This window comes from Pseudomonas sp. BIGb0381 (genome assembly GCF_024809815.1).
Taxonomy (GTDB): domain Bacteria; phylum Pseudomonadota; class Gammaproteobacteria; order Pseudomonadales; family Pseudomonadaceae; genus Aquipseudomonas.
On the sequence record NZ_JANUEN010000001.1, the window covers coordinates 731,895 to 789,565 of the forward strand.

Below are 57,671 nucleotides of genomic sequence, written 5' to 3' on the forward strand. Positions count from 1 at the left end.
CGAGGCGCTGGCGGCGCTGCTCGGGCAGCAGCCCGTGGACATGCTGAAGATCGTGCCCTCGCACCTCAACGCCCTGCTGGTGGCCAGCGAGCCGCAGCGCCTGTTGCCGCGCCAGTGCCTGGTACTCGGTGGCGAAGCCCCGGGCGCCGATCTGCTGGCGCGGGTGCGCGCCCTAAGCCCGCAGCTGCGCATCGTCAACCACTACGGGCCCAGCGAAACCACGGTGGGCGTGCTGACCCACGACCTCGAAGGTGAGGGTGACGCACCGCTCGGACGCCCCCTGGGCAACGTGCGAGTCAGCGTGCGCGGGCCGGATGGCGCAGTGCTGCCGGCTGGCGTCAGCGGCGAGTTGTATATCGAGGGCGCGACCGTGGCGCGTGGCTACCTGAGTGCCAGCGAGGCCGATCGGGCGCGCTTCGGTGCACTGGGTTACCGCACGGGTGACCGGGTACGCCTCGATCATCTGGGGCGGGTGCTGTTCCTCGGGCGCCTGGACGAGCAAGTGAAGATTCGCGGCTACCGCGTCGAGCCTTCGGAAGTGGCAGCGCAATTGCGTGCACTGCCCCAGGTCGATGACGTGCGCGTGCTCAACGCACCGACGTCATTGACCGGCAACCGCCTGGTGGCCTTCCTGGTCGCCGCGCCGAGCGCACTGGCGGACATTCAGGCCGCGTTGCAGGCGCGCCTGCCGGACTACATGCAACCGGCGCAGTGGCATTGCCTGGAGGCGATGCCACTGCTGGCCAATGGCAAGGTCGATCGTCAGGCGTTGTTGAACCTGGCCGAGCAAGCGCCGCGTAATCTCGAAGCGCGTACCGAACAGCCGTTGAATGCACTGGAAAGCGCCTTGCTGGCGATCTGGCGTGAACTGCTGGGCAACCCGAACATCGGCCCGGACGACAACTTCTTCGCCCATGGCGGCGATTCGATTCTCGGCCTGCAGATCATTGCCCGCGCGCGCCAGCAACAGATCACCCTCACCCCCAAGCAACTGTTCGCGGAGCCAAGCGTGCGGGCGCTGGCGCGGGTGGCGCAGACGCCACAGCGCGCCAGGGTCGAGCGGCTGTTGGTGATTGCCCGGGAGATTCTGGAAAAGCCCGATCTGCAAGCCGACGACAACTTCTTCGCGGTCGGTGGCGACTCGATCCTCAGCCTGCAGATTATCGCCCGTGCCAAGCAGCAGGGCCTGCAGCTCAAGCCCAAGCAGGTCTTCGAGTTCCCTTCGGTCAGCGGCTGGGCCGAGCAGGCTGTGGACCTCGCCAGTGTGGCCGAGCACGCCAAGGTCGATAACGCCGAGCCGAGCGCCGCTTTCGCCCTGACGCCGATCCAGGCCTGGTTCTTCGACCAGCGGCAGACCACGCCACAGTATTGGAACCAGTCCCTGTTGCTGGCCGTTCACCAGCCGCTGGAACCGGCGCGTTTGGCCCAGGCACTGGCGATCCTGTTGCAGCGTCACAGCAGCCTGCGGTTGATCTTCGAGCAGAGCGGGCAGGGCTGGCAGCAACGCTATCAGCCGCTGTCGGCGGCGATGGCCGACACGCTGCTGCAGGTGGTCGAACAGCCGCTGGACGACGCGCTGCTGCAGCAGTGGCAGCAGGGATGGCAACTGGATCGAGCCCCTTTGATCCGCTGGGTGTATTTCACCGGCAGCGAGCATCTGCTGTGCACGGCGCACCACCTGCTGGTCGATGCGGTGTCCTGGCAGGTGCTGCTTGAGGAGCTGGAAAGCCTGTACCACGACCCGCAGGCTTCGTTGCCGGTGGTTTCCACCCGCTTTGATCGCTGGAGCGAGGCCTTGCAGCGTCATCGCCAGGCCCCCGAGGTGCTGGCCCAACGCGACTACTGGCACGCGCAGTTGGCCGAGGAGGGCGAGGTAGCCCGAGATGTCAGCCTGTATGGCGAAAGCCGCACGCTGGAAACGAAACTGTCCCTCGAGAAAACCGAATTGTTGCTGGGCGACTGCCATGGGGCCTACAGCACCCAGGTGCAGGATCTGCTGGTCGCGGCACTGGCTGGCGCGATCGGCCAATGGCTGGGGCGCGAGCAGGTTACCCTGGAGATGGAGAGCCACGGTCGCAGTGGCTGGGAGCAGGGCCCGGATCTGTCGCGGTCGGTGGGTTGGCACACCAGCCGCTACCCGTTGGCCGTGCGTGCCGCCGAACAGCCGGAGGAGGCGATCATCGCCGCCAAGGAGGCATTGCGCCGCGTACCGGAGCAGGGCATCGGCTACGGCCTGCTGCGCCTCGATCCACAGCACGGGCTTGGTGCCGCTTCGCTGCTTACCTTCAACTACCTGGGACGGGTCGACCAGTGGCTGGGTGGTTCGCGCCTGTGGCGCCTGGCGCAGCCGCTGTGCCCGGCCATGCGCGCCCCCGACACCCGCCGCACCCATCTGCTCGACGTGACTGCCCTGGTCGACCAAGGCCAGTTGCACATCGAATGGCGCTACGCCCCGCACGTGCATGACCAGGCCCTGATCGGCGCACTGGCGCAGCAGTTCCAGCAGGGTATCGAAGCCCTGCTCGAACACTGCCTGGCCCCCGAGGTTGGTCGTGCCACTGCTGCCGACTTCGCCGACTCGGGGCTTTCCGACGACGAATTCCTCGGTCTGCTCGAGCAACTGCAATGAGCACCCCCGGCGCCCCCACATCCCCAGCCCATGGCAAGGAGACCCTCGGCATGAACGATAAGGTCAAAGCACTTTCCCGCAATATCGAGGCCATCTATCCCCTGGCTCCCATGCAGCAGGGGTTGCTGTTTCACAGCCTGATGCACCCGGGCAAGGGTATGTACCTGCTGCAGTACCGCCATGTGATGGTGCTGCCGCAACTCGATCTGCAGGCGTTCCGCCAGGCCTGGGCACAGGTGGTGGAGCGCCACGAGCTGCTGCGCACCTCCTTCGTCTGGAAGCAGCAGAAGCGGCCGATGCAGGTGGTGCACAAGCAGGTCGAACTGCCGATCAGCTATGAGGACTGGTCGGATATCGACGAGGCCGAGCAGCAGGCGCGTCTGGAACATCTGCTGGCCGAGGAGCGTCGCGAGGGGCTGGATTTCACCCAGGCACCGCTGATGCGTGTGCGTCTGTTCAAGCTGGCCCCGGACACCTACCAGTTCGTGCGCAGCTATCACCACATCCTCATGGATGCCTGGTGCTTCTCCATCATCATGATGGACTTTCTCGACGGTTACCGCGCCGCGCGTGAAGGGCGGCGTCTGGAGCTGCCCAAGCCACGCCCGTACCGCGACTTCATCCGCTGGCTGGAGCAGCAGAAGCCTGAGGATCATCAGACCTTCTGGCAGCAGCGCCTGGCCGGCTTCGACACCCCCACCGAGTTCGGTTTCGGCCACCCTGGCCGCGTGATCGATGCGCCGGAGCCGGTGGAGGATTGCGTCGAGCACCTCAGCGTCGAGCAGACGCAGGGCCTGCAGCAGGCCGCCAGCGGTCTGGGCATCACCCTCAACACCCTGGTGCAGGGTGCCTGGGCCTTGGTGCTGGCGCGCTACAGCGGCAATCGTGACCTGCTGTTCGGCGTCACCGTGGCCGGGCGCCCGGTGCACATGCAGGGCATGGAGAGCATCGTCGGGCTGTTCATCAACAGCCTGCCGCTGCGCTGGAGCTGGCAACCGCAGCAGTCCCTCGGTGCCTGGCTCAAGGCCTTGCAGGTCGAGAACCTGAGCCTGCGCGAACATGAAAGCGTGTCGCTGGCGCAGATCCAGAGCTGGAGCGAGGTACAGCGCCAGGATCTGTTCCAGAGCCTGTTCGTCTTCGAGAACGCGCCGATCTCCGCCAGCCTGCGCCAGGGCCAGTTGGACTACCTGATCAGCGACATGGCCAACCGCACCCACACCAACTATCCGGTTACCGTGGTGATCGTGCCCGGCGAGCGCCTGCACCTGCAGTTGACCTACCAGACCGACTGGTTCCTGCGCGAGGAAGTCGAGCAGATGCTGCGCCACTTCCGCACGCTGCTGCTGAACATGGGCGACAGCCTGGTCAGCGAGGCGGATATCCCGCTGCAACGCATCGCCATGCTCGATGCGGCGGAGATCGCCCAACAGCACGCCTGGGCCAGCGGTGACCTGGCGGCGGACGCGGCGCAACTGCAGCCGCTGTACGTCGAGCGCCTGCAACAGCAGGTGCGTCGCACCCCCGAGCGAATCGCCATGGTGCATGGCGAGCGCAGCCTGAGCTTCGATCAGTTGAACCGGGAGGCCAACCGACTGGCCCGTCATCTGCGCGCCAATGGCGTGCAGGACGGCGACCTGCTGGCGTTGCTCGATGAGCGTGGCCTCGACCTGGTGGTGATGATCCTCGCCACACTCAAGGCTGGCGCCGGCTGGCTGCCACTGGACCCGCGCAATCCGTCGCAACGCCTGGCCCAAGTGCTCACCCAGAGCCGTTCGCCGCTGCTGCTGCATGGCGTGGAGCAGGGTGAGCTGGCACAGCAGGCGCTGCAGCAGATGGCGCAGCCGCCGGCGGCGATCCGCTACGAGCCAGCGACCCTGAGCGGCTACAGCGATGCTGACCTGGACATTCCCGTGCATGGCCTGTCGCTGGCCTACTGCATCTTCACCTCGGGCTCCACCGGCACGCCCAAGGGGGCGATGGTGGCCCACGCCGGCATGCTCAACAACATGCTTGGCAAGTTGCCGGGCCTGGGCCTGAATGAAGATGACGTGATCGCCCAGAGCGCGCCGCAGTGCTTCGACATCTCCGTCTGGCAGACCCTCGCCGGCCTGGTGCTGGGGGCGCGCACGGTGATTCTCGGCGACTGCGTGATGCAGAACCCCGAGGCCCTGGCCGAGGCCATCGCTCGCCATGGCGTGAGCATTCTCGAAGCGGTGCCGTCGCTGATGCAGAGCCTGCTCGAGGCAGGCCTGGAGCGCACCGCACTGCGCTGGGTATTGGCCACTGGCGAGGCGCTGCCACCGGCGCTGGCGCGGCGCTGGTTCGAGCGCTACCCCGGCATCCCGCTGATGAACGCCTACGGGCCGGCCGAATGCTCCGACGACGTGGCCTTCCATCCGCTCACCGAGCGCCTGGCCCAGGCGCGCAGCAGTGTGCCGATTGGTCGCGCCACTCTGAACAACCGTCTGTACCTGCTCGATACTGAATTGCAACCGGTGCCGCGCGGTGCGGTGGGTGAAATCTTCGTCGCCGGCGTGGGGGTTGGACGTGGCTATATGGCCGACCCGGCACGCACTGCGGCGGTGTTTTTGCCCGACCCCATCGCCAACGACGGCAGCCGCCTGTATCGCACCGGCGATCTGGCGCGTTTTCTGGCCAATGGCGAGCTGGAGTACGTCGGTCGTACCGACCACCAGGTGAAGATTCGCGGCCACCGTATCGAGCTGGACGAGATCGAAGCCTGCCTGACCCGTTACCCCGGCGTGCGTGAAGCGGTGCTGCTGGCCCGTGACGACCAGCAGCGCGCCAAGGTGCTGGTCGCCTACCTGGTGGCCGAGCCGCAGCCCTCCATCGAAGCGCTGCGCGAGTTCGTTGCCGCCAACCTGCCGCCCTACATGCTGCCCAGCGCTTTCATGCTGCTCGAGCGCATGCCGCTCAACGCCAACGGTAAGATCGACCGCAAGGCCCTGCCGGCGCCCGACTTCGCCGCGCAGAGCGAGGCGCGCTACGTGGCGCCGCGCAGTGAGCTGCAAGCGCAGTTGGCCGAAGCCTGGCAGGGCGTGCTGGGGCTCGCGCGGGTCGGCATTCATGATCACTTCTTCGAGCTGGGCGGGCATTCGCTGCTGGCCACGCAACTGATCGGCCAGATCGGCAAGCTTAGCGGCAAGGAACTGCCCCTACGCGTGGTCTTCGAGCGCCCGACCATCGCCACCATGGCCGAGTGGCTGGAACAACAGCAGACCGGCGAGAAAACCACGCCGATGCGCCTGCCGCGCCCGCAGACCTTGCCGCTGTCGTTCGCCCAGCAGCGCCTGTGGTTTCTCCAGCAACTGCAGCCGCAAAGCCCGGCCTACAACCTGGCCGGCGCGGTGCGCCTGAGCGGCGACCTGTATGTCGCTGACCTGCAGGCAGCTTTGCAGGCCCTGGTCGATCAGCACGAAGTCCTGCGTACCCGTTTCGTCAGCGACGGCGGTGAGCCGTCGCAGCTCATTCTCGCCAAGGCCGAGTTGGCCTTGCCGCTGATCGAGGTGGCCAGTGAGGCGCAGCTGCACGACCTGCTGCGCCAGGACGCGATGACTCCGTTTGCCCTGGACAGTGCGCCGCTGCTGCGTGCCTGCCTGTATCGCCTCGGGCCGCAGGCGCATGTGCTGGCGCTCAATTGCCACCATATCGTCGCCGATGGCTGGTCGCTGCAACTGATCATCGACGGTCTTTGCAGCCATTACCGCGAGCTGCGCCAGGGGCGTAAACCGGCGTTGGCCGAGGCGCCGATGCAGTACGCCGACTATGCCCTGTGGCAACGCCAGTGGATGGACAGCGCCGCCTGCCAGGACGAGCTTGCCTACTGGCGCGAGCAGTTGTCCGGCGAATTGCCGGTGCTTGAACTGGCCGCGGACTTCCCCCGGCCGGCCCATGCCAGCCAGGCCGGCGGGCGCGTCGAGCAACGCCTGCCGGATGCGCTGGCGGCGCGCCTGCGGGCATTCAGCGCGAGCCACGGCTGGAGCAACTTCATCCCCATGCTCTGCGCCTTCCAGCTGCTGCTGCGCAGCCGCAGCGGCGAGCACGACATCCTCGTCGGGGTGCCGGCCGCCAACCGCCATCACGCGGCGTTGCAGCCGCTGGTGGGCTGCTTCGTCAATACACTGGTCTATCGCCAGAAGCTCTCCGGCACGACCAGCCTGCTGCAACTGATGCGCGAGTTACAGGCGCTGTCCGTGGCGGTGCAGTCGCATCAGGACCTGCCTTTCGACTACCTGATCGAACAGCTCGGCGTGGCCCGCCAGGTCAGCTACAACCCGTTGTTCCAGGCCATGTTCAACTACTTCCCGGGCCATGCCCTGGAGCGTTTCGAGCTGACCGAGCTGATCGCCGAGCCGCTCGACAATCGCCCGGACAGCGCCCTGTGCGACCTGCATCTGGACGTGCGCGACAGCGAACACGGCATCGCCCTGAGCCTGCAGTACAGCAGCGAGCTGTTCCGCGAGCAGACCGCGCAGGCCATGCTCGAGCAGTATCTGGCGCTGCTCGATGCCGTGCTCGAACAACCGCAGCAGGTACTGGGCGAACTCGCCTGGCAGCCCGAGCAGCGCGCGCTGGCGCGCTTGCACGGTGAGACTGTGGAGGGCCGGGAAGACATCCTGCAGGCCTTTGCACGGCAGGTCGCCGGGCAGCCTGAAGCCATCGCCGTGCAGGCCGGCGAACGGCACCTGAGCTATGCCGAACTGAACCAGGCGGCCGAACGCCTGGCCGCTGCCTTGCAGGCCCGTGGCGTCGGCGCCGAGGATCGTGTGGCCCTGCGCCTGCCGCGCGATGCGCGGCTGCCCATGGCCATGCTAGCCATTCTCAAGGCTGGCGCCGCCTACGTGCCGCTGGCCGAGGATACCCCTGCCGAGCGCGGCCGTTACATCCTTGCCCATGCGCAGCCGCGGTTGTGCCTGACCAATGCCGAGTCCCTGGCGGAACTGGCCGAGTGGGGCAGTGCCGGCGAACTGCTGGATATCGATGCGCTGACCACCCCCGAGCCCTACCGCGCACCGAGCGTGCATCCTGCCCAGCTCGCCTACGTGCTCTATACCTCGGGTTCCACCGGCCAGCCCAAGGGCGTGGCCATCGCCCGTGGCAACCTGATGAACCTCATGCTCGGCGTGCAGCAGGTGCTGCCATTGACGGCGCAGGACAGGGTGCTGGCGCTGACCACAGCGACCTTCGATATCGCCATCGTCGAGCTGCTGCTGCCGCTGAGTCGCGGGGCCAGCATCCTGCTCGCCGACCGTGAGCAGGCACGCGACCCGCAAGTCCTCGACCGCCTGATCAAGGCCGGCCAGCCGACGGTGATGCAGGCCACCCCTGCCACCTGGCGCATGTTGGTGGCGCACACCGGGGGCAGTTGGCAGGGCGTGCGCGCCATTTCCGGTGGCGAGGCCCTGCCGTGCGCGCTGGCCGAGGCCATGGAGCAGCGTGGTGCCCAGGTGATCAACGGTTATGGGCCGACCGAGGCCACTGTCTACAGCACCTTCGAGCCGCGTCAGGGCGAGAGCGGCGGGGTGGAGGTGCCGATCGGCCGGCCGGTGGTCAATACCGCCGCCTATGTGCTGGACGCCGACTTGCAACCCGTGGCGCCGGGCGTTTCCGGCGAGCTGTACCTGGCGGGTGCCAACCTGGGACGTGGCTATTTCGCCGCACCTGCCCTGAGCGCGGCGAGCTTCCTGCCCGATCCTTTCGTGCCGGGGGCGCGCATGTACCGCACCGGCGACCGCGTGCGGCGCAACGCCCAAGGCAGCCTGGACTACCAGGGGCGCCTGGATTTCCAGGTCAAGCTGCGTGGCTTCCGTATCGAGCTGGGCGAGATCGAAGCCCTGCTGGCGCGGCTCACCGGGGTGCGGGAAGCGGCCGTGGTGCTGCTCGGCAGCGGCGACAGCGCGCGCCTGGTGGCTTACTACTCGGTCACGCAGGCGGCGGGTGCTGACCTGGGCGACGCCGCGCTACGCGTGCAACTGGCGCAGCACCTGCCGGATTATATGCTGCCGAGCCAGTTCGTGCGTCTCGACAGCTTGCCGCTGAGCCCCAGTGGCAAGGTCGAGCGCAAGGCGCTGCCGGCTCCAATCCAACATGAAGGTCAGCGCGACGGCGAGTTGAGCAAACCCTGGGAGGCGCAACTGGCCGAACTGTGGTGCGAACTGCTCGGTTGCAACGCGGTTGGCGCAGGCGACAATTTCTTCGCCCTCGGCGGCCATTCGCTGCTGGCGGCACGGCTGGTGGCGCGCATCGCCGAGCGCTACGAGCGGCAACTGCCGCTGCGCAGCGTGTTCGAGTGCCCGACCCTGGGTGAACTGGCGGCCAGCCTGGCCACTGCCGAGGGCGCAGGCGAGAGCATCCTGCGGCCATTCGGCGAGGCGCCGGCGCCGCTGCACTTCACCCAGCAGCGGCTGTGGTTCCTCGACCGCTTGCAGGGCGACACCCAGGCCTACCACCTGTCACTGGCCATGCACCTGCACGGTACTCTGCAAGCCGATGTACTGGAACGCGCTCTGGCACAACTGGTGGAGCGCCAGCACAGCCTGCGTAGCGTGTTCAGCGAGACGCAAGCAGGCGCGCGGCAGCAAGTCGTGCAGTTGCACGGCACGCTGCTCAGCGTCGAGCCCTTGCAGCAGGATGTACATTCGCCGGCCTTCGCCCGCACCTTGAGCGAGGAAGCGCAGCGCGCCTTCGACCTGAGCGCGACGCCGCTGTGGCGGGTGCGGCTGTATCAGGGCGAAGGGCAGAGCGTGCTGCAGGCCACCTTGCACCACATCATCGCTGACGCCCGCTCGCTGGAGATCTTCTTCGATGAGCTGCAACGTCTTTACCAGGCCGAGCTGAGCGCCACCCAGGCGGCGTTGGCGCCGCTGCCGCTGCAGTTCAGCGATGTCGCCGCCAGTTGGCAGACCCCTGCCGGGCAGGCACGTATCGAAGCGCAGTTGGACTACTGGCGGCAGGCCCTGGCCGGCGAACCGCCGGTGCTGGACCTGCCCACCGACCTGCCACGTCCTGCCGAGCAGGGCTACCACGGGCGGCGCCTGCGTTTCGAGCTGCCCGTCGAGTTGGTCGAACGCCTGCGTAGCACCGCGCAGCGCCATGGCCTGACCGCCTTCGCGCCCCTGCTGGCAGCATGGAAAGTGCTGCTGGCCAGGCATTCGGGGCAGCGCGAGCTGTGGATCGGCCTGCCGGTGGCGCAGCGTCAGCAGGCGCACACCGACAACCTCATCGGCTATTTCGCCAGCACCCAGGTGCTGCGCAGCCTGATCGACCCACTGCAATCTGTGGCGTCGTTCTGGCAGGCGTTGCAAGCCACCCACCTGACCGCGCAGCAGCACGGCGACGTGCCTTTCGAGCGGCTGGTGGAGGCTTTGCAGGTACGCCGCGATCTCAGCCATACGCCGCTGTTCCAGGCGCTGTTCAACCTGATCCAGCGCGATGACGTGGCGGCGGTCGGCCAGGGTTTTGCCGGCCTGCCGGCGCAGCGCCTGAATGTCGAGAGCGACAGCGCCCTGGTGGACATCGGCCTGCATATCGAGCAGCACGGCAGCGCCTGGCACTGCGTGCTGGAGTACAACACCGAGCTGTTCGTCGCCAGCACCATGCAACGCTACGCCGACGAGTACTGTCACCTGCTCGACGGCATGCTGGCGCGGCCCGAGGCGCGGCTGTGGGATATCGACCTGGCGAATGCCGATCATGCCCTGACACGCCGCACGTGGAACCTGCCAGCGCATGCGCTGAGCGAGACGCAGGATCTGATCGCGCGCTTCGAGCGCCAGGCCCTGCGCACCCCGGATGCGCTGGCCGTGGATTGCCAGGAGCAACGCTACAGCTATGCCCAGCTCAATGCCCTGAGCAACCGCCTGGCCCACTGGCTGCGTGCCCAGGGTGTCGGCTGCGACGATCTGGTCGCCCTGTGCCTGACCCGTGGCCCCTGGCTGCTGCCCAGCATCCTGGCGATCCACAAGGCGGGCGCGGCCTACTTGCCGCTGGATCCGCAGCAACCGGGCGAACGGCTGCGCTTCATCATCGAGCATGCGCGGCCGCAACTGGTGCTCAGCGAGCAGGCCTGCGCCGACGTGCTCGGCAGTGTCGACAGCCTGGCCGTCGACCACCTGCCGCTGGACGAACAGCCGGCGCACGACCTTGCATTACCGGTGGTGCCGCTGCAGCGGGCCTACGTGATCTACACCTCGGGCTCCACCGGCACGCCGAAGGGCGTACAGGTTACCCGCGGCAACCTGAGCAACCTGCTTGCCGGCCTCGACCGCCAGTTGCCGTTGACGGCCGAGGACGTCTGGCTGGCCAGCACCACCTACGCCTTCGATATGTGCAAGCCGGAGCTGTTCCTGCCGCTGCTCAAGGGCGCGGCCATTCTCCTGGCGCGTCGCGAGCAGGTGGTCGATGGCCACCGCCTGTTCGATCTGCTGCGCCGTGCCACGGTGTTCCAGGCCACCCCAGCCGGCTGGCAGATCCTGCTGGAAACCGGGCGTGACGACTGGCCGGCCCTGCGCGGCCTGATCGGAGGCGAAGCGGTGCCGGCCGAACTGGTGAGTGTGCTGCTGGCCAAGGGGGTGAGGCTGATCAACGCCTATGGGCCGACGGAAACCACCGTCTGGTCGACCACCCAGGCGCTGCGCGAAGTGCCGGCCGGCGTGGCCGATATCGGCATGCCGCTGCTCAACACCCGTTGTTACGTGCTCGACGAATGCCTGCGGCCAGTGCCGCTGGGCAGCACCGGCGAGCTGTATCTCGCCGGCAGCGGGGTGACCCGTGGTTACCAGCGGGCGCCGGCGATCACCGCAGCGGCGTACCTGCCCGATCCGTTCGCCAGCGAGCATGGCAGCCGCATGTACCGCACCGGCGACCTGGTGCGCCGACGCAGCGATGGGCGCCTGGCCTACGTCGGCCGTGCCGATTTCCAGGTCAAGGTGCGTGGTTTCCGCATCGAGCCGGGGGAGATCGAATCGCTGCTGCGCCGTTACCCCGGCGTGGAAGAGGCGGTGGTCATGCTCGATGCGCGCAGCTACAGCCTGTTCGCCTGGCTGCAGGCCGCGAGCCCGGTCGACGAGGTGGCGCTGCGCCGTCATCTGGAAAGCCTGCTGCCAGCCTACATGGTGCCGGCCGGATTCATCCAGGTGCAGCGTTTCGCCCTTAATGCCAACGGCAAGATCGACCGCAAGGCCCTGCCGGCGCCGCAAGCGCAGGCCGAGCAAGGCGTGGCGCCGCGTACGGCGCTGGAGTGCGAACTGGCCGAGCTGTGGCAGGAGCTACTCGATCTGCCGCAGGTCGGCGTGCTCACCAGCTTCTTCGAGCTCGGTGGCCATTCGCTGCTGGCGATGCGCCTGATGACCCGGGTGGAGAGCCGCTTCGGCGTCAAGGTCGAGTTGCGCAGCCTGTTCCACAACCCGACCATTGCCGGCCTGGCCGAACAGATCGAAAACCCGCAGCGGCCTTCGACCGACCAGGCACTGGATGAGATGCAGCGTTTGCTGGCAGAGATGGAAGACTGAAGATGAATGCGACCAACCAACAGGCCTTTGTCGAGATCGCCCAGCGCCTGGCCTCACTGCCGGCGGACAAGAAGCAGCTGTTCCGCCAGCGCCTGGCCGAGAAGGGCATCGATAGCTGGCGCCTGCCCATCGTCCCGGCCGCTGGCAGGGAGGGTGCAGCGGTGCCGCTGGCCCATGCGCAACTGCGTTTTCTCTCGGCCGAGGCCCTGAGCAGCCGTGCGCTGTACAACCTCTGCTCGGTGCTGCGCTTCGATGGCCGTCTGGACCTGGCGTGCCTGCAGCAGGCCATGCAGCAACTGGTGGAGCGGCACACGATCCTGCGCACTCGCTACGTGGCCGATGCCCAAGGCCGCTTGCAGGCGCACTGCGAGCCCTGGACGGCGGGCCTGCCGGCGGTCGAGCCGCTACCCCGCGAGGCGCTTGCCGACCCGCAGCAATGGTGCGCCGACGAGTACGCCCGGCAGCTGGCCGAGCCCTTCGACCTGAGCCGCGAGGTGCCCTGGCGCTGGCGCGCGTTCAGCGATGCCGAGCAGGGCAGCACCTGGCTGTTCTTCACCATCCACCACGTCGCCTACGATGCCTGGTCGGCCCAGCAACTGACCCGCGAGTTGGCCGAGGGCTACCGTGCCCTGAGCCTGGGCGCGCCAGCCCAGTTGCCGCCGCTCGACATCCAGTACGCCGACTATGCCGCCTGGGAGCACGAGTGGCTGACCAGCGACGCCTGCGGCCAGCAGCTCGATTACTGGCGCAGCCAGTTGGCTGATGCGCCCGGGCCGCTGGCCTTGCCCTGCGATCATCCGCGTCCGCCCGCCAACCAGCGCCGCCATAGCGGCGCGGTACGGGTGCGCGAATTGCCGGCTGACTTGTCGGCGCAGGTGGATGGGGCCATCCGCGAGCAGGGCGTGACCCTGTACATCTTTGGCCTGACCGCCTTTGCCTGCCTGCTGGCGCGTTACAGCGGCGAGCGTGACCTGTGCCTGGGTACTTCGGTGGCGCAACGCGATCGCCCCGAACTGGCGCCGCTGATCGGGCCGCTGCTCAACACCCTGGTGATTCGCCAGCGCCTGGAGGACGACCCGGACTTTCGCAGCGCCCTGCTGCGCACCCGCGACAGCGTGGCGGCGGCGTTCGACCAGCAGACCCTGCCGTATGAAAAGATCCTCGAAGCCCTCGATCGGCCGCGTTCCAGCCCGTTGTTCCAGGCCATGTTCGTGCAGGTCGAATTACCGGAAAGCCGCACCCTGAGCCTGCCGGGGGTAAGCGTCGAGGTGCTCGACCCGCCGCAGCGTCATGCCCGTTTCGATCTCACTCTGCGTCTGCTGCGTTGCGCCGACCAGCGCCTGCGCTGCGAGCTGGAATACAGCGACGAGCTGTTCGAGGCGGCCACCATCGAGCAACTGCTCGACGATCTGCAGGCCATCCTGCAGGAGGCATCAGTCAATCCCGGACAGCGGTTGTCGGCACTGCGGCTGGCCTCGCCGGGCAGCGAACTGCATGGCCCCGCGCTGGGCGCCAGCCCTGAGCCGCTGGATCGACAGGTGCAGCAGTGGGCCGCGCGCACGCCGCAAGCGCCCGCCTTGTGCGATACGCGGCAGTCGCTGGCCTATGGCGATCTGGCCAATGCCGTGCAGGCACTGGCGCTGCGCCTGGCCGAGCAGAGCGTCGGCCCCGGTCAGGTAGTCGCCCTGTGCATGCCGCGCAGCGCCGAGCAGGTGCTGGCGATGTTGGCCTGCTGGCAACGTGGTGCGACCTGCCTGTTCCTCGACCCGGCGCAGCCCGTGCAGCGCTTGCAGCAACTGCTTGAAAGCAGCGCGGCGAGCCTGCTGCTGACCCTGGCCGAGGCGCCAGCGCTGAACGGCGCGGTCGCGCGTTTGCAACTGAGCGCCTCCGATCTCGCCGCACCCGCACCGTGCCAGCCTGTGCCCAGCCTTAGCCAGCCCGAGCAGGCCGCGTACCTGATCTACACCTCGGGCTCCACCGGCCAGCCCAAGGGCGTGCTGGTCAGCCATGCCAACCTGGCGCATTACGCCGCCGCCGTCAGTCAGCGCCTGCAGGCCAGCGCCAGCAGCCGTTGGGCGACCCTGGCCACGGTCGCCGCCGACCTCGGCCTGACCTGCGTCTTCGCCGCCTTGCACTCAGGTGATTCGCTGATCCTGCCGGAGGCCGCCCTGGCCTTCGATCCACCAGGCTGGGCCGATTTCCTGGCCCAACATCCCGTGGACTGCCTGAAGATCGCCCCCTCGCATTTGCGTGGCCTGCTGGCGCTGGACGATGCCCGGCGGGTACTGCCGCGGCAGTTGCTGATCCTGGGCGGTGAAGGCTTCGATGCGGCGCTGTTTGCCCGCATCCGCGAACTGGCGCCGGAGCTGCGCGTGTTCAACCACTACGGCCCGTCGGAAACCACCGTCGGTGTGGTCTGTGGCGAGGTGACGGAGGCCGGGCAAGGCGCTTACCTGCCGCTGGGCCAGCCATTGGCCGGTGCCGAGCTGCGTATCGTCGATGCGGCGGGCCAGCCCGTGCCGCGCGGCGTGGCGGGCGAGTTGCTGATCGGCGGCCCCCAGGTCGCGCTGGGCTACCTTGGCCAGCCGCAAGTCACTGCCGTCGCCTTCATCGATGACGCAGGGCGACGTTTCTACCGCAGCGGTGATCGGGTACGCCTGGATCACCATGGGCGTCTGGCGTTCCTCGGGCGCCAGGACGATCAGGTGAAGATTCGCGGTTTCCGCGTCGAGCCCGGTGAGGTCAGTACCTGGCTGAGCGGGCAGTCGCTGGTACGCGAAGCCGCTGTGCTGGCACGCGAGATTCAGGGGCGCATGCAACTGGTGGCCTATCTCGCGCCGCGCCTGACCCCGGACGAACTGAGCGCCATCCAGGCGCAGGCCCGGGCGCAACTGCCCGAACCGCTGCAGCCGGCGTACTGGTCGAGCCTGGACGCCTTGCCGCTGACCGCCAATGGCAAGCTCGATCGCCGCGCCTTGCCTGAGCCTGAAACTAACGTGGCGGTGGACGAGGGCGGACAGGCGCCCCAGGGCGTCAGCGAGCAATTGCTGGCCCGGCTGTGGTGCCAGGTGCTCGGCTGCGCCGCGGTCACTCGCCAGGACGATTTCTTCGCCCTCGGCGGCGATTCGATTCTCAGCTTGCAACTGATCGGCCTGGCCGCGCGCGAAGGGCTCCGGCTGCAGCCGCGCGACGTGCTGGAACAGCCGACCCTGGCGGCCATGGCAGCAAGTGCCGACTGCCGCGCGCAGCCGCGTCTGGCCAGTATTCTGGCGGCCTTCCGAGAACTGCTGGGCCAGCCGCAACTGGGGCTGGACGATGACTTCTTCGCCGCTGGTGGCGATTCGATTCTCAGCCTGCAACTGATCGCCCGGCTGCGCCAGGCCGACCTGCGCCTGATGCCGCGCCAGTTGCTGGAAAACCCCACGCCGCGGCAACTGGCGGCCGCGCTGGAGCCGGCGCCTGCCACCCGCAGCGAGCGGGCAGAGGCGTCGCCAGCGTTGGCCAGCGCGGTGGCGCGGCTGTCCCATGCCCAGGAGCGGCTGTGGTTCATGCAGCAGCTCGAACCCGACACCACCGCCTACAACGTCACGCAACTGCTGGTCTTGCAGGGTGAACTGCACGTGCCACGCCTGCGCAGCGCCTGCCTGAGCCTGATCGAACGTCACGAAGCCCTGCGTTGCCGTTTCTTCGAGGACAACGGGCAGGTGCGTCAGCGCCTGGTGGAGGCACCCGAGGCCAGCTTCGCCCTGCACGATCTGCGCGCATCGCCGGCAGATGCGCGGGAGACAGCGATTGCCCTGGCCGCGCAGCGGGTTTTCGACCTGGCCCATGGGCCGCTGGTGGCCATCGACCTGTTCCAGTTCGCTGAAGACGACTATCGCCTGCTGTTCAACGCCCACCATATCGCCGTGGACGGCTGGTCCATGGGGCTGCTGGTGCAGGATCTGGCCGCTCTCTACGAGGGCCGTCAGCCCGCGCCCAGAACGGGCCTTTTGCAAGTGATCGAAGCGCAGCGCCAGGCGCTGGAAGGGGATGTCGGCCAGGTACTGCTCGATTACTGGCAGCAGCGCCTGCAGGGCTTGAGTGACGAGCCGCTGGCCCTCAGCGAAAGCCCGCGCCCGGCACTGCAGGCGTATGCCGGCGCGCGAGAGCAGTTCCCGTTACCAGGCGAGCTGACCTCGGCAATCGCGGCCCGTGCCAAGCAGCTTGGGGTCACCCCCTTCGTGCTGTATTTCGCCGCGCAGCAACTGCTGCTCTGGAAACACGCCGGGCGCCGCGATTTCGCCATCGGCCTGCCGGTATCCGGGCGTGAGGCTGCGGACAGCCAGGCGCTGGTCGGTCTGTTCGTCAACACCCTGGTCTACCGCGTGCAGCTTGATGAGCTGGAAAGCCTGGAGCATTTTCTGCAGCGCCTTGGCCAGCGCCTGGCGGATGATCGGGCCCATGAGCAATTGCCGTTCGAGCGCCTGCTCGACGTGCTCGAGGTCGAGCGCAGCCTAGACCGCACGCCATTGTTCCAGGCCATGTTCAACTACCAGGTCGATCACCTCGGCGAGCGCAATCTGCAACTGCCGGGCGTCACGGTAGCGCCCCTGGCATTGCCGCAGGGGGCGATCAGCGCCAAGTTCGACCTGACCTTCAACCTGTTCAGCCAGGGCCGCGGCGATGAGGCCAGCAGCCAACTGATAGTCGAGTACGCCACCGCGCTGTTCGACCCGGCCCGCATCCAGTGCCTGGTGGACGACTACCTGGGCGTGCTGGCCAGCTTGGCGCATCTCGATCTGCAGCAGCCGCTGCTGGCGCTGCCACTGCCCTCGGTACAACGCCTGCACAGCGCGGGCGAAGCTGCCGAGCTGGACATCGAGGCGGATTTCGTGACCCGCTTCGAGGTTCAGGCCGCCTTGCATCCCGAGCGCACCGCGGTGTTCTGCCGCGACCGACAACTGAGCTACGGGCAGTTGCAGGCACAGGCCAACCAGCTTGCGCACTGGTTGTTGACGCAAGGTGTGACGGCGGAGTCAACGATCGCCTTCTGCCTGCCGCGCGACGAGCGTCTGCTGGTCTGCCTGCTGGGCATCCAGAAGGCCGGGGCGCAGTACCTGCCGCTCGATCCGAGCCATCCGCCTGCGCGGCAGGCGGCCATCGTGCAGCGGGCACGGCCGCATCTGCTGCTGTGCGACCTTCAGGATGAGCGTTTCCCAGCCACGGTGCGCTGCCAGCTCTGGCAGGACCTGGCGTTACAGGCGCAGCCGGCCGATGCACCGGCGCTGCCGAGGCACCTGCAGCAACTGGCCTACACGCTCTACACCTCCGGCTCCACCGGGCAGCCCAAGGGCGTGCAGATCAGCCGGGGCAACTTTGCCAACTTCCTGCTGGCGATGGAGCGCGCCTTGCCGCTGGACGGCGTGCAGCGCTACCTGGCGCTGACCACCGTGACCTTCGATATCAGCGGCCTGGAACTGTGCCTGCCGTTGGTGCGCGGTGGTAGCGTGGTGCTCGCCGATGACGAGCAACGCCAGGACCCGCTGCTGCTGGCGCAGTTGATCCGTGAGCGGGCGGTGGAGCTGATCCAGGCCACCCCGGCGACCTGGGCCATGCTGTTGCAGGGCGATCGCCAGGTGCTGGCCGGGCGGGTCGCCCTGGCCGGCGGCGAGGCCCTGGCGGCGGAAATGGCCAGCGAGCTGAAGCAGCTCGTCGGCTGCCTGATCAACGTCTACGGGCCGACCGAAACCAGCGTCTGGTCGACCCAGACGTCGGTGGAGGAGCTGCATCAGCCGGTGGTGCCGATTGGCCGGCCGCTGCTCAACACGCGCTGCCATGTGCTTGACGAGTTTCTCTGTGAGGTTCCGCCAGGCCGTGCCGGCGAGTTGTATATCGCAGGCCTTGGGCTGGCCCGTGGTTATGCCGGGCAGCCGGCGCTGAGCGCCGAGCGTTTCATCGCCGACCCGTTCGGCGGCGCTGGCGGGCGCCTGTACCGCACCGGCGATGTGGCCCGCTGGCAGGCCGATGGGCAGTTGTATTACCTGGGCCGCAGCGACGATCAGATCAAGCTGCGCGGCTTCCGTATCGAGCTGGGCGAGATCGAGGCGGCGCTGCTCGGTCACCCGGGGGTCGCCCAGGCGGTGGTGGCGGTGCAGGGTGAGCACCTGGCCGCGTTCTGGGTTGCCAGTCTGGCTGGCGAGCCGAGCGCAGACGAGCTGCGTGAACATCTGCAGGCACGTCTGCCGGTGTATATGCTGCCAACTCATCTGCAAGCGCTGCCGGCATTGCCGCTCAACAGCAACGGCAAGGTGGATCGCCAGCAATTGCCGCAGTTGCGCAACCAGCAGCAGGCGGCAGCAGGCAGCGCGCAGCGGCCAATGAGCGCCAGCGAGGCCCTGCTGAGCGAGATCTGGGGCCAGGTGCTGCAACTTGAGCAGGTGCCGCTCGATGGGCATTTCTTCCAGCTCGGCGGGCACTCGCTGATGGCCGCGCAGGTGCGTTCGCGGCTGCGCGAGCAGGGCTTCGAGGTGCCGCTGCGCTGGCTGTTCGAGACGCCTTTGCTGACGGAGCTGGCGGCGCGCCTGGACACCCAGGCCACCGCCTTCGACCCGGCTGGATTGAGCATCGCGCGGGTCGATCAGCACATCGACCAGCCGCTGTCGCCTGCGCAGCAACGGGTCTGGCTGATGCAGCAACTGCAGCCGAGCGACAGCAGCTTCAACATGAGCAGCAACGTGCGCCTGCGTGGCGCCCTTGATACCCAGGCGTTGCAGCGGGCCTTGCAGCGTGTGATACGGCGCCATGCGATCCTGCGCACCACCTACCATCAGCAGCAGGGCGAGGCGCGCCAGCGCATCCAGGCGGATTCTGCGTTGACGCTGCAACTGGCGACCCTGAGCCAGGCGCAGTGGGCGCAGGCTGAACATGAAATGGCCGCGCGCCCGTTCGACCTGAGCGTTGAGGCGCCGCTGCGCGCGGTGCTGTATCGCCTGGGCGAGCAGGAGCATGTGCTGCAACTGGTGCTGCACCATATCGCCTCCGACGGCTGGTCCGGCTCGGTGCTGATCGGTGAGCTGGTCGAAGGCTACGAGGCCTACAGCCAGGGCCGGCTGCCCGTGGAGCGCGAACTGGCGATCCAGTACGTCGACTATGCCGCCTGGCAGGTTTCAGCGGCGCTGCGCGCCCGTCAGCGCCAGGGCCAGCAGTTCTGGCAACGTACCCTCGCCGGCGTACCGAGCCAGGTGCCGTTGCCGTTCGACTTCCCACGCGGCGAGCGCGATAGCGCTGGTGGTGCGGCCTTGGACTTCCAGTTGCCAGCGGCGACGCTGGCACGCCTGGAGGCCTTGCAGCGTGACAGCGGCTTGTCGCTGTTCATGTTGCTGCTGACCGTCTATGCCGCCGTGCTGCAGCGCGAAACCCAGGGCCGCGACCTGGTCATCGGCACCGACGTGGCCAACCGCGAACACCCGGCTACCGAGGCACTGATCGGCTTCTTCGTCAACCTGCTGGCGTTGCGCATTCGCCTGCAACCGGAGCTGAGCTTCCGTGAGCAGGCGGCATTGGTGCGCGATGTCTGCCTGGATGCCTTCGCCTGGCAGGACACACCGTTCGAGCAGGTGGTGGAATGTCTCGACCTGCCGCGTGGGGCCAACCAGCATCCGCTGCTGCAGACCCTTTTCGTACTGGACAACACGCCGCGTCAGCCGCGCCGCCTCGGCAACCTCGAGGTCACGCCGGTGAGCCGTGAACAACAACACTCCAAGTTCGACATGGCGCTGTTCGCCACCCCCGACGGCGATGCCCTCAGCCTGCGCTGGGTGTACCGCACCAGCCTGTTCCGCCCAGCCACCATCGAGCGTTTGCGCGACAGCTTCCTGGCGCTGCTCGATGCTGCGCTGGGTGCGCCGGACAGCCCCATCGATGCCTTACCTCTGCCTTCCAAGGGAGCCGCTGCCATGTCCACCACCACGGACAACCCGCTGCAACGCAAGATGAGCAAGCTCGGCAAGCTGCGCCAGAATGGCCCGGCTGCCGCGGCCACACCGATCGAAACCCGGCCGCTGCGTGCCGGCTCCAGCTTCCCCCTGCTGGTGCAACTGCGCGAGCGCGAGCTGGCCCCCGCCGTGTGGGCCGAGAGCAATCGCGAGCAGGTGGAAGGCTGGCTGCGCGAGCACGGCGGGATTATCTTCCGTGGTTTCGATCTGCCGACCCCGGCGGACTTCGAGCAGTTCTGCCAGGCGCTGTGCCCGGAGCTGTACGGCCAGTACGGCGATCTGCCGAAGAAGGAGGGCGGCAACAAGATCTACAAGTCCACGCCCTATCCGAAGGACCGCATGATCATGTTCCACAACGAGAGCGCTCACCAGCATCGCTGGCCGCGCCGGCAGTGGTTCTATTGCGAGACGCCGGCCACCAGCGGCGGGGCCACGCCCATCGTCGACAGCCGTGAGGTGTACCGCGAGCTGCCGGCCTGGCTGCAGGTCAAGCTGCGTCGCAAGCAACTGATGTACGTGCGCAATTTCAGCGCCAGCCTGGATGTCAGCTGGCAGCACTTCTTCCAGACTGAGGAGCGTGCCGAGGCCGAGCGCATCTGCCATGAGGGCGGGATCGAGTTCGAGTGGCGCGGCGCCAACGAATTGCATACGCGTCAGGTGTGCCCGGCGGTGATCCTCCACCCGCTGACCGGCGATGCCAGCTTCTTCAACCAGATCCAGCTCTACCATCCGGCGTTTCTCGATGCCGATATCCGTGAGCAGTTCCTCAAGGGGCGCGATAGCGTCATGCCCCGGCAGGTGTTCTACGGTGATGGCAGCGAACTGGAAGAGGCCGCCATCGAGGCGATCAGTGCCGCTTACGAGCGTTGTGCGGTGCGCTTCGACTGGCAGCGCGGCGATGTGGTGATGCTCGACAACATGCTCGCCGCCCATGCCCGCGACCCCTTCGAGGGCGAGCGGCGCATCGTCGTCGCCATGGGCGACATCTATCGCCGCGATCAGGTCGCGGCCGCACCGGCTACGGCTGAGGAAAACGCTCTGGAGATGACCTCATGATGGATCTTGGCCTGCCTCTTTCCCCGGCCCAGAAGCAATTGGCCGAGGCCAACCCGCAGGCGTACCGCTGGGTGCGCATGACGCTCGCCGGCGTTGCTCCAGAGCGGGTCGAACAGCGCCTGCGTGACGCCTTGGGCCAACACGATGCGCTGCGCCTGCGCTATCAGCGCCCGCTCGGCGCCACTGGCCTGCGCCAGCGCGTGGCCGAGCCGGGCGAGTTGCGCCTGGACTGGCACCAGGCGGGTGCCGGCACCGATGCGGCGGCCTGGCAGCGCGACGCCCAGGCCCAGTGCCAGGCGCAGCAGCCCGACCTGCTGGCCTGGTGGCGCGACGAGCAGCTATGGCTGGCGCTGCCGGCCTGCTCGCTGGATCTGCACAGCCTCGAGCAACTGCGCCGTGAGCTGCTGGGGCAGGGCGCGGCACTGGAGGCCGAGCCGATGCAGTACAGCGACTACGCCGAGTGGATCGCCGGCCTGCAACTGGACGAGGACGCCGAGCAGGGCGCGCAGTTCTGGCGCAACCTGGCCCTGCAGGAGGTGCCGGGGCTGCGCCTGATCGAACGCTATGGAATGGCCAGCGGTGCCCGTGGCTGCGTGCAGCAGGCGCTCGAACCTGCACTGTGCAGTGCCGTGCAGGCACTGGCCGGGAGCGAGGCTTTGGCCATCGAACCACTCGCCCTGGCAGCCTGGGGCGCCTTGCTCGGCCGCCTGAACGGTCAGCGCCATGCGCAGTTGGGCCTGCAGCACGACCCGCGTGACGACTATGAGGAGCTGCAGGGCGCCTACGGGCTGTTCGAGCAAACGCTGCCCATGCAGGTGCATTTGTCCGAGCACGCCAGTTGGGTCAGCCTGGCCCGGCAACTGGCCCGGCAACTGGAAAGCGCCGTGCTCTGGCAGGAGTACCTCGGCCAGGCCGAGTTGCTGCCGGAGTGGCGCGCCAGCTATCAGGCCGGGCTGCGCGTGCAGCATCTGGCCGAGGTACAGGCGCTGCAGGCCTTGTCCTTCGACACACCGGTGGAACTGCAACTGCACTGGCTGCTGGATGAGTCCGGCCAGGGCCAGTTGGCGCTGGTGTACGACACCGGGTTGTATCGCCGTGAGCAGATGCAGCTCTTGCTGCGCCGTTACGTGCACTGGATCGGCCAACTGCTGCAGGCGCCGCAAGCGCCGCTGGACGGCCTGGATACCGTGCTGACGGAGGAGGCGCAGCCCACAGCGACTGGCGGGGAACTGCCAGCGGACGTCGATATCGTCGAGCGATTCCGTGCCCATGCGCGCCACCAGCCGGCCAGCCCGGCGCTGCGCGATGGCCAGCAGCTGTTGTCCTATGCCGAGGTGGATGAGCTGAGCGAACGGGTGGCCGGCAGTTTGCAGCAGGCCGGCGTTGGCCCTGACCAGGTGGTGGCGCTGCTGCTGCCGCGTGGCGCGCAGATGCTGGTCGCCATGCTGGCCTGCTTCAAGGCAGGCGCGGCCTATCTGCCGCTGGACCCGGCGCTGCCACCGCTGCGTCTGGCCAGCATTCTCGAGGATTCCAAACCTGCTGTTCTGCTGCATCTGGATGAGTCGAACCTGGTCTGCGAGGTGCCCAGCCTGGCCTGGTCGAAGGCCAGCAGCGCTGCACCACTCGCTGCGCCTGTGGCCAGCGCGCCGCAGCACCTGGCCTATGTGCTTTACACCTCGGGCACCAGCGGCAAGCCCAAGGGCGTTCAGATCGAGCAGGGGCAGCTACGCCACTACGCGAGCCAGATCACTCACGCGCTGGATCTGCCGGCAGGTGCTCACTACGGGCTGGTGTCGTCGCTGCTCGCCGACCTGGGCAATACCGTGTTGTACCCGGCCTGGCTGCAGGGGGGCTGCGTGCACCTGCTGAGCCAGGCCAGCGTCACCGATGCGCAGGCCTTCGCCGAGGAGCTGCGCGATCATCCGCTGGATGTGCTGAAGATCGTTCCATCGCACCTCGAGGCATTGATCGGCGAGCATCCGCTGGAGGGTGTGCTGCCGCGTCAGGTGCTGGTGCTTGGCGGCGAAGCGGTGGGCGAGAGCCTGCTGGCGCGGCTGGCACAGGCAGGGTCTGGTTGCCGCCTGTACAACCACTACGGGCCGAGCGAAACCACGGTCGGCGTGCTCTGGCGGGCCATCGACAGCGAGCAGGGGGCGAGCGGCACGGCCTTGAACCAGGTGCTCGGCAACAACTGCATCTATCTGCTCGACGAACAACAGCGCCCCGTGCCCTGCGGGCAGGCGGGCGAGTTGTGCGTGGCCGGGGCCAGTGTCGGCCGTGGCTACCTGGGGGATGTCGGCAGTTCGGCATTCGGCCAAGACCTGCGGTCCGGCGCGCGCCTGTATCGCACTGGTGATCTGGCGTTGCGCCAGGCCGATGGTGCCTTGCGCATTCTCGGGCGCAATGATCAGCAGGTGAAGATTCGCGGTTTTCGTCTGGAACTGGCGGAGGTCGAACAGGCGTTGCGCGGCCTGCCGGGTGTGCAGCAGGCGGCGGTGTTGCTTGATGGTGAGCGCCTGTTGGCCTTCGTCGTGGAGGAGCAAGGGCAGAGCCGGGCCGCGAACCTGCTGCGCGACGATCTGGCCCAACAACTGCCGGACTACATGCTGCCCGCCGGCATCTTCGCCGTGAAAGCCCTGCCGCTGAACAGCAATGGCAAACTCGATCGGCAGGCGCTGCTGGAGCGTGCCCGACAGCGCCTGCAAGGTGCGCGGGTGGCCCCGGTCGGCGAACTGGAAAGCGCCGTGCTGGAAATCTGGTGCCGTGTGCTGGGTGTCGAGGATCTCGGCGTGAGCGACAACTTTTTCGCCACGGGCGGGCATTCCCTGGCGGCGATCAAGGTGGTGGCGCTGATTCGCGAGCAACTGGGGCTCAACCCGCCGACTAATCTGCTGTTCGAGCGGCAGACCGTGCGCGAACTGGTGCAGAGCCTCGATCAGGGCGCGAGTAGCGAGGGCTGGCAGGTGCTGAACGATGTGGCCGGTGAGACGCCTGCCTTGCTCCTGGTACATGGCGCGGAGGGCCACCTGAAAGACTACCGACCGTTGGTGGAGCAACTTGGCGAAAACCAGGCCGTTTATGGCCTGGCGGCATTTGGCGAGGGTTGGGAAAGCAAGGATCTGGGCAGGCTGCTGCAGCGCTATGTACAGAGTATTCCTGAGTCGCTCAAGCAGCGGCCGCTGGTGGTGCTGGGCTGGTGCCTGGCTTCTCGCCTGGCGCTGCTGTTGATTGCGCACCTACAGTCAGCCGGCTTCACCATCAAGGCCTTGGCGACGGTGGATCATGATCCGCAGCGCAGCCTTGCTGGCGACGGCGACGAGGGTGGCCAGTTGCTCGCCGACCTGGTGTTCCTGTGTCGCAGCCGTTCGCGGCCGCTTGGCGATACGTTGCGCGAGCGTCTGGCCCGGCAACTGGTCGATTGCGATTATGCTGAGGGAGTGACCCGCATGCTGGCCGACGCCGAGGTGCGTGAGCATCTGCAATCGCACGGCGCTGATGCCGAGTTGCAGGCCGTGATGGTGCGCTACCGGGCGATCAAGACGCGCCTGTACGAACAGGCCTTACCGGTGGTCGACGTGCCCATCTGGTTATGGCGCAGCAATGCCCACGGTGATCTGCGTACACCCTGGCAGGCGCACACGCGCAAGGCGCTGCATGATCGGAGCCTGGATGTCGGCCATCATGCGATCCTTGCCGAGCCGCGCGTGAGTGAGGATCTGTTGTCTTTGCTGGCGCCAAGCATTGCGCCGCAACACCAAGCCGAGAAGGTGTCGAACTGATGATGTTATTGAAGGAACTGCTGCATGATGCGCGCTGGCGCATTTTCCTGGCGGTGCTGTGCAGTGCCTTGAGTGCGATCAGCAGCATCGGCCTGATCGGCTATATCAACCGCAGCCTGGAGCAGGGGCTGGATGACCTGAGCCAGGCGCTGGCGCTGTTCGCCGGCCTGCTGTTGCTGCTGTTCGTCAGCGGCACCCTGGCCCAGTGGCTGCTGGTGCAGATTGGCCATCGCCTGGTCTATCAGTTGCGCCTGCGCCTGGTGGGCAAGGTGCTGGGCACCGCCCTGGAGCGCATCGAGCGACTGGGCAGCCCGCGCATCTACAACGCGCTGACCAAGGACGTGACCACCGTGGCCACGGCCTTCAAGCAATTGCCGATCTCGCTGTACAACGGCTTGCTGCTGCTGGCTGGCCTGGCTTACATGGCCTGGCTGAGCCTGCCCTTCTTCGCCCTGACCCTGGCGGTGATCGCCTTCGGCGTGCTGCTCGATGTGCTGCTCGGGCGCAAGGTCAAGCGCCTGATGCAGCAGGTGCGGCAGCAGGACGACCGGTTGACCGAGCAGTTCGAGGCGACCATTAACGGCCGCTGCGAACTGGCCTTGAGCCGGGAGCGTCGGCAGATGCTGTACAACCAGCGCCTGGAGCCGATCGCGCAGGCCTCGCTGCAGGCCTCGGTACGCGCCGATACCCTGTGGGCGATCAACCTGAACTGGACGTCGCTGCTGGTTTTCTTGCTGATCGGTACGCTGTTCTTCCTCGGTCAGGGCCTCGGGCTGCTGAGCCAGCAGGTGGTGGTGGGCTATGTGTTGGCGATCATGTTCCTGCGTACGCCGATCTCGATGATCCTCGATGCCGTCCCGACGGTGATCCGCGGCCATGTGGCCTTGCAGGCCATCGATGACCTGGCCCTGGGCGAGACGGTGCACTTCACCTTGCCGCCCAAGGCCGCCGAGCCTTTCCGTGAGTTGCGCCTGAGCAACGTGCAATACCGCTACCCCGGGCAGAGCGACGAATTCGCCTTCCAGCTGGGCCCCATCGATCTGCACGTTCGCCGTGGCGAACTGATCTTTATCGTCGGCGGCAATGGCAGCGGCAAGTCGACCCTGGCCAAATTGCTGACCGGGCTCTACCAGCCTAGCGAGGGGACGGTCGCGCTCAATGGCGTGACGCTGGATGTCTCGAACAGCGAGTGGCACCGCGAACATTTCGCGGCGATCTTCGCCGACTTCTATCTGTTCGCCGATGTGCTCGGTGAGAACGGCCAGCTCGATGGGCTGGAGGAGCGGGTCGATCACTATCTGCAACGCCTGGGGCTGGCGCACAAGGTGCAGTTTGTCGATGGACGCCTGTCCACCACGGCCCTTTCACAGGGGCAGCGCAAGCGCCTGGCCCTGCTGTTGCTGATGATGGAGGGTCGCGAGGTGCTGCTGCTCGACGAATGGGCGGCGGACCAGGACCCGGTGTTCCGCCACGTGTTCTACCACGAGCTGCTGCCCGAGTTGCAGGCGGCCGGAAAAACGGTCATCGCCATCACTCACGATGACCGCTACTTCGACGTGGCCGATCGCATCTACCGGCTTGATTACGGCCAGTTGGTGGACTATGACCACACCAGCGAGAACCCTTTCCAGTTGGTCAGGTAGCCGCTTGGAGCGGCTTATTCGGGTGTTTTGTCGCGGTCGAGTGGGCAACTGCTGCAATAGCCTATGCCGGGCAGGCGGTAGCGAATGCAGCAGATACGGCGTAACCGCTGCGGTTCGTTAGCGCCGACGTCCTTGTAGTACACCGGGGCGAACAGCGGGTTGCGCCGGCCATCGGGGCGCAGGCGGCTTTCCAGCACGGTTCTGGCCGGGGCTGCGCAATCGAACGTTGCCAATCGATGCAGTTCGATTTGGGTAGTGGCGAATTCGAAGAGGTTGCCGGCGTTGCTCCAGAACAGTCGTGGCGAGGCTTTCGAGACGCTGGCCATTACCTCGATCACCGGTTTCAGATGCCGCTCGATCAAGGCGTCGAAGCGCGCGAAGGGCGCGCAGGGTGGCAGAACGCTGCCTTCATGGGGCAGGTGCAGGGCAAGCGGCTTTCCCGCGGCCGAGAGGATGACGCCGACATCGCTCAGGGCGATAGGCAACTCGCGCTGCAAGAGCAAGCTGGCCGCCACGGCGGGTGCTATGAAGCAGAAATACCATTTCGACCAGATAGAGGTCAGCGCCATGAAATCGTCGCTGCCATGGCGGGCTGCCAGTTCACGAATGAACTCGGCGAAATAGTCCGGCTGAAACAATTGCGAGCCGGCAATTGCCTGCTGTTGATCACTGGCCAGTTGCAGGTTTTCCCCATAGTCCGCCAGCGGGCCGCTGAACAGCGGGGCGAGGCTGGCGATCATCCTCGCGGCCCAGTGTCACCGTCAGGCGGCATTGCGCAATGCTTGGTCAGGGAGGCTGCGGGTCGAGGCATAGTCAGGCGCTTGCTGTTGAGACTCGTTATCAACGGTGGCGATCAGTATAAACAAACCGGGGGCATGCAGGCTAACCCTGTCTGTGACACCAGGGCGGGTAAGCGCATCACGCTAACGTCTAATGATAATTATTATTAACTGTATTATCCTACAGCCGCTCGCATGCAAAGCTCAAACTACCCTGCGAGCACTCGTATCTTCAGTGAAAACGGAGTGGAACATGAGTCTGGACAGTCCTGAAACGCGATTTCTGGTTGTAGTCAACGATGAGGAGCAGTATTCGATCTGGCCGGATTACAAGGAGATACCGCAAGGCTGGCGCGCGGCCGGCAAGCAGGGCAGCAAGGAGGAGTGCCTGGCTTTTATCGAGTCGTTCTGGACTGACATGCGGCCTTTGAGCTTGCGTCAAGCCATGCAGCCCCAGGATCGCGGCTGAGGCCTTGTGCATCCAGCCCATGGTTTTCCGTATTGCCGGGCGACAGCCCCCCGCTGCGTTGTCCGGTAGCCGATAGCAGCAACTAGGAATCGCCTGAGTTGGCTGGTCGTTCACTGCATGACGCACGTTCCGGCAGCGTTGTCAGATAACGCGCTATCCGCGCAACACGAGGATGCACTCATGAATGCAATCCCCCCGATCACCAACACCACGCTCGAACTCCAGTACCGGCACAGCGGGCTAAGCCAGCGCTATTGCCTGGACAGCACGCCGGCATTGCAGCGGCAAATGCAGCGCGAGTCGAATGCGCGCAGCTACCCACGGCGCATACCGCTGGAGCTCAAGCGGGCGCAGGGGGTGTATGTCGAGGACTCGCGGGGGCAGGTGTACATCGATTGCCTGGCCGGTGCCGGTACCCTGGCTCTGGGGCACAATCACCCGGTGACCGTGGAGGCGATCCAGAAGACCCTGGCCTCGGGCATACCGCTGCATGCCCTCGATCTGAGTACGCCGATCAAGGATGCCTTCGTAGAGACGGTCTTCGATCTGCTGCCTGGCGACTTCGCCAGGGACGCGCGCATCCAGTTCTGTGGCCCCACGGGGGCGGACGCAGTGGAGGCGGCGCTCAAGCTGTCGCGCACGGCAACCGGGCGGCAGAGCATCCTGGCGTTCCATGGCGCCTATCACGGTATGACCCTCGGCACGCTGTCTGTGAGCGGCAACCTGGGGCCGAAGAATGCCTTGGGTGGCCTGCTGGCGGGGGTGCAATTCTTGCCGTATCCACATGACTACCGTTGCCCGTTCGGCCTGCGCGGCGAGCAGGCGATTGACGCCAGTCTGCATTACATCCGCCACCTGCTCGCCGACCCGGAAAGCGGCGTGACCCAGCCGGCGGCCATGATCCTGGAAACGGTGCAGGGCGAGGGCGGGGTGATTTGCGCCCCTGATCGCTGGCTGCAGGGGCTGCGGGCGATCACGCGTGAGCACGGTGTTCCCCTGATCCTCGACGAGATCCAATGCGGTATCGGGCGCACCGGCGATCTGTTTGCCTTTGAGCGCAGCGCCATCACCCCTGATGTGGTGACGCTGTCGAAGGCTATCGGCGGTGGTCTGCCGCTGTCGGTGGTGGTCTATCGGGGCGAGCTGGATCAATGGCAGCCCGGGGCCCATGCCGGCACTTTCCGAGGTAATCAACTGGCCATGGCCGCAGGCGATGCCACCTTGCGCTTCATTCAGCGCGAAGGCATCTGCAGCCATGTGCGCAACGTCGGAGCACGCTTGCAGACGCTGCTGCACGGGCTGCAGGCCGAGTTCGACTGGATCGGCGACGTGCGCGGCCGTGGTCTGATGCTGGGCATGGAGATCATCGATCCTGCCAGCCAGGATGCCCTTGGCCAGCCCGCTACCGATGGCGAGCGGGCGCGCAAGCTACAACGTGCTTGTCTGGAGCGTGGCCTGATCGTCGAGCTGGGCGGCCGGCACGGCGCAACCGTTCGCTTCCTGCCGCCGCTGATCATCAGCGAAGCGGAGGTCGATCTGGTTGGGCAGATTCTCTACCAGGCGGCGCAGAACGTGGAGATCGCCGCCGCGAGCTGATGCAGGTATGCCACAGGTTCCTGGCAGGGTGGTGGCCGCACCGGTATGGCAGGCTGGGCGGCAGTGAATCGGTAGCGAGCTGCGCCGCGGGCCAGTCACCCTTAGCAAGCCGTTGAAAAACGTAGGCGAGGCAGGTAAGACAATACCAATGGCAGCCCCGCAAAAACGGCCGAAAAAAAGGCTGCTTTAACAGATTCAGGGTCATTAGATCGCCCCGTAATCACCAGCTAAGACTGGGAATATGTAGGGCTATCATCTAATACGATGAGGATCTAACGCTTGCAAGGTGTCAGATCATCGGGTTACCACCAATACTTTCCAAAGTTTTCCGGGTTGGCCCAGAAACGGGCGTTGAGCCAGTCCGGCACCTGTTTATAGTCAAGCAGATCGTAGGTAAACAGCGTCAGGACCTGTTCATCGCGCTGGAAACGCTCACCGGCCTGCAGGGCCAGGGAGAAGAAGTCGGTTTCCTTCCATCCGCAGGCGCCCAGGTCCACCAGCACCGCAATGCGGCTGGCGTTGAGGTTGCGGATGCCGCCGAGCAAGGTCAGGCCCTGGGGTTTTGACAGGTGCTCCAGGCAATCGACCACCAGCGCCAGGTCAAAACGCAGTGCCGCCAATGCTTGCGGCAATGGCCCTGGATCGGCGCAAAACACCTGGGTATCCGGGTGTGCGTCTTTAAATGCATCCAGCGCCGGGAACTGGCTGGCGCCCAACAGCAACAGGCGTTTTGGCTGGTGCAGATCCAGCAGTGCAGCCAAGGCTTGCTGGGGCGTACGGGAAGAAATACCAGCGGTCATCAGAAATCCTCACATCATGACCGTAGAGACTAGCGCGGCTGAGCGTGCGGGCCTAGAGCGGGCGGTTGCGAAAAGTCCTACGTGGGCTGCCATCCTCAATGAATCCGGGGGCGTGGCGTAGTGGCGCAGTTGAAAAGAGCGGTCTTTACTCCACTCATCGGCCCCCGCCGATCCCCTCAGGAGAAAGTCAGATGAGCATCATGCGGACAGCTCTACCTTTGGTTCTGCTAACCGGAGTATTGACAGGTTGCGCAGGCTTGCAAAAAACCGATTGGCCTACCTGCGCCGCTGTCGGCGGTGTGACCGGTGCGGCGATCGGTGCGACTGAAAGCTCAGCCTACGCAGGCTATGGTGCCTTGCTGGTCGGCGGCATGGCCGGCGCCTATTGCTGGGTGCACGGCGATGGCGACGAAGATGGCGATGGCGTGCCGGACAGCCGCGACAAGTGCCCGGGCACGCCGAAAGGCGTGCAGGTCGACGCCAATGGTTGCCCACCGGCGCCGCCAGCGGCGGTGGTTGAGGAGGTTGTCGTGGTCAAGGAAGAAACCATTGTGATCCGCGATGTGCACTTCCAGTTCGACTCCGCCAAGTTGACGGCAGCGGATAAAACCAAACTCGACACCATTGCCACGCGCCTGAAACAGGAAGCTCCGAGCGCCCAACTGCGGGTCAGTGGTCACACCGACAGCGTCGGTAAAGACGCCTACAACCAGAAACTCTCGGAAAAACGTGCGCATTCGGTCACCGATTACCTGGTCGGCGCCGGTGTGCCCCGCAGTGCCTTTGTGTCTGTAACCGGCGCGGGCGAAAGCCATCCGGTCGCCGACAACAAGACCGCTGAAGGCCGCGCCTTGAACCGCCGTACGGAAATCCAGATCAACCGCTGACAGCCCTTGCCCCTGTGGTATCCACAGGGGCATTGCCGGCGATCCTCGCTTAAATCGCAGCCCTCTCAAGTTTTTTGAACCTTCACTGGCAAATCGCCTGTAGAAGTCGTTACTGTGCATCCAAAGAAAAATTCGAAAACACTCAGGAGCCCCATGATGCGTAAGGTTTTTCTGTTGGCCCTGTTGGTCAGCCCCGTTGCCCTGGCCCAGAGCGTCAGTGTTGAAACCAACTCATTGATGCGCCTTCCCTCCAGCACCAGCGTGTTGCAACTGGAGCGCCTGGACGTGGCGGACTACGGCACTTTGCTGATTCCGGCCACCATCAGCCAGGTCACGGTGGATGAACTGCACCTGGGCCGCGATGCACGCATCGCAATGGTTCCTGGCAATACCGCGCTGCAACTGCAGGTGCGGCATGCGCAACTTGAGCATGGCAGCCAGATCACTTCGCGCGGTGCCCCCGGTACCCATGAAAAACCAGCCAAGGCCGGGCGTGACCTGACCTTGCGCATCAACTCGCTGACGGCTGAAGAACTGTCGGTGGATGCCCGTGGCGGCGCCGGTGCCCAAGGGTATGCCGGGCTGGATGGCGCCAATGGCGTGGATCCTGGGTGCACCTGGGGTTCGGCTGGGCGCGGTGCCAATGGCGACAATGGCGGCGATGGCTTGCCGGGTGGTGCGGGTGCACAGGTCCGCGTGGAGTTACCGAAGGACTTCCCGGCTGAACACATCAAGGTCTGGGTGGATGGCGGTGCTGGCGGTTTGGCCGGTACGGCCGGCAAGCCGGGCAAAGGTGGGGAGTCCAAAGGCTGCCTAGTGTACCGCACCGAGGGAGGCGAGAAGGGCCGCCCAGGGTTGGAAGGGCAGCCGGGACCGGTGGGGCCTGCGGGTACAGTGACTATTCAGCGGCTCTAAAGAGCCGCAGCTGCAAGCTTCAGGCTTGCAGCTGTACTCAGAACATCGGCCGAGCCGAAGCAATCGCCACCACCACCAACCCCACGATCAAATTAATTCCCACCAGCTTGCGAATCTGCCCCAGTGCAGCCGCACCCGCCGGCCAATCTTCGGCTGCCACCGCCGCGCGCAGCTGCGGGAACTTCAGCGCCTGGATGCGGATAAACAGCGCCGTCATTACCAGGTACAACCCCATCATCACCTGCACATAACGCGGTGCGGTTTCAAATCCGCTGAAGCGCAGTTGCAACAAGCCGACGCCGCTGATCGGCAAAACCAGCACCGCCACCCACACCCACACGAAAAAACGTTGAAACACATTTGCCCACAGCTTGAGCCGGGCAGGGCCTTCAAGTGCCGCCACGGCGGCGGGGCGCAGGATCATCCAGGCGAAAAACATACCGCCGACCCATATCAGGGCGGCCAATACATGCAGGGTGTAAGCGAGGCTAAACGCGGTCATTGTGGTACTCCGTTCTGCGCGGGATTAATTAGCGGGGTATGATAGCGGCCGATCCGAACCACTGAAAATTTATCCAGCGTTTTTTGCGCCCGACTATCCATGATCAGCACTGAACTCAAAACCACGATCCAGGGCGCCTATACGCGTTTTCTCGAAGCCAAGAGCTTGAAACCGCGCTACGGCCAACGCCTGATGATCGCCGAAGTGGCCAAGGTCCTCGGGGATATCGACACCGATGACGAAGGCCGCCGCGAAGGTGAGCCCGCCGTCGTCGCCGTCGAAGCCGGCACCGGTACCGGCAAGACCGTGGCCTACAGCCTGGCTGCGATCCCTACCGCCAAGGCCGCCGGCAAGCGCCTGGTGATCGCCACCGCCACCGTCGCCCTGCAAGAGCAAATCGTCTACAAAGACCTGCCCGACCTGATGCGCAACAGCGGCCTGAACTTCACCTTCGCCCTGGCCAAGGGCCGTGGCCGCTACATGTGCCTGTCCAAGCTCGACGTGCTGCTGCAGGAAGGCCATGCACAAACTGCCACGGCGTCGCTGTTCGAGGAAGAAGGCTTCAAGATCGAGGTGGATGAGGTCAGCCAGAAGCTGTTTACCAGCATGATCGAAAAGCTGGCGGGCAATAAATGGGACGGCGATCGCGACAGTTGGCCCACGGCCCTCGAAGATGCCGACTGGGCACGCCTGACCACCGACCACAGCCAGTGCACCAACCGTCATTGCCCCAACTTCGGCCAGTGCGCCTTCTACAAGGCCCGCGAAGGCATGGGCAAGGTTGACGTGATCGTTACCAACCATGACATGGTGCTGGCTGACCTGGCCTTGGGCGGCGGCGCGGTACTGCCGGACCCGCGCGACACCCTCTATGTATTCGACGAAGGCCATCACCTGCCCGACAAGGCCATCGGCCACTTCGCCCACTACACGCGCCTGCGCTCCACCGCCGACTGGCTGGAAACCACCGCGAAGAATTTGACTAAATTGCTCGCCCAGCACCCACTGCCCGGCGATTTGGGCAAGCTGATCGAACAGGTGCCGGAGCTGGCGCGGGAGATCAAGACCCAGCAACAGTTCATGTTCAGCGCCTGCGAACAGGTGGCCGACTTCAAGCCCGGTGAGGATGTGGAAGGCCGTGAGCGCCCGCGCCACCGCTTTGTCGGCGGGATGATTCCCGAGCATATGCGCGAAATGGGCATCGAACTGAAGAAAGGCTTTTCGCGCCTCACCGACCTGTTCACCCGCCTGACCGACCTGCTCAAGGAAGGCATGGACGGTGAGGTCAACATCGGCATCGCCAGCAACCAGGCCGAGGAGTGGTACCCGCTGTTCGGCAGCCTGTTGTCCCGTTCCCAGGGCAACTGGGAGTTGTGGACGGCCTTTACCGTCGAAGACCCGGAAGACAACCCGCCCATGGCCCGCTGGCTGACCCTGTCGGAAAGCGGTGCGTTGTTTGATATCGAGGTCAACGCCAGCCCGATCCTCGCCGCCGAAATGCTACGGCGCAACCTATGGAACGTGGCGTATGGCTGCCTGGTGACCTCGGCCACGCTGACCGCCCTGGGCACCTTCGACCGCTTCCGCATGCGCGCGGGCTTGCCGAAAAAGGCCGTCACGGCGGTAGTGCCAAGCCCGTTCCATCATGCCGACGCCGGTGTGCTACGGGTGCCCGATCTCAAGGCCGACCCACGGGATGCACCGGCGCACACCGCGGCGATCATCCGCGACCTGCCCTCTTTGGTGGAAGGTTCGCGCGGCACCCTGGTGTTGTTCTCGTCGCGCAAACAGATGCAGGACGTGTTCGACGGCCTCGACCGCGACTGGCGCAAGCAGGTGTTTATCCAGGGCAACCTGTCCAAGCAGGAAACCCTGAACAAGCACAAGGCGCGGGTCGATGGCGGGGATTCCAGCGTGCTGTTCGGCCTGGCGAGTTTCGCCGAAGGCGTGGACTTGCCCGGTGCCTACTGCGAACACGTGGTGATCGCCAAGATCCCGTTCTCGGTGCCGGATGATCCGGTCGAGGCCGCGTTGGCCGAGTGGATCGAAGCGCGGGGCGGTAACCCGTTCATGGAGATCTCGGTGCCGGATGCTTCCTTGAAGCTGGTGCAGGCCTGCGGTCGCTTGCTGCGTACCGAGGAAGACCGGGGCACCATCACCTTGCTCGACCGCCGCCTGGTTACCCAGCGCTACGGCAAGGCGATCCTGAATGCGTTGCCGCCGTTCCGGCGCGAAATTTCTTAAGCCACCGTGGGCGAATTCGCCCACTTTGTGGTCTATCTCACTGCTATCGATTTATGTCATCAGGCCATTCACCGGCCGTTTGGGAGAACCTTGTTCGTATGATTCGCACGCTGCCCGCCCTTTTTGCCCTGCTGTTTACTGCGCCCTTGATGGCCGCGCCCGCGGGGCAACAGACATTGTTCAACTTCGTCCGGCCTGCCGATGTGGTCAAGGTGGCGACCCAGGACGCCAGCCTGCCGCAATACAACGCCGAACAAACCCCGGAAGGCGAGGTGTTGCGTCGCATCACCTTCAATCCGGCCGCCGAGCCGAGCCTGGTGCTCAGCCCACAGACCGGTGCCTGGGACTGGTCGCAGTCCGGCGCCATGAGCCTGCGTATCCAGAGCGCCATGGACTGGGCGCTGACCCTCTATGTCAAGGTGCAGAGCAGCGATGGCAAGACCCTGGTCAGCCGCATCGACCTGCCGGCCGGACCGGCCCAGACCTTGCTGGTACCGCTGCAAGCCAACTCGCCGTTGAGCCAGGGCATGAAGGCCGGCCCGCCGATGCCGATCACCGTGGACGGCCAGCGTGTGTTGCTGGCCAGCAGCGCTGGCGAAATCGACCGCAGCCAAGTGGTCTCGGTGACCCTGTCGATGATCAAGCCCAACGCCGCGCAAAGCATTCTGCTGGAACGCTTTGGTGTGCAGGACAGCGAGCCGGTGCTGAAGGCGGCCTACAGCGAACTGGTAGATGCTTATGGCCAGTCCACCCGCGCGCGCTGGCCGGAAAAGGTCAGCAGCGACGAACAACTCAAGGCGGCCGCCGCAAAGGAGCAAACCCAACTGCAGGGCTGGCTGGCCGCGCGTGATAAATCCGCATTGGACAAGTTCGGCGGCTGGAACAAAGGGCCGGCGTTCAAGGCCAGCGGCTTTTTCCGCACCGAAAAGCGCGACGGTCGCTGGTACCTGGTGACCCCGGAAGGTCATCCGTTCTATTCCCTGGGCGTCAATACCGTGGCCCCGGACAACAGCCAGACCTACGTGGCCGGTCGCGAGTGGATGTTTGCGGCGCTGCCAAAGGCCGGCGAACCCTTCGACAAGTATTACGGCAGCGGCGATAACCGCACCGGCAATGGTGCGGGTGAAGGTCGTGGCTTTGGTGCCGGACGTTGGTACGATTTTTACGGCGCCAACCTGCAGCGCACTTATGGCGGCGAAGGGTTTGACCAGAAACGCTGGGTGACCCACACCCTTGATCGCCTGCAAGCCTGGGGCTTCAATACCGTCGGCAACTGGAGCGACGGCGCGTTGGCCAGTGCCGACCGTGTGCCGTACACCTTGCCGTTGTCGATCGTCGGCGACTACGCCAGCATCAGCACCGGCACCGACTGGTGGGGCGGCATGCCCGATCCGTTCGATCCGCGTTTCGCCATGGCGACCGAGCGCGCGGTGGCTATCGCCGCCCGCGACCACCGCGATGACCCCTGGCTGATCGGCTTCTTCGCCGATAACGAACTGGCCTGGGCGGGCCCTGGCGATGATCCGAAATCCCGTTACGCCCTGGCCTACGGCACTTTGCGCATGACCACCGACGTACCGGCCAAGCGCGCGTTCCTCAAGCAATTACGTGACAAGTACCGCAACGAGCAAGGCCTGTCGAAAGCCTGGGGCATCGAGTTGGCGGGGTGGGAGTTGATGGAAGATCCAGGCTTCGAGCCGCCGATGCCCAACCCTGAGCACCCGGAAATCGAAGCTGACTTCAAATACTTCCAGAAGACCTTTGCCGATGCCTACTTCAAGACCATCTCCGATTCGCTGAAATGGCACGCACCCAACCAACTGCTGCTGGGCGGGCGTTATGCGGTGAGTACGCCGGAGGCCGTGGCGTCGTGTGCGCAGTATTGCGATGTGCTGAGCTTCAACATGTACACGCTCAAACCCCAGGATGGCTATGACTTTGCCGCGCTTCGTGCACTGGACAAACCGGTGTTGATCACTGAATTCAACTTCGGCTCTGCGGACCGTGGCCCGTTCTGGGGCGGCGTGACCCAGTTGGCCAGGGAAGAAGAGCGTAGCGCGGCATATGCCAACTTCCTCAAACAAGCCATGGCCGAGCCGTCAATTGTCGGCGTGCATTGGTTCCAGTACCTGGATCAGCCAGTGACCGGCCGGTTGCTGGACGGTGAAAACGGTCACTTCGGCCTGGTGGGCATCACTGACGTACCGTTCCAGGGTTTTGTCGACAGTGTGCGCAGAAGCAACCTGGCGGCGGTGGATCAACTGGGTAAGGAAGCGGAAAAGGCCAAGGCCGCCAGCACGGTTCATGAAAGCGAAGGCAGCAATCCAGGGCGTGATGGCAAAGGCCCGGGGCAGGGCGCCGGACACGCCGGTGGGCATTCGGGAAATGGTCATTGATTCATCGTTGATGGGTTCACAAACTCCATAATGGCTGGAACAATGTCGGCCACTTTTTACGGTGTTTTCCGAGGGGGCTTAGGTGCAGGTTCAGGGTCATTACGAGCTCCGGTTCGAAGCGGTGCGTGAAGCGTTTGCCGCGTTATTCGATGACCCGCAGGAGCGTGGCGCCGGGCTCTGCATCCAGATCGGCGGCGAAACCGTCGTTGACCTGTGGGCCGGTACCGCCGACAAGGACGGTACCGAGGCCTGGCACAGCGACACCATCGTCAACCTGTTTTCCTCCACCAAGACCTTCACCGCCGTCACGGCCCTGCAACTGGTGGCCGAGGGCAAGTTGCAATTGGACGCGCCAGTGGCCAAGTACTGGCCTGAGTTTGCCGCCGCCGGCAAGGAAAGCATCACCCTGCGCCAGTTGCTCTGCCACCAGGCCGGGTTGCCGGCAATCCGCGAGATGCTGCCCGCCGAAGCCTTGTATGACTGGCAATTGATGGTCGATACCCTGGCCGCCGAAGCCCCGTGGTGGACGCCGGGCCAGGGTCATGGCTACGAGGCGATCACCTACGGTTGGCTGGTCGGCGAATTGCTGCGCCGCGCCGATGGGCGTGGGCCGGGTGAGTCCATTGTGGCGCGGGTGGCCCGGCCGCTGGGGCTGGACTTCCACGTGGGCCTGGCCGACGAAGAGTTTTATCGTGTTGCACATATTGCGCGCAGCAAAGGCAATATGGGCGATGAAGCCGCTCAACGTTTACTGCAAGTAATGATGCGCGAGCCTACTGCCTTGACGACGCGGGCATTTGCCAATCCACCGTCTATTCTCACCAGTACTAATAAACCTGAATGGCGACGCATGCAGCAGCCGGCGGCAAATGGTCACGGTAATGCGCGTAGCCTGGCCGGTTTTTATAGTGGTTTGTTGGACGGTAGTTTGTTGGAAGCCGACATGCTCGAAGAATTGACCCGTGAACACAGTATCGGGCCGGATAAAACATTATTGACACAAACCCGCTTCGGGCTGGGCTGCATGTTGGATCAACCACAGTTGCCCAATGCTACGTTTGGCCTTGGCGCCCGTGCGTTCGGGCATCCAGGCGCCGGTGGTTCGGTGGGTTTTGCCGACCCTGAGCATGATGTAGCGTTTGGTTTCGTGACTAATACATTGGGGCCTTATGTACTTATGGACCCACGGGCACAGAAGTTGGTCAGAATATTGGCCGGTTGTCTGTAAACCCCTTGCTGTTTCACATTTTTTTGTTACAAAGGCAACTATAAGAAGACGCTGAACGAAATGATGTAACTTTAATGTTCTGTAAGCGTCTGTTTAACGGGTCATCGAGACCCCCGTTTCTTTTCTCATTTTGTGGATATCTCATGTTATCGAACAAGTCCTTGGCACTGGCGCTTTGCCTCACTATTACCGGTTGCGCACAAACTCCACAAAATGATGCCGAGGGCGGGCATTGGTGGTCATTTGGGTCGGATAAGGCCACTACCAAGGACGCAGTGACCCAAACCGACGCCAAGCCGGATGCCAAACCCGCTGCAGGCGCCAAGCCTGCCGCACCTGTAGCCGCAGCTGCTGCGCCTGTTGCCGCCGCGCCAGCGCCGGCCGCCAAGGCTGACACCGGTTCGAGCTGGTGGCCGTTCTCCTCCAAGAGCGCTGACGAGAAGGCCGCTGATGCCAAGGCTGACCTGAAAGCCGACCTCAAGGCCGCGACCCCGGCTCCAGACGCCGCGCCTGCCGTCGCCAAGACCGACAGCGAAACCCACTGGTGGTGGCCGTTCGAAAGCAAACCCAAGCCATTGGCCAAGGTCGACGTGACCAATGTGCCGATGCCTGACCCGAAAGTCACCCAGGCCTGGTTGGACGACTATGAGCCGCGCCTGCGCGCCGCCATCAAGGACAGCAACCTGCAACTGGAACGTCGCGACAACGTGCTCGTCGTGATTGCTCCGGTAGACGGCTCCTACAACCCGAAACGCCCGGCGATGCTGCTGCCGGTTACCCTGGGTCCGTTCACTCGCGTCGCCAAGGCGGTTGAATCCGATCCCAAAACCGCCGTGCTGGTCCTGGGACACGTGGATGCCACTGGTACCGCGCCTGCCAGCCAGGCGTTGACCAGGGAACGCGCGCAGTCCATTGCCTCGATCTTCAGCCTCAGTGGCTTGAAACAGGACCGCCTGATGCTGCGTGGCATGGGTGACCTGATGCCGCGTGCCGCCAACGACAGCACACAGGGCCGTGCCTTGAACCGTCGCATGGAAATCATGTTCACCCAGCGCACGACCATGCTGGCGCTGTTGAGCAAGTATCAGTCGGGCAAGACTCCGCCTGTAGCCGAAATGGTTGCGGTGCAGAACGTTCCAGCCCCGGCCCCGGCCGCCAAGGCCCCGACTAAAAAGGCACCCGCCGCTAAAAAAGCGGCTGCCAAGCCAGCGGCTAAAAAAGCCCCGGCCAAGCCAGCTGCCAAGAAACCGGCCCCGGCCAAAGCCAAGGCGGCTACACCGGCTGCGAACGACCAGGCGAAAAACTGATCCGCTGAACCACGAGGATAAAGCCGCATGACTCAGGCACTGGCCGATATGCGCCGTGACTACACACGGGACGGTTTGAGCGAGGCCCAGGCCCCGAACGAGCCGTTTGCGTTGTTCCACCAGTGGTTTGCCGATGCGGTGAAAACCGAGCAGCCACCGGTGGAAGCCAATGCCATGACCCTGGCTACGGTCGACCAGGACGGTCGCCCGCACTGCCGCATCCTGCTGCTCAAGGGCCTGGATGCGCAGGGCTTTACCTTCTTCACCAACTATCAGAGCGCCAAGGGCGAACAGCTCGCGGCGCGGCCGTTTGCGGCCATGACGTTCTTCTGGCCGACCCTGGAACGCCAGGTGCGCATTGAAGGGCGGGTGGTCAAGGTCACGCCTGAGGAGTCCGACGCTTATTATCAGGTCCGCCCCCTGGGCAGTCGTTTAGGCGCCTGGGCCTCTCCGCAGAGCCAGGTCATTCGCGACCGTGAAGAACTCCAGGACCTGCTCAAGGCCACCGAACAGCGTTTCAGCGATACCCAGCCCGATTGCCCCGAGCATTGGGGAGGCTATCGCCTGTTGCCGGAGCGTATCGAGTTCTGGCAAGGCCGCGCCAGCCGCCTGCATGATCGCCTGAACTACCGCCTGCAAGGGACCAAATGGTCCCGCGAGCGCCTGGCGCCCTGAGCGGCACCTTTCGTCATCCCACTGGAATGATGTCGATCACACCGAAGTCTCTGTTGAAGAGGTTTCGGCTGTGTAGTGCTGTGCGGCGTTCTTCAGCCACTGCGGCAAGTCGCCTCGCTTGATCTTCGACGCCCGAGCCTGCTCCAGTTGTTGCAACATATAGGCGCGCTTGTGCAGGTCTTCGCCCGCCAGGGAGAGTGCCAGGTCGCGGTCTATCCAGCGTTTGATACGCAGGTACAACCAGCCATGGAAGTACAGGCCGGCGACGGTAATGACTACAATGATGAAATAGTCCATGAAGTTCCTGGTTACGATGAGAGTGGTACCGTTGGTCGGTATCTCTGGTATGAGGTGTCTGTACTGAGGCTGAATGAAAGCAATTTTCTGCCTGGCTTGCCGTGACAGGCGTCAAGCCGCAGCGTTTAATGAATACCTGTCCTTTGGAGTTGATGCTATGCGTAAGTCCGTTTTACTGGTTGCCTGCTTTACCACCCTGTCGCTTCTGCTGGGCGGCTGCGCTTCGAGTCTGACCGGCGACTCGTACTCCCGTGACGAAGCGCGTCGTGTACAGACCGTACGCATGGGTACCATCGAATCCCTGCGCCCGGTGAAAATCGAAGGCACCAAGACCCCAATCGGCGGCGCTGCGGGTGCGGTCATCGGTGGTGTTGGCGGCAGCGCCATCGGCGGTGGCCGTGGCAGTATCGTGACTGCCGTGATCGGCGCCGTTGCCGGCGGCCTGCTGGGCTCGGCCACCGAAGAAGGCCTGACCCGCACCCAGGGCGTGGAAATCACCGTTCGCGAAGACGACGGCAGCATGCGCGCCTACGTACAAGCCGTGCAGGAAAATGAAATCTTCCGCATCGGTGATCGCGTACGCATCATGACGGTTGATGGCACCAGCCGCGTTACTCGCTGACCGGTAAGCTGCAGGCAAAAGAAAAACCCCAACCGGGTGACCGGTTGGGGTTTTTTATGGGCTGCGTTTGAGTCGGCTCAGGCTTTTTTGCGACTCGCCAGCGCCGTCACCGCGTAACCAATACACGCCGCGAGTATTGACCCGGTCAGGATCCCCATTCGATCCTCCCCGGCAAACTCACTGGCACCCGGCACAAACGCCAGGGAGCCGACAAACAGGCTCATGGTGAAGCCGATGCCGCACAGGATTGCCACGCCGAAGACCTGGCCCCAGTTGGCGCCGCCCGGCAGTGCTGCGAGGCCGGTCTTGATGGCCAGCCAGGTGAAGCCGAACACACCGACGGTCTTGCCGATCAATAGGCCAGTGGCAATGCCCATGGGCACGTGGTGGGTGAAGCTTTCCAGGCTGACCCCGGTGAGTGAAACGCCGGCGTTGGCAAAGGCGAACAGCGGCAGGATGCCGTAGGCCACCCACGGGTGCAGGGCGTGTTCCAGCGTGAGCAGCGGCGAGGGTTCAGCATTTTTGGTGCGCATCGGGATGCAGAACGCCAGGGTCACGCCGGCCAGGGTGGCGTGTACGCCGCTCTTGAGTACGCACACCCACAGGATCAGGCCGATGATCAGGTAGGGCCCGAGCTTGATCACGCCCAGGCGGTTCATTGCAATCAAGGCAACCAGGCAGGCGCCCGCGCCAGCCAGGGCTGCACCGGACAGGTCGGCGGAATAGAACACTGCAATAACAATGATCGCGCCAAGGTCGTCGATGATGGCCAGGGTCATCAGGAACAGCTTCAAGGACACCGGCACCCGCTTGCCCAGCAGTGCCAGGACGCCCAGTGCGAAGGCGATGTCGGTGGCCATCGGGATTGCCCAGCCGGAGAGGGCGGCGGGGTAGTCCTTGTTGATGGCCCAGTAGATCAGCGCCGGCACCACCATACCGCCGATGGCGGCTGCGCCGGGTAGCACCACTTGCGAAGGCTTGGACAGGTGACCGTCAAGCAGCTCGCGCTTGACCTCCAGGCCGATCAGCAGAAAGAACAGGGCCATCAGGCCATCGTTGATCCACAGCAGCGCGGGCTTGGCGATTTGCAGCGCGCCGATCTGGGCTACCACCGGCACGTCGAGAAATGCGCCATACAGGTGCGACAACGGAGAGTTGTTGATGATCAGCGCCAAGGCGGCAGCGGCGATCAACAACAGGCCGCTGGCGGCTTCCAGCTGGAAAAAACGGGTGAAAGTGCTACGCAGAGGCAAGGGATGCTCTCCAATCCAGGTTCAACAGGTGGGTACCCTAACCCGTACCGTTAGTTGTTAAAACAAAAGTTATATTCTTATTTGTTATAAGAGATGCGCTAGGGTGGCGTAGCGTCAAAGCCTAGCAATTGTGTGTCCAATTGAGTCGTCACTGTATCTGTGTGCAATGTTGGAAACATCCTAAGATTGGTGCTGAAATCCTTAGAGATCTCCCTCATGAGCGACCACCGTCCCTGGGCCCGCGAAGCCATTCGCATCATTGAAGCGGACTTCCAGCGCAGTGCTGACACCCATCTGATTCCGTTACCGCTACCGGGCCTGCCGGGCATCGAGTTGTACTTCAAGGATGAGTCCAGCCACCCCACCGGCAGCCTGAAACATCGGCTGGCCCGTTCGCTGTTCCTATACGCGCTGTGCAATGGCTGGCTCAAGCCGGGCGCACCGGTAATTGAAGCCTCCAGCGGGTCGACGGCGATTTCCGAAGCGTACTTTGCCCGGCTGCTCGGGGTGCCGTTCATTGCGGTGATGCCCGCCACGACATCCCAGGAAAAGATCGCGCAGATTGCGTTCTACGGCGGCAAGAGCCATCTGGTACAGGATCCCACGCAGATCTACGCCGAGTCCGAACGCTTGGCGCAGGAAAGCGGCGGTCATTTCATGGATCAGTTCACTTATGCCGAGCGTGCCACCGACTGGCGGGCGAACAACAACATCGCCGAGTCGATCTTCCAGCAGATGCGCTTTGAGCAGCACCCGGAACCGAGCTGGTTGATTTCCAGCCCCGGTACCGGCGGCACCACCGCGACGCTGGGCCGTTATGTGCGTTATCGCCAGCACTGCACCCGCGTGTTGTGTGCCGATGCCGAGCGCTCGGTGTTTTTCGATTTCTACCGGAGCGGCGACGCCAGCCTGCGCCTGGACTGCGGTTCGCGTATCGAAGGCATTGGCCGGCCACGGGTCGAGGCGTCGTTTCTACCCAACGTGATTGATGCGATGGTCAAGGTGCCGGATGCGCTGTCGCTGGCGGCCATGCATTACCTGGCTGAACGCCTGGGGCGGCGAGTCGGCGGTTCCAGCGGGACCAACCTGATTGGCGCATTAGTGGCGGCGCAGCAGATGAAAGCGGCGGGGCAGTCAGGTTCGATCGTGGCGATCTTGTGTGATGGGGGCGAGCGGTATGCAACGACCTATTACGATCAGGCGTGGTTGGCGGGGCAGGGCTATGCACTCGAGGGGTTGATCACGGCCGTTGCGGCCAGCGTGGAGCAGGGCGAGCCATTGCCAGCCGACATCCTGCGCGCGAATATCTGATACAACGCAAAACCAATGTGGGAGGGGGCTTGCCCCCTCCACATTTAATTTGCGCCGTTCTCAGGCCTCGATGCCGAGCATATCCCGCGCCAACGCCTCGGCAATCCGAATCCCGTCAACACCGGCCGACAGAATCCCGCCCGCATAGCCAGCGCCTTCACCGGCCGGGAACAGGCCTTTCACGTTCAAGCTCTGCATCGATTCGTCACGGGTAATCCGCAGCGGCGACGAGGTGCGCGTCTCGATACCGGTCAACACGGCATCGTGCAGCGAGTAGCCTTTGATCTGCTTCTCGAACGCCGGCAGTGCTTCGCGGATCGCTTCGATGGCGAAGTCCGGCAAGGCCAGGGCCAGGTCCCCCAGGGCCACACCTGGCTTGTAGGACGGTTCCACACTGCCGATGGCCGTGGACGGCTTACCGGCGATAAAGTCGCCGACCAACTGTGCCGGGGCCTCGTAGTTGCTGCCGCCGAGGATGTAGGCGTGGGACTCCAGGCGCTCCTGCAACTCGATACCCGCCAGCGGGCCGCCTGGGTAATCCACTTCCGGCGTGATGCCGACCACGATGCCGGAGTTGGCATTGCGCTCGTTACGCGAGTACTGGCTCATGCCGTTGGTCACCACACGGTTCGGCTCGGAGGTCGCGGCCACCACGGTGCCACCCGGGCACATGCAGAAGCTGTAGACCGAACGGCCGTTCTTGGCGTGGTGCACCAGCTTGTAGTCGGCGGCGCCCAGCTTTGGGTGCCCGGCATATTTGCCCAGGCGGGCGGCGTCGATCAGCGATTGCGGGTGTTCGATCCGGAAACCCACCGAGAACGGTTTGGCTTCCATGTATACACCACGGCCGTGGAGCATGCGGAAGGTGTCGCGGGCGCTGTGGCCGAGGGCCAGGATCACATGCTTGGAGAGGATCTGCTCACCACCGTCGATGACCACGCCATTCAACTGGCCGTCTTCGATCAGCACGTCGGTCACCCGTTGCTCGAAGCGCACTTCACCGCCCAGGGCGATGATCTGCTCGCGCATGTTTTCCACCACGCCGGTCAGACGGAAGGTGCCGATGTGCGGCTTGCTGACGTAGAGGATTTCTTCCGGCGCGCCGGCCTTGACGAACTCGTGCAGGACTTTGCGGCCGTGGAATTTCGGGTCCTTGATCTGGCTGTAGAGCTTGCCGTCGGAGAAGGTCCCGGCGCCGCCTTCACCGAACTGCACGTTGGACTCGGGGTTGAGCACGCTTTTGCGCCACAGGCCCCAGGTGTCCTTGGTGCGCTGGCGTACTTCCTTGCCGCGTTCGAGGATGATCGGCTTGAAGCCCATCTGTGCCAGCAACAGCCCGGCGAAGATACCGCACGGGCCAAAACCGACGACCACAGGCCGTTCGACCAAGCCTTCCGGGGCCTGGCCCACTACCTTGTAGCTGACGTCCGGCGCCGGGTTGACGTTGCGGTCATCGGCAAACTTGAGCAGCAGGGCGGCCTCACCCTTCACGTTAAGGTCGATGGTGTAGATGAAGCACAGCTCCGACGACTTCTTGCGCGCGTCGTAGCTGCGTTTGAACAGGGTGAAATCGAGCAGGTCATCACTGGCGATGCCCAGGCGCTGCACGATGGCAGGCCGCAGGTCTTCTTCGGGATGGTCGATGGGCAGCTTGAGTTCGGTGATTCGTAACATGACAGGATCCGGTAGGCGGCGGACAAAGAGGCCGGCTGTTTTGCAAACCGGCGATTATAAGCCTCAATGGCGGTTTTCCGTCAGGTTAAAACAGCGCAGCGCTGAATCAGTCGTCCCGAGAACCACCAAACGCCGCGCAACCGCGCTGTACCTGACCGTTGACGCGCAATTCCGCAGTCATGTGTTGCAGGCTGCCGCTGACGCTGTCGATGCAGCGTTGCGGCGCTACCCACAGTTCGATGTGCTGGTTGTTGGCTTCGGTCATCAGGTTGAAGCGGCCGTCGCCGATTTGCTCTTCGACATAAGGCACCGCCAGTGGCGGCTGGCCTTCACGCTCCAGCACCATGCCCTTGGCGGTGACGTTCATGGCCCAGGCCGGCTTGTGGCCGTTGGCCCGCAGGGTCATGCGCTTGAAGTCCGGGTCGGTGCAGGCAGAGGTCGAGCGCTCTACGCGGTAGAGCTGTTGCAGGTCGACGCTGCCTTGGGTGCCGCTGGCGACGCCAGAGAACTTGCCACGCAAGTCGGCAAACAGTGCTCCTTGCTGGCCGGCCAGGGAGGCGGCTTCCTGCAGGATGCTGGTGCCGCTGGTGTCGTTGACGACATAGTTGCGTTTATCGTCGCACGGCTGGAACAGCAGTTTGCCACCCACCGCCGTGAGTTCACCCTGCATACGGGTCAGCCCGACGGTAGACGGTTTGGCCGGCTCGTTTTCGAACATCTGGCACGCGGCGAACAAAGGAAGCAAGGCAAACAGGGCGAGGGTACGGGCGGCACGCATTATCGGGTCTCCAGACAAGTGCCGCCACGTTACGCAGGCTGGCGCTGCATCACAACCCCGTCCGCCAGCTTCAGGCATTTCTTACCGACTTCACATTCAGCCGACGGTAAAGGTTTGACCGGTCTGTAAGCCCTCCACACTTTTGGCGTAGGCCAATGCCACGTCGGCGCCAGCAGCCGGCTTGTAGCCACGGAAGTACGGCGCGTAGCTGCCCATGGCTTCCAGCAGGACCGTGGGGCTTACGGAGTTGATGCGTAAACCTCGTGGCAGTTCGATCGCAGTGGCTTTGACGAACGCATCCAGCGCGCCATTGACCAGCGCAGCCGAAGCGCCAGTACGGATCGGGTCACGGTTGAGAATGCCACTGGTGAAGGTGAACGATGCGCCGTCGTTGGCATACTCGCGGCCGATCAACAGCAGGTTGACCTGCCCCATCAACTTGTCACGCAAGCCCAGCTCAAAATCGCTTTCGCTCATATCCCCCAGCGCCACGAAATTCACGTTGCCTGCAGCGCAGACGAGTGCGTCGAATTTGCCGGTCTGCTCGAACAGTTTGCGGATCGAGAAGCTGTCGCTGATATCCACCTGGAAGTCGCCGCTGCTGCGGCCAATGCTGATCACCTCATGACGCTGGGCCAGTTCGGCCTTGACTGCCGAGCCGATGGTGCCGCCGGCGCCAATCAATAGGATTTTCATGGTGCTGTTCCTCTGGGTTTATCAGGAACTGTAGGAGCGGGCTTGCCCGCGAAAAACGCAAAAGCGCCGCTGTGTACCAGGCTGACCGCGTTAGCGTTGACGATTTTCGCGAGCAAGCTCCTTCTCCTACAGTAGGGGTAGGCATCAAGTCTAGGGTGGCTTTTCAAGTAGATAAACGTGCTAATAGGCAACCTTTGGTTTTCAAATGGAAACAGTCCATGAGCGAGATGGATGATCTGGCAGCCTTCGCCGTATTGATCGAAGCCGGCAGTTTTACCGTGGCGGCCGAGCAACTGGGTTGCAGCAAGGGCCAGTTGTCCAAGCGCATCAGCCACTTGGAAGCGCAGTTCTGTGTGGTCTTGTTGCACCGCACCACACGCAGGCTCAGCCTGACCGCCGCCGGTGCGGCGTTGTTGCCCCAGGCGCAAGCGCTGGTGGTGCAGGTGGATCGCGCCCGTCAGGCATTGGCGCGTCTCAAGGACGATTTGACCGGGCCTGTGCGTATGACGGTTCCGGTTTCATTAGGGGAAACCTTCTTCGATGGTTTGTTGCTGGAGTTTTCCAAGCACTATCCCCAGGTGCAGATCGAGCTGGAGCTCAACAACAGCTACCGAGATCTGGCGCGAGACGGCTTTGACTTGGGGGTGCGTTCGGGGGCGATTGAAAACGAGCGTCTGGTGGCCAAGCCGCTGCTGGCCTGGCACGAGATGACCTGTGCCAGTCCCGCTTATCTGGAGCAGCACGGCGAACCACTGACCCCTGGGGATCTTGCGGCGCACACCTGTTTACTCAACAGCCACTACAGCGGCCGCGAGGAATGGCTGTATCACCAGCAGCACGAGTTGTTGCGGGTGAGGGTGGGCGGCACCTTTGCCTCCAACCATTACAACCTGCTGAAGAAGGCTGCCCTGGTGGGGGCCGGGATCGCCCGCTTGCCGTCCTACGTACTGCCGACGGAGTTGGCTGACGGTCGATTGCGTTGGCTCCTGCGCTATTACCAGACGCGGAGTATGCCGATGTACCTGGTCCATCCTTATCAAGGCGGCCTGCCGAGGCGTACCCAAGTATTGGCCGACTACCTGGTGGACTGGTTCAAGCGCGGCGGCGAGGCACTGGATCGGCTTTAACGGTAGCGGCGCGCAATCAGGTGGTCGATGGACAGGCTGCCCGGCCCTTTGGCGACCAACAGCAACAGCAGCGCAATCCAAGTGCCGTGGGTAGGGTAGGCGTCCGGGTACACGAACAACTGAATGACCAGGGTCATGCCGATCAAGGCCAGGGCCGAGAAGCGCGTGGCCAGGCCCACCAGGATCAGCACCGGGAAGAAGTGCTCGGCAAACGCCGCCATGTACGCGGCCACTTCGGGCGACAGCAACGGCACATGGTATTCACTGCGAAACAGCGGCAATGTCGAGGCGGCGAGTCTGGGGATACCAAGTTCGAACGTGCCGTTGATCAGGTCAATGGCAATGCCTTCGACCTTGGTTTGCCCGGATTTCCAGAACACTGCCGCAATGGAGAAGCGCGCAATAAACGCGAGCAGGCTGTACGGGATTTTCTCGAAAAGTGCGATGGCCTGTTTGATCAGGCACGAATCGGAAGTGCTCATGGCGATACCTGTTGTTCTGGGAGCAGATGAGTGAGGGCGTTGTGGTTGATCAGCAGCGTGAGGCATTGGTGCAGGTCGAACTCGGCGCTGGCCTCGAGGGCATTTGCGACGGCCATTTCCAGCGCCGAGCCGCGTTTCAGGCTATTGATAAAGGCGACCGAGCCGCCGTCGATGGCGAAGACCTTGACATTCAACCCTTGGCGCAACACCAGCGCGCCTTGGGCATGCCAGGGATCCAGGGTGGCCAGGGCGCCCTCGGTCTGGTGTGCCGCCCATACCGCAACCACTGCGTAGGCGGAGTTCAATGTGCCAACGGACGGGTGCAGTTGCAGATGCAGCGCCCCCAGCGTCGCTTGGGCTTGCAGTTGCTGCAGTACGGTTTGCGGATCTACCAAGGTTGTATCCGCTGCGTGATAAGCGCGAACCCGCAAGCGTTCCAATCGGGCCACATCGGCCAGGTAAGGCACGCTGGCGGCCGGTTCAAACCCCTGGATAAAGTCGGCGAATGTGCTGCCGTACTCGCTGATCAGCGGGCTGGCAGGCGGGTATGCCTGTACGAAAATGCCGGCCATGGCGCGGAAAAATTCATCGCCTACCAATTGCGCCGTTACGGGATAAGCCGTTGCCAACGCCTTGATCAACGAACTGTGAACATTGTTGCGATACACCGCAAAACGACTGGCCGGATCGGCCCCGTTGCTGCTGAACAGGCCGTGGGGGCAAGGCTGGTCGGGCGCCAGCAAGGCGCTGGCAAAGGCGTCGTGAAGGCTCATGGGTGGACCTGCGATAAATACCGTTCAGCGTGTTGGGCCTCCGCGTACAACGCACTGAAGGCCGGCACTTGGTTGTCGCGCTCGATCAGTGTTGCGACCGGGCCCATCAGCGCGAGCACGTGTTCGTATAGCAGCCACACTGCGTTATCGATGGGCGCGCCGTGGTCATCGATCAGCAGGCGATCGCCCAGGCTGTCGGTGTCTTCGGCGAAGCCGGCCAGATGAATCTCACCCACGGCGCGCAACGGTAAGGCGTTGATGTAGACCAGAGGGTCGCGCTGGTGGTTGATGCATGACACGTAGACGTTGTTCACGTCCAACAGCAGGCCGCAGCCGGTGCGGCGGATGATCTCGCCGATGAAGTCGGTCTCGTCCAGGGTGGAGCGTTGGAACTGCAGGTAGGTCGATGGGTTCTCCAGCAGCATCGGCCGCTTGAGAGCGCACTGTACCTGGTCGACGTGCTCGCATACCTGACTCAAGGTGGCGGCGTCATAAGCCAGGGGCAGCAGGTCGTTGAGAAACGCCGGGCCGTGGCTGGACCAGGCCAGGTGTTCGGAAAATGAGTGGGGTTGGTAGCGTTCGATCAGTACGGCCAAGCGCCCCAGGTGCTCACGGTTGAGCGGGCCTTTGCCACCGATGGACAGGCCCACGCCGTGCAACGACAGGGGGTAACGTTCGCGAATCAACCCCAGGTAGTGATGAAACGGGCCGCCGGCCACCATGTAGTTTTCGGCGTGCACTTCAAAAAAACCGATGTCGGGGGAAGTATCGAGCACTTCCTGGAAGTGCTCGTGCTTCAGCCCCAGCCCAGCCCGACAGGGGAGGCCGGGCACCTGAACCGGTGAGACTGTGGGCAGGCGTGAAAGCGTCATCATCCGTACTCAGGCGAGGCAGGGTTTCAGGACTTGGCGGTGAAGGCGGCTTCCTGGCCGAAACCGGTCGGCGAGGTGGCGCTTGGGGTTTGGGTGCAGGTGCCGGCCGGGACAAGTTTCCAGGCGTTGGCCTGATCCTTGGTCTTCGAGGTGCCGGCGCAGGACGTGCCGGCACCGGCGGCGCAATCGTTCTTGCCGGCTTCAGCGACGCCGAAGCACTTCTGCATGTCGTCGGCAGCGTGGGCGCTGGTGGTCAGGGCGGAGAGGCTCAAGGCCGAACTCAGGGCGAGGACGAGGGAAGCGGCGGACAGTTTGGTCGTCATGGTGGATCTCCAGCAGTAGGTTGAGGAGCGGGCTTGAATGCCTGCTTGCACCACTAGAGGCGGGAGGAGGATGTTCGTTACAAGGCCAGACTAAATAATTTCAAACAATGCAAAAAAATGTGGGAGGGAGCTTGCTCCCGATGGCAGGGTGTCAGGCACAGAGCATGTGACTGATGTACCGCCATCGGGGGCAAGCCCCCTCCCACATTGAGATCCGGTTCGTGCCGCAACCGGGTGTTAACCGCCCAAGTACGCCTCACGTACCTTCGGGTCGGTCAGCAACTGCTCGCCAGTGCCCTGCATCACCACCCGGCCGTTTTCCAGCACGTAGGCGCGGTCGGCGATTTTCAGCGCCTGGTTGGCGTTCTGCTCCACGAGGAACACCGTTACACCGTCCTTGCGCAGCTGTTCGATGATGTCGAAGATCTGCTGGATGATGATCGGTGCCAGGCCCAGGGACGGTTCGTCCAACAGCAACAGCTTGGGCTTGCTCATCAGCGCCCTGCCGATGGCGAGCATTTGCTGCTCGCCGCCGGACATGGTGCCGCCGCGCTGGCTGAAGCGCTCCTTGAGACGAGGGAACAGGTGCAGCACCTTGTCCATCTGCTCCTGGTAGTCGCCCTTGTCGGTGAAGAACCCGCCCATGGCCAGGTTTTCCTCCACGGTCAGGCGTGAGAACACCCGGCGGCCTTCCGGCACCACGGCAATGCTCTTGCGCATGATGTGCGATGACTGCTGGCCCACCAGCTCTTCACCCATGTAGCGGATGCTGCCGCTGTGGGCCTGCGGCGAGCCGCACAAGGTCATCAGCAAGGTCGACTTGCCGGCGCCGTTGGCGCCGATCAGCGTGACGATCTCACCCTGGCGCACTTCCACGTTGACGTTGTGCAAGGCCTGGATCTTGCCGTAGAAAGTGGAAACGTTTTCGAATTGCAGCATTTTACGCTTCCCCCAGATAGGCTTTGATCACTTCAGGATTGCCGCGGATCTGCTCCGGCGTCCCGTCCGCCAGCGGCGTGCCCTGGTTGATCACCACGATATGGTCGGAAATGCTCATGACCAGTTTCATGTCGTGTTCGATCAACAGCACCGTGGCGTTGTTTTCCTCACGCAACACGCCGATCAGCGCCTTGAGGTCTTCGGTTTCCTTGGGGTTCAGGCCGGCGGCCGGTTCGTCGAGCATCAGGATCCGCGGGCGGGTCATCATGCAGCGGGCGATTTCCAGGCGACGTTGCTGACCATAGGCCAGGGTGCCGGCGGGGCGGTTGGCGAACTCGGTGAGGTTGACCTTGTCCAGCCAGTACTCCGCATATTCCATGGCCTCGCGCTCGCTCTTGCGAAACGCCGGGGTCTTGAACAGGCCTGCAAAGAAGTTGGTGTTCAGGTGACGATGCTGGGCGATCAGCAGGTTCTCGACCGCCGTCATGTCCTTGAACAACCGCACGTTCTGGAAGGTCCGCACCACGCCCTTGCGAGCGATTTCGTGACCGGCCAGGCCCTGGATCGGCTGGCCGTCCAGCAGGATGCTGCCACCGCTCGGTTTGTAGAAACCGGTGAGGCAGTTGAACACCGTGGTCTTGCCGGCGCCGTTGGGGCCGATCAGTGCAACCACCTGTTTCTCTTTCACGGTCAGGGCCACGCCGTTGACCGCCAGCAAACCGCCGAAGCGCATGCTCAAGTTTTCGACTTTCAGGATCTCGCGGCTCATTTGCGCAGCTCCATGTGTGGACGTTGCATGGGCAGCAGGCCTTGAGGTCGCCAGATCATCATCAGCACCATCATGGCGCCGAACATCAACATGCGGTATTCGCTGAACTCACGCATCATTTCCGGCAGCAGGATCATCACGATCGCCGCCAGGATCACGCCCAGTTGCGAACCCATGCCGCCCAATACCACGATGGCGAGGATGATCGCCGACTCGATAAAGGTGAACGACTCCGGGGTCACCAGGCCTTGGCGAGCGGCGAAGAAGCTGCCGGCAAAACCGGCGAACGCGGCACCCAGGGTAAAGGCCGAGAGCTTGATGATGGTCGGGTTCAGGCCCAGGGCACGGCAGGCGATTTCATCTTCGCGCAACGCTTCCCAGGCACGGCCGATGGGCATGCGCAGCAAGCGGTTGATCACGAACAGTGCCGCCAGTGCCAGCAACAGCGCCACCAGGTACAGGAACACCACTTTGCTCACCGGGTTGTAGGCAATCCCGAAGTACTCGTGGAAGGTCTGCATGCCTTCGGCAGCGGTGCGGTCGAACGACAGTCCGAAGAAGGTCGGCTTGGGAATGCTGCTGATGCCGTTGGGGCCACCGGTGATGTCGGTCAGGTTGCGCAGGAACAGACGAATGATTTCTCCGAAGCCCAGGGTCACGATGGCCAGGTAGTCACCGCGCAGGCGCAACACCGGGAAGCCCAGCAGGAAGCCGAACGTGGCCGCCGCCATGCCGGCCAGCGGCAGGCAGATCCAGAAGCTCCAGCCCAGGTAGTGCGAGAGCAGCGCATAGGTGTAGGCACCCACGGCGTAGAAGCCCACATAACCCAGGTCGAGCAGGCCGGCGAGGCCCACCACGATGTTCAGGCCCAGGCCCAGCAACACGTAGATCAGGATCAGGGTGGCGATGTCGACCGCACCGCGCGAGCCGAAGAACGGCCAGATCAGCGCGGCCACGATCAGGCCGATGATGATGTAGCGCTGGGTGCGCGGCAGGGTCAGGAATTGGCTGACCTTGGGCGAGACCAACGGGCCACGGTTGCGCTTGAACAGAGCGCCGACCTGCTGGGTGAACAGCACGCGCAGGAACATCAGCACCGAACACAGGGCGATGATGGTCAGGGTCACGGGACCGGTGCCATGCACTTCCAGGTTGATGCCGACAATGCTCAGCTTGAGGCCGAGTACCGGGAAGGCCACTGCCCACACCAGCAAGGCGCTGAAAAACGCCGATTTAAGATATCTGCTCATACTTTCTCAACCTCCGGACGGCCCAGGATGCCGGTCGGACGGAACAACAGCACCAGGACCAACAGGCCGAACGCCACGACGTCCTTGTATTGGTCGCCGAAAATATCGGCACCAAACGCCTCGGCCACCCCCAGCACCAGACCGCCGAGCATCGCGCCCGGAATACTGCCGATGCCGCCCAATACCGCTGCGGTAAAGGCCTTGAGTCCTACCAGGAAACCGGCGTTGGGGTTGATCACGCCGTACTGCATGCTCAGCAGTACCGCCGCGACGGCTGCCAGTGCGGCACCGATCACGAAGGTCAGGGCGATGATGTTGTTGGTGTTGATGCCCAACAGGTTGGCCATCTTGATGTCTTCGGCGCAGGCCCGGCAGGCGCGTCCCAGACGGGAGCGGGAGATGAACAGCGTCAGGCCCAGCATGGCCACCAGGGTGACGACGAAGACCAGGATCTGCATGTAGGAAATCAGCACTTCTTCCGCACCGCCCGGACCGAAGGAGAAGCTCCCCGGGATCAGGTTGGGGATGGATTTATCCTTGGAGTCCTGGGACAGCAATACGGTGTTCTGCAGGAAAATCGACATGCCGATGGCGGAAATCAGCGGGATCAAACGGTTGCTGCCACGCAAGGGACGGTAGGCAACGCGCTCAATACTGTAGCCATAGGCACTGGTTACGACGATCGACGCCAGGAACGCGGCGGTCATCAACAGCGGCAGGGAGTGGATACCCATCATGGCCAGCCCGGCGAGGGCGATGAAGGCCACGTAGGAACCAATCATGTACACCTCGCCATGGGCGAAGTTAATCATTCCAATGATGCCGTAAACCATTGTGTAGCCAATGGCTATCAAGGCATAGGTGCTGCCAATGGTCAGGCCATTAACCAGCTGTTGGAAAAAATGATAGATCTCAGGCATTACAGCGCTCCTAAAAACCCGATACGCATTTCACTGGTGGAGTCATGTTCCGGCCCCGTGCTGTGTTCTGTGAGCACATTTGCACAAAGCGTTTGCCAGCGAACCGCTGGTGACGGTTTTAAGATTTTCAGGTGAGCCAGCGCCCGGATCGCGGGTGACAGGCCCATAAACCTCGTAAAACAAAACCCACTGCTCTCACAGTGGGCTTGTTGGACCAGTAACGCCTGGCTTACTGAGGGGAAACTTCGGTTTTTGGTTTGCCGAAGTGCCATTCGTAGACCACGAACTTGAAGTCCTTCAGGTCGCCCTTGGCGTCGAAGCTCAGCTCGCCGGTAGGGGTTTTGAAGGTGCCCGCGTGGATGGCGGCAGCCACTTTGGCGGTGTCTTCGCTCTTGGCGGCAGTAATGCCGCCGGCGATGACTTCAATGGCCGAGTAGGCCGGGAACACGAACGGACCGGTTGGGTCCTGCTTGTTCTTGGCGAACTCGTCAACGATGGCTTTGTTGGCCGGGTCGGTATCGAAGGATTTAGGCAAGGTCACCAGCAGGCCTTCGGAAGCGCCCTGGGCGATTTGCGAGATGGAATCGTTGCCGACGCCCTCTGGACCCATGAACTTGGCGTTCAGGCCTTTTTCCTTGGACTGGCGCAGGATCAGCCCCAGCTCCGGGTGGTAGCCGCCGTAGTAGACGAAGTCGACGTTGGCTTGCTTGAGCTTCTGGATGATCGAGGAGAAGTCTTTGTCGCCGGCGTTCAGGCCTTCGAAGACGGCAACCTTCACGCCTTTCTTCTCGAGGGTCTGTTTGACGGCGGTGGCGATACCTTCACCGTATTGCTGCTTGTCGTGCAGGACGGCAACGATTTTCGGCTTCACGTGGTCGGCGATGTAGTTGCCGGCCGCTGGGCCCTGGGCGCTGTCCAGGCCGATGGTGCGGAAGATCAGCTTGTAGCCACGGGCGGTGATTTCCGGGCTGGTGGCCGCCGGGGTAATCATGATTACGCCTTCGTCTTCATAGATATCGGACGCTGGCTGAGTGGAGCTGGAGCAGAGGTGACCGACCACGAACTTGACGCCGTCGTTGACCACTTTGTTGGCAACGGCCACGGCTTGTTTAGGATCGCAGGCGTCGTCGTATTCCTTGGCTTCGAGCATTTTGCCGTCGACGCCGCCCTTGGCGTTGATGTCGGCGATGGCCTGCTTGGCACCCATGAATTGCATGTCGCCGTATTGCGTTACAGGACCAGTCTTTGGACCGGCGATGCCGATCTTGATGGTGTCAGCTGCGAACGAATGGCCGGCAACCCCAGCCAGGACCATAGCGGCAAACAGTTTGGAAATCTGCTTAGTAGCCTTATTCATAGTGCTCCACTCTTACTGTTGTATTTTTTATAGTTCTAGCGGCCTTGTGAGCTGTAGAACCGGATCAGATATCTCGGATATCCCCCGGCAGTGCTCTGGCAACTGTACCGGTACAGTGTAGAGCGCCGGTTGATCGCTTGAAAAGCTGGCTGCTGGGGGCAAAACCCGGGTGTGTCGCTTAAATGAAAGAAAAAGACAGAATTGCGGCGGGTTGATGCCAGAGTATCGGGCAATCCTTGGCTTTCCTGACACTTTCTATCGATGACTCATTTGCAACTGGGTTTTTCTACCTGGCTTTTTATAGGAAAGGCACGACGTTATGATTGCGCCGATTTTTTCTCAGGTGAACTCCCATGACGCAAGAACCTAGCACCCTCTATGCCAAGCTGCTCGGTGAAACCGCCGAAATTTCCTGGAAGGAGCTTGAACCGTTCTTTGCCAAGGGTGCCCTATTGTGGGTCGATACTGATCTGGATTTGATCGAGGCCGCAGAGGCAATGGCCGAAGACAACCGCGATAAAGTCGCTGCCTGGCTGGCTTCCGGCAGTCTGGGCGAAGTGTCTGCGACGCGGGCATTGGACTTGGTGGAGCGTGATCCGAGCTTGTGGGCGGTGGTGGTTTCGCCCTGGATACTGATCCAGGAAAGGGCGTCGTAAGAAATTTATGCACTAAAGATGTGCGTGTTTTTTGCTCGTCGAAGTGTGTATTGGAGTAACCGCCGACGCAGTAATGGCATCTTGCCGTGGAGAAAGATCACAGCACGAAGGTGACGTGCACGTCACGGGAACAGTTTTGCGCGGGTCGAAAGGTTGTGGGAATTGTTTCCGGGTGTTAAGGGACCGTGGCGAGGGAGCAATCTCCCTCCCCATAAACGCTTACGCGGTCTTGCCGGTATGGTTATTCAACGAAATAACCTTGGTCTTGCCAATGCGATGACGGTAGATCTCGCGCAGGTACTTGATCGCCTTCTTCACGCAATCCCGTGACAGGCGAATGTCATTGATCGACACGAACTTCTCTTTGTCGTTGATCAACTCGCGGTACTTCTTCTCATACATCGGCTTGATCGCGTACCAATTGGTATCGAGGATCTTCGCCGGGTTTTCAAACTCGTTGAGCAGTTCGTCGATGCGGTCTTCGTCGAAGTCCTCGTGGATGATGAAATCCAGGATCGAGTTATCCAGCGTGTCGTCGAAGCGATACGGGTTGCGCGCGAAGCACCGCTTGATGAAGGCCACGATCAGTGTCAGGAAGTCATCCGACAGGCACGGGCTCTTGGCGATCAGGGTGGTCAGCGACAGGTTGGCCGACGCGCCGATCACCAGGGCATAGCGCTTGAGGGTGGTGTTGGGGAACAGGCTGTTGAGGTGGGTCTTGAGCCGGTTCAGGTCCATGTAGGACAGCTTGTAGTCCTTGGGCAGCGAAACGATGGACACCACCGACGAGCAGTTCTTGAAGAAGTGCAGGTCGTGCAGCGCCGCCGCGTCGTAGCCTGAGTTCTTGTACTGCTCCAGGGACGCCCTGTAGCGCTTGGACTCGATCGGCAACAGGCTGATGCCTTCGATGGCCTGGGTGACCTTGTTGAAATGCGGCAGGTCGATGGAGCGGAAGAACAGGTCGTCGATGTTCAGGCGCTGGGGCTCTTTCTCGAAGACTTTGAACTTGTCATTTGACGGCGCCGGGGTTTCCGGTACGACGGATTCGGCGTAGGCAATCGCCACCGGCCCGGCCAGGCTCATGAACAGGTCATTGGCGTCCAGGCGGATGGTTTCGCCGATGTCGATGCCGGCGCGACGGAAGTAGTTCTGGTCGTAGTC

Annotated in this window: 36 protein-coding genes (2 of these 36 cut by a window edge); 18 read left to right on the plus strand and 18 right to left on the minus strand. The window is 63.8% G+C overall.

Features of this window, described 5'->3' with window-relative positions; genetic code table 11:
• The 5 genes in view from M2397_RS03565 to M2397_RS03585 are tightly spaced (at most 50 nt apart) and all read left to right on the plus strand, a layout consistent with a single transcriptional unit that may run on beyond the window.
• Positions 1–2,629, plus strand: partial view of a non-ribosomal peptide synthetase gene (locus tag M2397_RS03565; protein ID WP_259242299.1) — the 3' portion only. 2,177 nt of this gene lie to the left of the window's left edge; the window shows 2,629 of its 4,806 coding nt (coding positions 2,178–4,806); its start codon lies off the left edge, out of view; its stop codon occupies positions 2,627–2,629.
• 50 nt (positions 2,630–2,679) lie between these two features.
• Positions 2,680–12,159, plus strand: a complete 9,480-nt coding sequence (locus M2397_RS03570) for a non-ribosomal peptide synthetase (protein ID WP_259242300.1) — start codon at positions 2,680–2,682, stop codon at positions 12,157–12,159.
• Positions 12,160–12,161: 2 nt separating this feature from the next.
• The gene (locus M2397_RS03575) at positions 12,162–21,191 is read left to right on the plus strand and encodes a non-ribosomal peptide synthetase (RefSeq protein ID WP_259242301.1); all 9,030 of its coding nucleotides are present in this window, start codon (positions 12,162–12,164) and stop codon (positions 21,189–21,191) included.
• Positions 21,188–24,970: an amino acid adenylation domain-containing protein gene (locus M2397_RS03580; RefSeq protein ID WP_259242302.1), complete on the plus strand. Its 3,783-nt coding sequence runs from the start codon at positions 21,188–21,190 to the stop codon at positions 24,968–24,970. Before M2397_RS03575 ends, M2397_RS03580 begins: the two co-directional genes overlap by 4 nt.
• Complete coding sequence (locus M2397_RS03585) at positions 24,970–26,613, plus strand: cyclic peptide export ABC transporter (protein WP_131697221.1); 1,644 nt, start codon at positions 24,970–24,972, stop codon at positions 26,611–26,613. The genes M2397_RS03580 and M2397_RS03585 overlap by 1 nt, the downstream gene beginning before the upstream one ends.
• Positions 26,614–26,627: 14 nt before the next feature.
• On the opposite strand, the gene fhuF is transcribed toward M2397_RS03585, so the two are convergent.
• Entirely contained in the window at positions 26,628–27,353 is a 726-nt protein-coding gene (fhuF, locus tag M2397_RS03590; RefSeq protein ID WP_145334998.1) for a siderophore-iron reductase FhuF, read from the minus strand.
• Positions 27,354–27,645: 292 nt separating this feature from the next.
• Between fhuF and M2397_RS03595 the strand changes: the two genes are divergently transcribed.
• Both M2397_RS03595 and M2397_RS03600 read left to right on the plus strand, forming a co-directional pair.
• A complete protein-coding gene (locus M2397_RS03595; protein WP_131697219.1) occupies positions 27,646–27,861 on the plus strand; it encodes an MbtH family NRPS accessory protein in 216 nt (71 codons plus the stop codon).
• Between the two features lie 180 nt (positions 27,862–28,041).
• Positions 28,042–29,457, plus strand: a complete 1,416-nt coding sequence (locus M2397_RS03600) for a diaminobutyrate--2-oxoglutarate transaminase (RefSeq protein ID WP_184744435.1) — start codon at positions 28,042–28,044, stop codon at positions 29,455–29,457.
• Positions 29,458–29,759: 302 nt separating this feature from the next.
• On the opposite strand, the gene M2397_RS03605 is transcribed toward M2397_RS03600, so the two are convergent.
• Complete coding sequence (locus tag M2397_RS03605) at positions 29,760–30,257, minus strand: DUF6231 family protein (RefSeq protein ID WP_131697217.1); 498 nt, start codon at positions 30,255–30,257, stop codon at positions 29,760–29,762.
• A 191-nt stretch (positions 30,258–30,448) separates the two neighbouring features.
• Here M2397_RS03605 and M2397_RS03610 point away from each other — a divergent pair, with 191 nt between their 5' ends.
• On the plus strand, positions 30,449–31,144 hold the full coding sequence (locus M2397_RS03610) for an OmpA family protein (RefSeq protein ID WP_131697216.1): 696 nt from the start codon (positions 30,449–30,451) through the stop codon (positions 31,142–31,144).
• Between the two features lie 156 nt (positions 31,145–31,300).
• The gene (locus M2397_RS03615; protein WP_131697215.1) at positions 31,301–32,059 is read left to right on the plus strand and encodes a collagen-like protein; all 759 of its coding nucleotides are present in this window, start codon (positions 31,301–31,303) and stop codon (positions 32,057–32,059) included.
• Positions 32,060–32,096: 37 nt separating this feature from the next.
• Here M2397_RS03615 and M2397_RS03620 read toward each other — a convergent pair whose 3' ends face one another.
• Positions 32,097–32,561, minus strand: a complete 465-nt coding sequence (locus M2397_RS03620) for a CopD family protein (protein ID WP_167654861.1) — start codon at positions 32,559–32,561, stop codon at positions 32,097–32,099.
• Positions 32,562–32,660: 99 nt separating this feature from the next.
• On the opposite strand from M2397_RS03620, the gene dinG reads away from it, so the two are divergent.
• From dinG to pdxH, 5 genes are all read left to right on the plus strand, one after another.
• The gene (dinG, locus tag M2397_RS03625; protein ID WP_027604440.1) at positions 32,661–34,805 is read left to right on the plus strand and encodes an ATP-dependent DNA helicase DinG; all 2,145 of its coding nucleotides are present in this window, start codon (positions 32,661–32,663) and stop codon (positions 34,803–34,805) included.
• Between the two features lie 98 nt (positions 34,806–34,903).
• Positions 34,904–37,201: a beta-galactosidase gene (locus M2397_RS03630; protein ID WP_184744433.1), complete on the plus strand. Its 2,298-nt coding sequence runs from the start codon at positions 34,904–34,906 to the stop codon at positions 37,199–37,201.
• Between the two features lie 82 nt (positions 37,202–37,283).
• Entirely contained in the window at positions 37,284–38,429 is a 1,146-nt protein-coding gene (locus tag M2397_RS03635) for a serine hydrolase domain-containing protein (RefSeq protein ID WP_259242303.1), read from the plus strand.
• Positions 38,430–38,572: 143 nt separating this feature from the next.
• Complete coding sequence (locus tag M2397_RS03640) at positions 38,573–39,736, plus strand: OmpA family protein (protein ID WP_259242304.1); 1,164 nt, start codon at positions 38,573–38,575, stop codon at positions 39,734–39,736.
• Between the two features lie 27 nt (positions 39,737–39,763).
• Positions 39,764–40,411 (plus strand): pyridoxamine 5'-phosphate oxidase, encoded by a 648-nt coding sequence (pdxH, locus tag M2397_RS03645; protein WP_131697210.1) that lies wholly within the window; start codon positions 39,764–39,766, stop codon positions 40,409–40,411.
• A 36-nt stretch (positions 40,412–40,447) separates the two neighbouring features.
• Here the strand turns inward: pdxH and M2397_RS03650 are convergent, their stop codons facing one another.
• Complete coding sequence (locus M2397_RS03650; protein WP_131697209.1) at positions 40,448–40,708, minus strand: hypothetical protein; 261 nt, start codon at positions 40,706–40,708, stop codon at positions 40,448–40,450.
• A 157-nt stretch (positions 40,709–40,865) separates the two neighbouring features.
• Here M2397_RS03650 and M2397_RS03655 point away from each other — a divergent pair, with 157 nt between their 5' ends.
• Positions 40,866–41,330 carry a glycine zipper 2TM domain-containing protein gene (locus M2397_RS03655; protein ID WP_003189251.1) on the plus strand — a complete coding sequence of 155 codons (465 nt, stop codon included), beginning with the start codon at positions 40,866–40,868 and terminating at the stop codon, positions 41,328–41,330.
• A 77-nt stretch (positions 41,331–41,407) separates the two neighbouring features.
• On the opposite strand, the gene nhaA is transcribed toward M2397_RS03655, so the two are convergent.
• Entirely contained in the window at positions 41,408–42,583 is a 1,176-nt protein-coding gene (nhaA, locus tag M2397_RS03660; RefSeq protein ID WP_259242305.1) for a Na+/H+ antiporter NhaA, read from the minus strand.
• Positions 42,584–42,799: 216 nt separating this feature from the next.
• On the opposite strand from nhaA, the gene M2397_RS03665 reads away from it, so the two are divergent.
• The gene (locus M2397_RS03665; RefSeq protein WP_131697207.1) at positions 42,800–43,894 is read left to right on the plus strand and encodes a PLP-dependent cysteine synthase family protein; all 1,095 of its coding nucleotides are present in this window, start codon (positions 42,800–42,802) and stop codon (positions 43,892–43,894) included.
• 60 nt (positions 43,895–43,954) lie between these two features.
• Here the strand turns inward: M2397_RS03665 and M2397_RS03670 are convergent, their stop codons facing one another.
• From M2397_RS03670 to M2397_RS03680, 3 genes are all read right to left on the minus strand, one after another.
• Positions 43,955–45,568: an NAD(P)/FAD-dependent oxidoreductase gene (locus tag M2397_RS03670; protein ID WP_092487710.1), complete on the minus strand. Its 1,614-nt coding sequence runs from the start codon at positions 45,566–45,568 to the stop codon at positions 43,955–43,957.
• A 106-nt stretch (positions 45,569–45,674) separates the two neighbouring features.
• Positions 45,675–46,346 carry a COG3650 family protein gene (locus M2397_RS03675; RefSeq protein ID WP_145334984.1) on the minus strand — a complete coding sequence of 224 codons (672 nt, stop codon included), beginning with the start codon at positions 46,344–46,346 and terminating at the stop codon, positions 45,675–45,677.
• Positions 46,347–46,442: 96 nt separating this feature from the next.
• Positions 46,443–47,042: a short chain dehydrogenase gene (locus M2397_RS03680; protein ID WP_259242306.1), complete on the minus strand. Its 600-nt coding sequence runs from the start codon at positions 47,040–47,042 to the stop codon at positions 46,443–46,445.
• 218 nt (positions 47,043–47,260) lie between these two features.
• Here M2397_RS03680 and M2397_RS03685 point away from each other — a divergent pair, with 218 nt between their 5' ends.
• Positions 47,261–48,169, plus strand: coding sequence for a LysR family transcriptional regulator (locus M2397_RS03685; RefSeq protein WP_259242307.1), 909 nt, complete (start codon positions 47,261–47,263; stop codon positions 48,167–48,169).
• Here M2397_RS03685 and M2397_RS03690 read toward each other — a convergent pair.
• The 9 genes from M2397_RS03690 to M2397_RS03730 all read right to left on the minus strand — a co-directional run bounded on the left by M2397_RS03690 (position 48,166) and on the right by M2397_RS03730 (position 55,854).
• A complete protein-coding gene (locus tag M2397_RS03690) occupies positions 48,166–48,651 on the minus strand; it encodes a DoxX family protein (RefSeq protein ID WP_131697202.1) in 486 nt (161 codons plus the stop codon). The two genes, M2397_RS03685 and M2397_RS03690, sit on opposite strands and share 4 nt — an antisense overlap.
• Positions 48,648–49,424, minus strand: coding sequence for a DNA-binding domain-containing protein (locus M2397_RS03695; protein WP_259242308.1), 777 nt, complete (start codon positions 49,422–49,424; stop codon positions 48,648–48,650). Before M2397_RS03695 ends, M2397_RS03690 begins: the two co-directional genes overlap by 4 nt.
• Positions 49,421–50,299, minus strand: a complete 879-nt coding sequence (locus M2397_RS03700) for a DUF692 domain-containing protein (RefSeq protein ID WP_259242309.1) — start codon at positions 50,297–50,299, stop codon at positions 49,421–49,423. Before M2397_RS03700 ends, M2397_RS03695 begins: the two co-directional genes overlap by 4 nt.
• Positions 50,300–50,322: 23 nt before the next feature.
• Entirely contained in the window at positions 50,323–50,619 is a 297-nt protein-coding gene (locus M2397_RS03705; RefSeq protein WP_259242310.1) for a DUF2282 domain-containing protein, read from the minus strand.
• A 237-nt stretch (positions 50,620–50,856) separates the two neighbouring features.
• A complete protein-coding gene (locus M2397_RS03710) occupies positions 50,857–51,558 on the minus strand; it encodes an ABC transporter ATP-binding protein (protein ID WP_131697199.1) in 702 nt (233 codons plus the stop codon).
• 1 nt (position 51,559) lies between these two features.
• Complete coding sequence (gene livG, locus M2397_RS03715; protein WP_131697198.1) at positions 51,560–52,327, minus strand: high-affinity branched-chain amino acid ABC transporter ATP-binding protein LivG; 768 nt, start codon at positions 52,325–52,327, stop codon at positions 51,560–51,562.
• Positions 52,324–53,577 (minus strand): high-affinity branched-chain amino acid ABC transporter permease LivM, encoded by a 1,254-nt coding sequence (locus tag M2397_RS03720; protein WP_131697197.1) that lies wholly within the window; start codon positions 53,575–53,577, stop codon positions 52,324–52,326. Before M2397_RS03720 ends, livG begins: the two co-directional genes overlap by 4 nt.
• On the minus strand, positions 53,574–54,497 hold the full coding sequence (gene livH / locus M2397_RS03725) for a high-affinity branched-chain amino acid ABC transporter permease LivH (protein WP_003172375.1): 924 nt from the start codon (positions 54,495–54,497) through the stop codon (positions 53,574–53,576). The genes M2397_RS03720 and livH overlap by 4 nt, the downstream gene beginning before the upstream one ends.
• 229 nt (positions 54,498–54,726) lie before the next feature.
• A complete protein-coding gene (locus M2397_RS03730) occupies positions 54,727–55,854 on the minus strand; it encodes a branched-chain amino acid ABC transporter substrate-binding protein (protein WP_090408372.1) in 1,128 nt (375 codons plus the stop codon).
• Positions 55,855–56,207: 353 nt separating this feature from the next.
• Between M2397_RS03730 and M2397_RS03735 the strand changes: the two genes are divergently transcribed.
• The gene (locus tag M2397_RS03735; protein ID WP_184744420.1) at positions 56,208–56,510 is read left to right on the plus strand and encodes a DUF2288 domain-containing protein; all 303 of its coding nucleotides are present in this window, start codon (positions 56,208–56,210) and stop codon (positions 56,508–56,510) included.
• 219 nt (positions 56,511–56,729) lie between these two features.
• Here the strand turns inward: M2397_RS03735 and M2397_RS03740 are convergent, their stop codons facing one another.
• A protein-coding gene (locus M2397_RS03740; protein WP_131697195.1) for a hypothetical protein crosses the window boundary here: on the minus strand, positions 56,730–57,671 show its final stretch. Its footprint extends 1,236 nt past the window's final position; the window shows 942 of its 2,178 coding nt (coding positions 1,237–2,178); its start codon lies beyond the right edge, outside the window; the stop codon is at positions 56,730–56,732.

Excerpts from the sequence above, each read along its gene's own strand:
- M2397_RS03665 (WP_131697207.1), top strand. The coding sequence starts at position 42,800 with ATGAGCGACCACCGTCCCTGGGCCCGCGAAGCCATTCGCATCATTGAA.
- M2397_RS03575 (WP_259242301.1), top strand. The coding sequence starts at position 12,162 with ATGAATGCGACCAACCAACAGGCCTTTGTCGAGATCGCCCAGCGCCTG.
- M2397_RS03720 (WP_131697197.1), bottom strand. The coding sequence starts at position 53,577 with ATGAGCAGATATCTTAAATCGGCGTTTTTCAGCGCCTTGCTGGTGTGG.
- M2397_RS03570 (WP_259242300.1), top strand. The coding sequence starts at position 2,680 with ATGAACGATAAGGTCAAAGCACTTTCCCGCAATATCGAGGCCATCTAT.
- M2397_RS03705 (WP_259242310.1), bottom strand. The coding sequence starts at position 50,619 with ATGACGACCAAACTGTCCGCCGCTTCCCTCGTCCTCGCCCTGAGTTCG.
- livH (WP_003172375.1), bottom strand. The coding sequence starts at position 54,497 with ATGCCTGAGATCTATCATTTTTTCCAACAGCTGGTTAATGGCCTGACC.
- M2397_RS03710 (WP_131697199.1), bottom strand. The coding sequence starts at position 51,558 with ATGCTGCAATTCGAAAACGTTTCCACTTTCTACGGCAAGATCCAGGCC.
- M2397_RS03730 (WP_090408372.1), bottom strand. The coding sequence starts at position 55,854 with ATGAATAAGGCTACTAAGCAGATTTCCAAACTGTTTGCCGCTATGGTC.
- M2397_RS03600 (WP_184744435.1), top strand. The coding sequence starts at position 28,042 with ATGAATGCAATCCCCCCGATCACCAACACCACGCTCGAACTCCAGTAC.
- livG (WP_131697198.1), bottom strand. The coding sequence starts at position 52,327 with ATGAGCCGCGAGATCCTGAAAGTCGAAAACTTGAGCATGCGCTTCGGC.
- M2397_RS03655 (WP_003189251.1), top strand. The coding sequence starts at position 40,866 with ATGCGTAAGTCCGTTTTACTGGTTGCCTGCTTTACCACCCTGTCGCTT.
- M2397_RS03610 (WP_131697216.1), top strand. The coding sequence starts at position 30,449 with ATGAGCATCATGCGGACAGCTCTACCTTTGGTTCTGCTAACCGGAGTA.
- M2397_RS03735 (WP_184744420.1), top strand. The coding sequence starts at position 56,208 with ATGACGCAAGAACCTAGCACCCTCTATGCCAAGCTGCTCGGTGAAACC.
- M2397_RS03620 (WP_167654861.1), bottom strand. The coding sequence starts at position 32,561 with ATGACCGCGTTTAGCCTCGCTTACACCCTGCATGTATTGGCCGCCCTG.
- pdxH (WP_131697210.1), top strand. The coding sequence starts at position 39,764 with ATGACTCAGGCACTGGCCGATATGCGCCGTGACTACACACGGGACGGT.
- M2397_RS03680 (WP_259242306.1), bottom strand. The coding sequence starts at position 47,042 with ATGAAAATCCTATTGATTGGCGCCGGCGGCACCATCGGCTCGGCAGTC.
- M2397_RS03685 (WP_259242307.1), top strand. The coding sequence starts at position 47,261 with ATGAGCGAGATGGATGATCTGGCAGCCTTCGCCGTATTGATCGAAGCC.
- M2397_RS03690 (WP_131697202.1), bottom strand. The coding sequence starts at position 48,651 with ATGAGCACTTCCGATTCGTGCCTGATCAAACAGGCCATCGCACTTTTC.
- M2397_RS03700 (WP_259242309.1), bottom strand. The coding sequence starts at position 50,299 with ATGATGACGCTTTCACGCCTGCCCACAGTCTCACCGGTTCAGGTGCCC.
- M2397_RS03595 (WP_131697219.1), top strand. The coding sequence starts at position 27,646 with ATGAGTCTGGACAGTCCTGAAACGCGATTTCTGGTTGTAGTCAACGAT.
- M2397_RS03580 (WP_259242302.1), top strand. The coding sequence starts at position 21,188 with ATGATGGATCTTGGCCTGCCTCTTTCCCCGGCCCAGAAGCAATTGGCC.
- fhuF (WP_145334998.1), bottom strand. The coding sequence starts at position 27,353 with ATGATCGCCAGCCTCGCCCCGCTGTTCAGCGGCCCGCTGGCGGACTAT.
- M2397_RS03630 (WP_184744433.1), top strand. The coding sequence starts at position 34,904 with ATGATTCGCACGCTGCCCGCCCTTTTTGCCCTGCTGTTTACTGCGCCC.
- M2397_RS03640 (WP_259242304.1), top strand. The coding sequence starts at position 38,573 with ATGTTATCGAACAAGTCCTTGGCACTGGCGCTTTGCCTCACTATTACC.
- M2397_RS03585 (WP_131697221.1), top strand. The coding sequence starts at position 24,970 with ATGATGTTATTGAAGGAACTGCTGCATGATGCGCGCTGGCGCATTTTC.
- M2397_RS03670 (WP_092487710.1), bottom strand. The coding sequence starts at position 45,568 with ATGTTACGAATCACCGAACTCAAGCTGCCCATCGACCATCCCGAAGAA.
- M2397_RS03605 (WP_131697217.1), bottom strand. The coding sequence starts at position 30,257 with ATGACCGCTGGTATTTCTTCCCGTACGCCCCAGCAAGCCTTGGCTGCA.
- dinG (WP_027604440.1), top strand. The coding sequence starts at position 32,661 with ATGATCAGCACTGAACTCAAAACCACGATCCAGGGCGCCTATACGCGT.
- M2397_RS03650 (WP_131697209.1), bottom strand. The coding sequence starts at position 40,708 with ATGGACTATTTCATCATTGTAGTCATTACCGTCGCCGGCCTGTACTTC.
- M2397_RS03695 (WP_259242308.1), bottom strand. The coding sequence starts at position 49,424 with ATGAGCCTTCACGACGCCTTTGCCAGCGCCTTGCTGGCGCCCGACCAG.
- M2397_RS03615 (WP_131697215.1), top strand. The coding sequence starts at position 31,301 with ATGCGTAAGGTTTTTCTGTTGGCCCTGTTGGTCAGCCCCGTTGCCCTG.
- M2397_RS03675 (WP_145334984.1), bottom strand. The coding sequence starts at position 46,346 with ATGCGTGCCGCCCGTACCCTCGCCCTGTTTGCCTTGCTTCCTTTGTTC.